We start from the raw sequence: 45,040 nt of genomic DNA, 5'->3' as shown, positions 1-45,040 counted from the left end.
CCGTCGTCATCGAAGCCCAGCCACCAAACGTCTTCAACGAAGCCGCCAAGCGTGCTGTTCTGAAATTCAAATACAAGCCGCGTGTTGAGAATGGCAAGCCGGTATCGGTGCCCCATGTTCAGCACTTGATCTCATTCAAGATGGAAAAGAAGTAGCCATGCGCATCCTTCGCTCTCTCGCAGTTGTGTTGTGCGTGGCGTTGGTGTCGCTGTCTGCGACCCAAACGTTTGCTGCTGATAAACCCAAACCTGTTAAACCGCAGACTCGCCAAACGCAGGTGATCCGCGCAGAAGTCTATAAAAAGATGGATGCCGCACAGAAGGCTTTCGAAGCCAAAGACTACAACGGTGCACTGTCGACGCTCGACAGCATTAAAGCCGGTTACGAAAAACTCAACGATTACGAAAAAGCCTCGCTATGGAATATGTACGGCGCGACGTACTACACCAAGGGCGATATGCGTGCTGCCATCAATGCGTACATCAATGTCTTGCAGCAGAAAGATCTGCCAGAAGGCTTGAAGAACGCGGGTCTGCAAACGCTTGGACAGCTCTACTTCATCATTGAGGAATACGACAAAGCGATTGCAGTCGTTAAGAAGTGGATGTCGGTGATGACTTCGCCATCACCTGATAGCTACGTGTTGCTGGCTCAGGCGAATTACCAGAAAAAGAATTACGCAGAAACTGAACGTAATCTGATCGAAGCACTCACCATTGCGAAGACGCAGGGTATTACGCCGAAAGAAAACTGGCTCGCTTTGCTGCGCGCCGTTTATTACGAGAAGAAGCAGTATGTGAAGTCTGCAAAAGTTCTCGAAATTCTGGTTTCGCTGTATCCCGAAAACGGATCGTATTGGCAGCAGCTGGCCGGTATGAACGGTCTATTGGAAAAACAGCAAGAGCAGATGAATATTCTGCACGGTGCTTATCGCGCAGGACTGCTCAAGAGCGAGGGCGATTATCTCAATCTGGCGCGCTTGTACATGGTTTATGAGATTCCGTATCCAGCAGTGCGACTGCTTGCGAAAGGCATGACGGCCAAAATTATTAAGGTGAATGCTGAAACGCTACAGCTGTATGCGCAGGCCTTGGTGATGGCGAAGGAATACGATCGTCAGATTCCAGTGCTGAAGAAACTCAGCGAAATGACGGGCGAATCCAAGCACTTCGTTTATCTGGCGCAGGCTTATTTCCAGCTTGATAAATGGCCCGAGGCAGCAGACGCACTTCGATCAGCGCTGAAGGCTAAGAACGTCAACAAGCCAGCCGAGATTCAGGTGCAGCTCGGTAATGCGCTGTATAACGCCGGCAAGCTTGAACAGGCACGTGAAGTGTTTGAAGCTGCGGCGAAGAATCCGAGCACGGCAGAGTCCGCAAAGAACTGGGTGAAGTTTGTCACCACCGAAATCGATAGAAAGAAGGCGTTGGCAAAATAATTTGCGTACAACGATCCGGTTCATTTGATCTGTAGACGATAAAGCCCACGCAAGTGGGCTTTATCGTTTCAATCAAGCATTCGACGGCTACTGAATCCAACTCTCGCTTTCTTTCCACAGGCGAGCGGCAAGCACGGTGTCTTTTGCCAAGGCAGACGGTTCTCGCAGTTTGCACTCTTCGTAAAACAGACCAGTTTCTTCGGCGACGTCCGGAGACAAGGCGCAATAGAGCGTTGTAGCTGCGCCTTCTTCGTCGCTGATCATGAAGTACTTCATCAAGCGATCAATCGGCCATGGCACGGCGCGCCAAACGTTGGTGGCAACAACGCCTGGATGCAGTGAATAAGTCGTCACACCCGTGCCTTTGAGGCGGCGAGCAAGTTCACTGGCAAAAAGCACGTTGGAGAGTTTGGCGACGCCGTATTCGGGAAAACCGGTGAGTGTCTTGGTGTTGTCTTTCAGCTTGCTGAAATCAATAGCTTTAGGATCTCGGTGTGCTTCGCTGGCAACGACGACAATGCGTGCGGGTGCAGAAGTTTTGATGCGATCAAGTAATAGTTGCGTCAGTAGGAAATGGCCCATGTGGCAGACGCCAAACGTCATTTCAAAACCAGAAGCGGTGCGCCCCTTGTTTCCGGCAATGCCGGCATTCTCGACTAACAGATGTAGAGGAAGATCACGCGCTAGAAATGACGCTGCGCACTGGCGAACCGAATTGAAATCGCCAAGATCCAGAGAGAGCACTTCCGCTTTGGCGCTATTGCCACTGAGCGCCGCTATCGCATCGACCACCGCCTGACCGCGTTCGATAGATCTGCAGGCCAGAAAAACGTGATAGCCGTTTAAGGCCAGTTCACGAGCGGTGATGCGACCGATGCCGGAGTTGGCACCAGTAACGATTGCGACTTTTCCATTCAAGGTAACGCTTGTCATCCTTAACCTACCTGATTGATTGCGATCCAGCTTGGCGTCGATCATCTTCTTTATTGAGAGGCGATGGAATAGTTTTTTCTGCTCTGTCCTGATGGCTTTAGCCAGCAAAATCAAGGGGCGATGCGCGATAATGCGCCGAACTGGACCCGTAGAAACGAAGATGGAACTACTAAACTACAACGCCCCCGGATTACTTTTCCCAGCTATTTCCTTGCTGATGCTGGCCTATACGAATCGCTTTCTGGGGTTGACGAGCGCGTCACGCGGATTGGTTTTGCAGTACCGCACCAAACCCGATATTCGATTGTTACGACAGGTAGAGAGTTTGCGTGAGCGACTTTCACTGGTTCGACATACGCAGGCGATGGGCGTGACCAGTCTGTTGTTTTGCACGACGTGTTTGTTTGCACTGTTTCTTGATAGCCAGCTGACAGCTCGCTTCGCATTTGCGGGTGCGCTGCTGTTCATGATGGCATCGTTAGTTGTTTCGCTGCGTGAAATTTATTTGTCGGTTAGAGCGATCAACATCGAGTTCGATAGCCTGCTAAGAGATGCACAAGCTGACGATCATCGCTAAGCGCAATTATCAGCAGCCAATAAAAAAGAGCGCCTGATTTTTATCAGGCGCTCTTTTGTTTTTCTTGCGTCAATTATTTTAACGACGGATATCCAGAAAAAGCAGGTGCTGCCCAGCCCGCTGCAGAGTTCGCAGGAATCGTAGGTAACGGTGTGCCGCCGTAAATTACTTTGCCGTTCGGCTTCTGATACGTCTGCCAAGGAATGGTGCCTTGTTGGCTCACGCCGGGCTTGCTGTAGTCGCAAACGCCTTCCGGATATAGCTTTTGCATCTGCGACCACTGCGCATCATTGAGACTGGCGAGGCCGGTGTAGTCGCTGCGAACCAATGGTTTCAGTTGGCACTTGTTGGTGTCAGTACTGATCGCATCGCCTGCAACCATACGTGGCGTGCCATAGACCGGCACAACGAGATCTGGGCACAAACCATCGGTGAGTTTTTGGCCAACGCCATCAAAGCAAGCGTCTTTGATATCGGCGGGTTTCTTCGCAACGATTTTTTGAGCGAGTGGGGTGGGGCTGACATCTTTCTCAACCTCTGAGAGCCAACGATCCATCGCAACAAAACTGTTCTTGGCGCATTCGTTGTCGCCCATGATCAGGATCGGCCCTTCCCAGATCACTTGATTGTCGTGATTGCCATGTTCGCGATCCAGTCGTGCGCGAACCGCAAACGCGCGATAGGAATCATGGAATGCAGCTGGATCGGGTCCGCGGCAATCAATGATCGCGGTGCGATTCAGATTGTTGGTTTCGTTGATCAAGCCAGTGCGATACGCATTGCTCAACGCAGGTTCATCCGCAGCGGTGCGTGTGGGGATGGGTTTGATATCCACATCGAGGCCGCCGATCTTGGTGTTGAGATCGATAAATTGATCCACCAGAATGGTGCCCTTCTGTAGCGCGCCTAAACCGTATTGAACGCCGACGTTGTCAACGGCGAGACCGCCGAAGCCGCGACCCAATGCTTTCTCGTTGGGACTCCAAACTGATGATGGACGTGGACCAAACAGATTGATCGCTGCATCAATCACCGAGCAGCGCACACCACTTGGATTAGTCATCGGATCGTAGCGCTGTGCATCGCTGATGCCTGCACAAGGGTCAGTTGGCACCACAACATGAAATTGTGCGTTGTCGCTGACGATGGAGTTAACGATGGTGACGTGGCCTTGCACATCCGCCATCTGTGTTGGCAACCAAGCGACACCTGATCCCCATTTTGATGGATCGAGAAAATAAGCGAGCGTCAGATGGTAGTCCGCAAACTGCGTTGCAACGCTCCATGCATCTGGGAAAGAGCAGGTCGGCAGAATGCCTTGATAGATGCCGGGATACGCATTGGCTACCCACTGCATCGCGAGTGAGCCACCGGAGCAGCCTTGGCCGATGGTGTAGCGCAGCGTGCCGTACTGTTCGATCACGCGCTCTTTGGCCATGATCATCGACTCAGCTTGCACAGCAACATTGCAGTTGTGTCCGCTGTTGTTGAGTGCCGTCGACATCACGGCAAAGCCTTGGCTGAGCGCATTTTTAGTCGCGTCGACCAACACTTCGATTGGTAAGCCTATGGGGATGTTGCCACCAACAACGGGGATCGCTGTGCCGTCACCGGGTGCTACGGTGGGCGCGTTGCCAGACTGATACTCCACTCCACAGCTAAAGCCATGGTTGATCACCAGCTTGTGATTGAATTGTGGTTGCGGTTTGGTCGCACTCCATGATTCATCGGGCTGATACAACACGGCAATCTTGTATTGGTCACGATCTTGATAGCCAGTTTCAACGCGCACGATAAACGGAACCGTAACGCCGTTCTGCGTTGTGGTGTCGGCGACATCACTTGCAGGACTCGCAGGGTCGTAGGGTTGCAGCCCCGCTTTTGTCGAATCCGTGGATTTGTACAGATAGCTGTATTCCACCGGCTGGTTGCACTGCGCGTCGGTCGCCGCTGCGTTGCGGCAAGTCCAAGGCTGCAACTGCGGACCTGAAATGACTGGACCGCCTTGTGGGTGATTCACAATCGAATACGAACTGCTGCTGCCATCAGGGAATTTGGCAGTGATCATATTGCCGCCGAGCTTGAGCCCGCTGACCAAGCCCATGTAATTGCCGCTGTCATCGGTAGAAAACTGCGAAGTAATATTTTTGCCGTTGAGATCCATCTTTACCGCAGAAGCGGCTACGCCAGCAGGCAGAGTGACTTGCACCAGTGCATCGCCACCGTTGATGAGATCTGCGCGGTTGGACAACACATGAATCGCGTCGCCATTCACCGGCCCGCTGCTGCCCGTGACATTGCTGTTGCCGCTAACAGGCGAGCTGCGAGAGCAAGATAGAAGCACGACGCCGCAAAGGGCAGTCAGCGCGATACGCAAAGTGATACTGAATACGGAATGACGCCCGCCCGCACGGGTTCTGTCGTGGTACATGGGAACTCCTCCAAAGGATTGAAATATGTCGGTCTAACGCCGACATTTATTTGCTGCTGCCTTAAGCATGCACCAGCTTTGGAGGAAAAGCTTGTTTATTGGGGTGCATTTCCCATGCTGATCCAGCGCTAGATCAGTTGGCCACCTTAAGCCACGGTAAACAGCCTGTTTCTGCCAGTAAAGGTTCAAGTTGGGCGCGTGCGGCTGCGGGCAGCGCCTGCCAGCGGCGCAGGATTTCAACGTAGCACTTGCCTTGATAGGCAAAGGCGTCTTGCGTGTAAGTGTGGCCTTCAATTGCAACGCGGACTTCTTTCTCGCCAGCTTTAAGGGCCGTCGCATTGGCGTGCAGAAAGGGCAGGTACTCGGCGCCGATACGTGCAAGTAAGGCCTTGCGTGTTTCTGCGGCCCATGCAGCTTGTGGTTGCCATTCGCCTTCAACGCCAGACGCATCATCAAGCACCATCACCCAGCCTTCGAGTATCGGCGCTTCTTTGCGAAGAATCGTGAGTGGCCATGGATCGGTCGAGAGCTGTGCGAGTTGGCCGAAGAGCGCGAAGTCTGCGAGTGAAGGGCGCGTGCCGAAAAGATAGTGTTCGCCGCCAAGTTTGGCGCCAAGAATATGCAGCATCTTGATGTAACTGCTTTCAATCAGCTCAGCAGTTGCGGGTGTACTGCCCACCAGTGCCATACGGCTGCGCTGACGATCATGGAAGAATTTTGCGAAGGCTTGTCCCTGTGCATCTTGTGGCGTCGGCAGTGAGTCTTGTGCAATCCAGTTTGCGGCCCAAGCTGCGGTCACGTCTTCTTTCCAGCGATGATGGAACATCCATTTGGTGCCCCATTCATCGGCATAGTCTTCAATCAGATGGCAGACGAATGCATCAGCAGCATCCGGCGGAATGATCGAGCGCTCGCTGTGGCGTGCTTCGAGTTCGTGTGCAAGGGGTGTGGAGTCGATGCGGTAAGTGCCATCTGGAAAACGCAGGATCGGAATCAACTTCGGTTTGATTGCGTCAATTTCAGGCGACATCTTCGGGCGGGTTAATCGCCAGATGTGTGGGATACGGCGATAGCGCATCACTGCGCGCAACTTGCGCGAATAGGGCGATGGATTTCCGCCAATCAATTCGTAAAGTGTATCCATCGTCATGAGCCCTATTTGTTTTAGAACGGTTTGGAACCGCAACGGAAGAAGTAAGGCAGCGAACTGATGGGCGCGCTGACATTGATATGTGCCGGGCCACTAAATGACGCACCCGTGTCCGGCTGCCGCCAGCAGCCCTTAGGGAAATACACATCGCGCGATGTTGCACCTTGTGTCACGACCGGCGCAACGAGGACATCATTGCCGAGCAAGAATTGCTGATCTTGCGTGTAGCCCTCGCGATCATCCGGATACACCAACCATAACGGGCGCGTTACCGGTATGCCGGTGGTTTGCGCTTCGGCCCACAATTTCAAAATTAGCGGTTTGGCTTTGATGTGCAACTGCGCCATCTGCGTCCAGATGGTTTGAGTTTCAGCGTCGTAGTTCCAGGGCATGCGTGGCCCATTGGTTGATGAGTTGTGTACGCGGAAGATTGGTGTGAGCGCTGCTAACTGCGACCAACGAATAAATAATTCTTTAGTCGGTGCGCCAGTGAGTTGATCCAGATAACCACCGATATCCGTGGTGTAGCCATAAGCGCCGCCGACGCCACGATTGAGCATGTCGGTGATTGATGAGGCCAGACCGTTAGAGCGGCTCCAGTCCGTCATGTTGTCTCCGGGAAAGTTGGCGTTCTCATGTGCAGCTGAGCCAGTGCGACCAGAGTAGCCCGAGCGATTAAAGAAATAGAACGCGCCACCTGCAGTCTTGGCGCGATCCGGATGCTCAGACTGATATTGGTCTAGCACAGCGCGCGTTGTGGCGTGATAGATCGCCGGATACTTGTTGTGCATCGTCAAGCCCGTCTCGCCATTCGCAAAGACCATGTCGGTCATCACGCTCTCGCCGAAGTCCTGCATGAAGCCGTCGGCGCCAAGATCGAGCATCAAGCGAATGCGATCACTCCACCAACTTACAGCCGCGGGATTTGTGTAATCAATCGCCAGCGCTACGCCTGTAATAAACGGCGAGCCGAAGACATAACAGACGTTGAGCAATGGCACTTTGCCGCAATAACCATTGGTCAATGCTTCAGTGAAGTATTGAGGGTTCTCAGTGTTCGCTGCATCGCGCGCTGAATAGGCGCGGATGTACATCATCGGGTGATATTGCTTGGCACGGATGCGCGACACGATGCCTGCAAGCTGATCGCGCGAGATGAAATCCCAGCCTTCAATTGAATACGAGGTGATCGGCAGCTGGTCTTTTTCAATGCGATCAAGATCAGCATTGACCTTGGCGGTGTAGGTCTCGGCTGTATCTGCGTCTGCCGATAAAACTTTTACGCCACGCAATAAAGTGGGTCCCAGTGCCCAAGCCGGCGGCACACGATGGCGGCCGTTGATGCCGGTCAGCGTTTTGATTTTCTGCTGAACGTTGCCCGGAGCAACGACATAACGCAGCTCTGATGACGCTGCAGAAACCTGCCATGCATCTGGCCGCGCACTGTAGGCCAGCTTAAAGCGCGCCAACTCGCTGTTCTCCAGCAGAAATCCATAAGGGCGCGATGAATAGAACAAGGCTTGCGGATAGTAAGCAGCGGTTTCGCCATTGGGGAATTGATACGTTGCACCGCCAATACCGGGAATGACATCAACACCTGGCTGCAACGGGCCTGCGCCAAAATTCTCTTGCGTCACCCAATTCGGAAAAGTGCGACCGCGTTGCGATAGAGAATTGTGGCGTCCACCAAAGCCGAAGAATTCTTCGTCAGTGCCGGAGTCAAAACTATCTGCGATAGCGACAACGCCAGTCGATGGCGTCAGCGTTGCGCGGACTTGCAGCGCTTGTAAACCACTCTCGTCCGGCTGCAGCGTAAGCGTGAGTGTGCGACCCGTTGGATCATTGGTCGCAACTGTGAGTGTTGCAGTGTTGCCATTACAACTAGCTTGAGTGACGCTCGTCGCCGCGTATTGAATGCCCGCATCACCGGCCAGCAAGAGATTGCCTTGCCAAGGTGCAGCTGGAAATTGCACGTTCACTGCGCCGCCAACTTCGAAAGTAAACGGTGAATACAGCGCCTGATCCGGAAACATGTCATTGCCTGCGCCGGGCTCTGGCACATTCACTGGCAGGTAAGGTGAGGGCAGCGTGTTCGCAACTTGTTGTAGCACTGCTGTGCCGGACGCATCTTCATATCGGATGCGCAAAGGATTGCGTTGAATGACGGCGCGACTGCCCAAGCCTTGGACAGTAATGGGTGCGCTGATATCTGCAGGGCACTCTGCACGCAATGCTGCGATGCCGTGCGCTTGAGATGTGGGTGATTCACTGCGGCTGCAGGCTGAAATCATCAGCACTGCCAACGGCAGGCACAGCAATGTGGCCTTGCTCATTCTCTCCTCGCTTGTGCGGAGCGGGGCTCATAGGCCCCGCTCTCGTTTATTTATATTTAAGCTGCGCGACGTGCCGAAACGATTGGTGCTTTGTACAAGGTGCCGTAACTCAGGTCGCCAACGAGCACCGTTGGGCTAGTGCGTGGGAACAGCCAGTAGCCGTGCGATTCAGAACTTGGCGCCACATTCGGATAGCCTTCGATACGACGTGAAGGTCCTGCGATTTCTTTTTCCTGCACCATCGAAATGTACTGGTCGATCGCGTATTCAGCGGTGTTGCCGTTCAGAACAACTTCTGCACCGGTGACGCGTGCAAAGTCAGCGACGCCCGGAACCTTGGAGTTCTTCGGCGCGTAGGCGTCAAGCGACACGCCGTTTTCGCTGGTAACAAAGATGCCGTCATCGGTCGAAGCAACGATGGAGTGATTGCCTTCGGTGTGGCCCTTGGTACGTACGAGCGCAACGCCTTCGCCGAGGAAAATATCGTCTTCGATGAAGATCAGCTTCGATTCATCAACGCCCGCAATGCCGCCTGGGCAGTACCACTGGTTATGCCAAGGGATTAGCGACTTGGTCGACTCCCACTCTTCGCGTGTGATCAGCAGTTTTGCGTTCGGGAAGATTGCAGGTTGGCCATTGGCACCGAGCCAACGCGTGACGTTCTGAGTGTGCAGATGGTCGTAGGTGAGGTAATCAACCTGCGAAGGATCGAGCCCAATTTCTGCAAGGCATTGCAGAACCGTATTGGTTTTCTTGGAGATCAGGTTTTCGCCAATCGAAGCGAAGGGGCCTGCTGAATCTGCCAGCTGTCGGAAGAACGGCGTCTCGCGTGCGTTCTCCCAATCTGACGGAGAGGCCAGCATCGTCTTGATGCCTTCTGGGCTGTTGAACTGAATCACGAATAAGCGATTGCACAAATGCAGCAGCGGCGAGAACGATTTCCAAGCATTGAGATAACCGAACTTGGTCGGGTAGGGCACGCGCACCAATTCGAAGGAGCGGTAATACGTGACCTTGGATTGACTCAATAGCTCGCGACGAAAATCTTTCGATGCCTCGCGGACATTTTCAACGCGCTCCAGGGGGCGGGCGGCTAGGCGGGTGCCTTCAAAGTGCGAGCTTTTGCGAATGACGGACATGGTTCTGCGGCCTTTACAGGTAATAGATAATTTGGAAAATATATCTTTTCTGATTAGACTGCAAGCATGCCAAGCCCTAAAACGAAAGCCAAAAAGGCCACCGCCCAGCGCAAACGGACAGCCGCCCCGGCACCCAAGCCGCGAGCTGCCCCGCGTGAACGCCGTGGCTACGGTGGGCGTAGCGCAGAAGAATTAAGACTGGAGCGCCGTGAGCGTCTGATCGCCACCGGCCTCGACTTGTTCGCTAGCCGCGGTTATCACCGTACTCAGATCGAATTGCTGTGCACGCAGGCCAAGGTCACTACGCGTCATTTCTACGAAGAGTTCAGCAGTCGCGAAGATTTGTTGGTGGCGGTGTATGAAGGCGTCATCAGTAAGACACGCGTCGTCGTGATTGCGGCGCTGCAGAATCAGAAGCTAACGCCGCAACAACGCATTGCCAATGCGATCAGCGCGTTTGTGCATGCGTATACCGATGATCCTCGCCATGCGCGCATCGCTTGCATTGAAGTCGTCGGCGTCAGTGAAGACATGGCACGTCGTCGTCGTGCAGTGATTCATGAATTTGCGCAGGTGGTCGAAGGCTATGCCAATCAACTTGCAAAGAGTGGCGTGCTGCCAGTGCGCAACTATCACTTGCCGGGTGTGGCGATGATTGGCGCGGTGAATGAACTGATGTCCGAATGGCTCACGGTCGATCATCCGCCAACCGTTGCAGAACTCACCGACGAACTGCTGCAACTATTCGATGCTGTCATCGGCGGCGCGCAGCGTTTGATGAACCCATAAAAGTATTTTCAGGAACCCAAAACAATGACGGTCATTGCAATTACAGGTATCGGTGGGTTTATTGGCTTGCGGATGGCAGAGCGCGCACGCGAGCTTGGCTGGACGGTGCGTGGACTCGATCTCTCGCCAGTCGCTGCTGAGCGTGCTCGTGCTGTGGGCGCTGAAGTTATTGTGGGTAGCGTCAACGATAGCGAAGCGATACACCGCACCGTTAACGGCGCCGATATCGTTTTCCACACTGCAGCCGTCGTCGAAGAAGACGGCCCACGTGAACTCTATGAGCGGGTGAATATTGAAGGCACACGCACTGTGGCGACGGTTTCAAGTAAAGCCGGCGTGCGTCAGTTCGTGCAGCTGTCGTCAGTGATGGTTTACGGCTTCGACTATCCGCAGGATGTTTCTGAGGACGGTCCATTCGATGGCGCCGCCAATATCTATAACGAAACCAAACTGCGTAGCGAACGCGTTGCGATGGAATTCGATAATCCGCTGGGTATGCGCGTGATCGTTATTCGCCCCGGAGACGTTTATGGCAGTGGCAGTGTTCCGTGGATTCTGCGTCCGCTGGATTTGATTCGTCGCGGTTTATTCATGCTGCCGAATGGCGGGCGTGGCGTGATCAATCAAGTCCATGTCGATAATCTGCTCGACGGTGTTTTTCTCGCGTTGGAGAAAAATGTCGGTGGTGAAGCTTTCACGATTAGCGATGGTGTTGCGACGTCTTGTAGTGAATTCTTCGGCCACGTTGCAAAGATGGCGGGCAAGCGCAGTATTCCGACGCTGCCAGCGCCGATTGTTTTTGCATTGATCGCGATCAGTGTGCGTTTGTGGCGGTTGTTTGGATCGCGATTCCCCGCCAGCGCTGCGGCAACGCGCTTCTTGATGCGCAAGAATCGTTACTCGATCGCCAAGGCTCAGCGCGTTCTGGGCTATCAGCCGCGCGTCCGTCTTGAAGATGGCATGCGTGACATCGCCGCGGATTTCCAGCTCCAAAAGAAATAAAGTAAGAAATCATCAGGAGAACAGTATGAAAGCCGTCGTTTGCCAGAATGCAGAATTACGTGTGGATGAGCGCGCCGCGCTTCAGCCTGCGAAAGGGCAGGTGCTGCTGAATGTTCTTCGTTGCGGCATCTGTGGTTCTGATCTGCATCTGCGTCATCACTGCGACCATATGCGTGCGCTGACCAAACGCGTGGGTTATGAGCGTATTGGCGGCAGCAGCGACGAAATCGTTTTCGGACATGAGTTTTGCGGTGAAGTTGTTGAGCACGGGCAAAACACTTCACGCAAGATCAAAACGGGCACGGTGGTTTGCGCAGTGCCGCTTATACGCAACGGTCAGCACGTCGATCTCACGGGCCTGTCACCGTTTGCTCCCGGCGCTTACGCCGAACAGGTTCTGGTTGAAGAGACCTTGATTGTGCCGGTGCCGAATGGTCTCAGCCCTGATCGTGCTGCGCTGACCGAGCCGATGGCGGTTGCACTGCATGCTGTCAATCGCAGCGAGATCAAGAAAGGTGATGTGGCAATCGTTATCGGCTGCGGGCCGGTAGGTCTTGGCGTGATCAGCATGCTCAAGGCCAAGGGTGTGAAGACCGTGGTCGCCAGTGATTTCTCCAAAGGCCGACGCGAACTTGCCAAGCGTTGCGGTGCAGATGTGGTGGTCGACCCCAAAGAAAACTCGCCTTATAAAAATTGGCAGGACTACGGCTTTATCGGCAGCGCGCCGCAGTTGCTGGAACTCGCACTCGACACGCGTGAGAAGCTTGGCAAGCTGCCCGTGCCTTGGTGGCAGAGCTGGCGTTTGATTGAAGCGTTGGGCATTCAGCCGAAGCGCCCAGTGATTTTTGAATGCGTCGGTGTGCCCGGAATCTTGCAGACGATTCTGGATGGCGCGCCGCTGATGTCGCGCGTGATTGTGGTCGGTGTGTGTATGCAGTCCGACATGATTGAGCCGAGCATGGGTATCAACAAAGAAATCGACATGCGGTTTGTGATTGGCTACACGCCACTGGAATATCGCGACGCCTTGCAAATGTTGGCTGAGGGTAAGGTTAACGCTGATCCGTTAATCACTGGCACCGTCGGTTTGGCGGGTGTGGCAGCTGCGTTTGATGCGCTGGGTGATCCTGAGAAGCACGCGAAGATTTTGATTGATCCGAAGACAACTGGACAGCAGGTTATTTAAAAGCACCTATATCATTCCCGCGAAGGCGGGAATCCAGTTTTAGCTCTTTCAGCAAGTGAGAAGACAACTGGATGCCCGCCTTCGCGGGCATGACGAATTTAGGTTTGGCTACTATCGCTCTGCTGCTTCTGCCGAAACTCATTCGGTGACACACCAGCCTCACGCCGGAACGCACGCGTGAAGTTAGCCGCGTCGGTATAGCCCAAGTGATAAGCAATCTGCGTGATATTGAGCCGCCCTGATTTGATCAACGCACACGCCGTTTCATGACGCGCTTTATTGGCGATGTCGCGAAACTTGCTGCCTTGCAAAAACAATCTTCGCTCCAGAGTTCTCGGCGATAGATTGAGAATGCTGGCGAGTTCTTCCAGTGTCGGCTGACCATCCGCTGCTTGGCGCAGCATCATGTAAGTCCACTCGCTGAGGCTTGAGCGATTGACGATGTTGTTGAGCATCTCTGCGCAACGCGCTTCAGCCATCTTCACGGTGTTTTGATCGGCCATCACCAGCGGTCGATCGACCAACGCTTTGTCGAACACGATGCGCGCACCGGGCAATCCGGTTTGGCTGAAGTGAATAGTGGCAGCGCTCAACTCGCGATAACGATCAACGTGTGGCGGCGGATCAATCGACAAATAAATCGAACAGGATGCGGGCGCGCCTGCAAGCAGCGTCTTCACTGTTTCGTAGTACGCCACCGCAATTGTCTCTTGATGAAATGCCAATACCTGCGCCGTGATTGGCAGGGCGGGGCGCACGTTCATCTCCGCGTGAGTCGCATGACTGCGGTACTGCATCAGGTATGTCGGCGTGATCAAACTGAAGTAACGCGCGACTAAACGTAGCGCCGCATCCAAGGTTGGCGCACTGAGCATCGCGTAGCCAAGAATGTCGTGTGCGCTGAGTTTGATAACGCGACCGAGTTCAAAACCCAGATCACTGCGCTGTGTGCGCAGCGCGGCAAGACTCACCATGGAGTCGACTTGCTCCGCCGTCAGTTGGCCATCGGCAGCAAGCAGCGCTTCCGGTTTGATCTGTGCCTCGCGCAGCAACGCGGGCACATCAACGCCCAACTCGGTTAGTCGATTTCCGAGCATTGCGTAGTAGCGCGCTGGCAGATAGAGATTGCTCATGTCGGGATATGACAACACGTTTGCGGAAAAAGACAAGTCCCCAGTCCCGGCCCCGCCCAATATGAACTCACCAAATGAAAGGCAGGAATCTCCTGCCAAGACTGGAGACTTCAAATGACTACTACAACGATCAAATCGACGGATTGGGTGGATGGCAAGCGTTCGCTTTGGGCGATGGGCCTGCTGATTCCGCTAATGCCTTTTATTGCTTGGGGCCTCGTCAGCCTCACCGGACTGGGTCTGTTCTGGTGGTTTGGACCGATGTTCTTTTACGGCATCGTTCCACTTGCCGACTACTTTGTGGGCGATGACAAAGCCAACCCGCCTGAATCAGCAGTGGCGAAGTTGGAAGAAGATCGCTACTACCGCTACGTTACGTACGCTTATATACCGCTGCAATTCATTGCAACCATTCTTGGCGCATGGATGGCCGTCAATGGCGGACTCAATTGGGCAGAAATGCTCGGGCTGATCTTCACTGTTGGTTTGGTCAATGGCGTCGGCATTAACACCGCACATGAACTCGGCCACAAGAAAGAAAACGTGGAACGCTGGTTCGCCAAGATCACGCTGGCACCGGTGGCTTACGGTCACTTCTTTGTCGAACACAATCGCGGACACCATGTGCGTGTTGCTACGCCAGAAGATCCAGCAAGTTCACGTATGGGCGAATCCTTCTGGAGCTTTTTGCCACGCACAATGATCGGCAGCTTCACCTCCGCATGGGAGCTTGAGAAAGTTCGCCTCGAACGTGAAGGCAAGAGTGTGTGGAGCTTGCAGAATCACAACTTGCAGGCTTGGTCGATGACGGTGGTTTTCTTCGGCGCGATCAGTCTGGTTCTGGGTCCTATCGCATTGCTGTTCTTAGTAGTGCAGGCGTTCTACGGTGCAACAGTGTTGGAATCGGTGAACTATCTCGAGCACTACGGCCTGATGCGTCAGAAGCAAGCCGATGGTCGCTACGAACGCTGCGAGCCACGTCACTCCTGGAACAGCAACAACACCGTCACCAATCTGCTGCTCTACCAGCTTCAGCGCCACTCGGATCACCACGCTCACGGCACGCGCCGCTATCAGTCACTGCGGCACTTTGAAGAAGCACCGCAGTTGCCGAGTGGTTACACCGCATTGGTTCCGGTTACTTACTTTCCAGCACTGTGGTTCATGTTGATGGATCGCCGCGTAGTGGCGCACTACAACGGCGACTTAAGCAAAGCGAATCTACAGCCAGAAAAACGCGAAGCCCTGATGGCGCGATATCACCGTCCGCAGGTCGTTGAAAAAGCTGCTTAGAAAATTTAAGAGTTTTCGCCTCTCACGCTGAAGATTTCAGCGTGAGAGGTTTCGGCGTATCTGAGCCATTGCTTTGTCGCGCTGCAATTAGCTGGCCGATCCATTGCGCAGTGATTTTCGATATTCGCTGGGCGGGCACCCAAACCATCGGCGGAATGCGCGGGTGAAGCTCGCTGTGTCACCGTAACCCAGTTGCAGTGCCATCTCGTCGAGTTTCATCTCGGTACCTTCTAACAACTGGATCGCAATTTGTTTGCGCTCTGCTTCGACTAGATCGCGAAAACTGTTGCCTTCTTCATCTAAGCGACGACGCAGGCTGCGTGGCGCCATCGCCATTTTTTCTGCGACATCCTCCAGCGAGGAAACAAAGCCAAGTGGTCCCAGCAAGAGTTGACGTACTTGCCCAGTGACGCCGGATACCTGTCGGCGTGCCAGTTGAATGCGGCACTGCTCCTCTAGAAGACGCACTAAGTGCGCATCGTACATAGGCATTTTTGCGTCGGCGACTTCGCGCTTCAGAATAATTGCATTGTTCCTGCAGCCATAGTGCGGCGCAATTTCGCAAAGCTCGCGGATACGATCAGCATGGTTGGGCGCTTTGCTCTGAAACTCCAGTCGATGCACGCGTACTCCGTGCAGACCCAATTCATGAAAAAGGTTGATCGCAGTAGCCATGTCACGTTCTAGCAAGAATTGACGTAGGTGTTGTGGAATTGAGCTCGGATCGACGATCAGGCCAAAGTCTTGTTCATTCGAGAGCATTGAAAATTTGCAGTAGGCAGTACTCAGCGGCAGATAACGTAAAGCACTTTCAAACGCTTCTCGTAGATTCCGACTCATACGCATGACGAAACCAAAAATACCGAAGGTAGCGACGTCGTACTGCAGGCCGAGTTCAAAGCCAGGTGCTTGCACCTGTGGCAAGGCCAGAATCAGGTTTTCGACCAAGCGCATTTCTTGATCACGCGCGATCAAAGCGTCGGCGTCACGTAGTTGGTTTTCCGTGATGCCAGTGCCGAGCAAACAGGTAGCAGTGTCAACGCCATAGCGCGCAGCGAAGTTGACCATCACTTGACTAATGGCCACTGGATGCTGGAACACGGCTTCTGTAGTCATGCCTTGGCTTCGGGTTTGATGAATCAGTCGGTTGGCCGCAAATGCTGGGCGGTAGGCCGCCAATGCTCTGCTAAGTGCTTGGACGTAAGTCTAATGTGTCCGCAGTGCTGTTTCGAATAGGAGTGGTGGGCCATGCAGAACGACTTGGGTTCGTTAAACAAAGACGCGATTGCGATATCTAAAGAATACACCGAGGAGCTGGCTTGGCCGACAGTTGCGCTGACATTGTTCGTGCTGATCGCATTCGTTGCAAATCTGTGGATGTTCGCAATCGGCGTAACTCCCTTGTGGGTCAGTATTCTGGCCTACGCGGTACTGACGTATATGTCTTATACGCCCCTACACGAGGCGGCACACGGAAATATCCATGGCGGGCGCCAACACCTCCAATGGCTCAACAAGCTATGCGGATATCTGGTTGCGCCGCTGATCATGGTGCCGTTCTCCACCCACACCGTGGAGCATTTCACTCACCACCGATACACCAATCAGCCCGACAAGGATCCCGACTACGTAGTCAGTGGCATGCGTCACGGGTTTCTGGCGTTCATTTGGCATGGGCTCGGATTTTTGTGGGTTCAAAACACATTCTTGTTTCATGGTTATTGGAAGACGGCGCCGCTTCGTGAGCGCTTAACCTTTATGGCAGAGGTGACATTTGCGCTGAGCTGGCGCGCGCTCTTCCTCGTCGTTTGTACGCGTGAATATAGTGTGCTGCTACTCGTGGCTGGCTACTTCGCGGGCGCCTTCTTCACCGCCTACTGGTTTGCCTACAGACCTCACCATGCTTATGAGGAGACTGCGCGCTACCGCAATACCAACAGCTTGTTAATGCCTGTGTGGATGCAGCCAATGCAATGGTTCTGGCTGGGCCAAGACTTGCACTCCGTTCATCACCTGTTTCCTCGCGTTCCGTTTTATCGCTATCGCCAATTGCACCGAAGGATTGAGCACGTTATGCGTGCGCATGGCACGCCGATGATCGGAATCTTCAGTCGGCGTGATATCCCGGCAGCAGAATGATTTCCTCAGCGGAAAACTTTTCAGATTAGTTAATGTGGCAGGAAGCTCATAAACAGAATGAAAGCTCGTCCGAATCTCGACAGAACATTAAAGCGCCCTTTAACAGAGGCAAAGCGTCTGCTCGTTCATCGCGAGCGCTTGTTGGCGTTGGATGTTGGCCTGCCGATCTTTGTGATTGAAGGACCCTCTGGATATGGAAAGAGCGTACTCGCCGAGTTGTGGTTGTCGCGACATCGACAAGAAGGCCGTTGCAGTTGGTTGTCCTTGGATAAATCGTGTGGAGATCCGATTGCATTTTTGGACAAGGTTCTCGAAGCCGTAGGTGCTGATGTTCCTCGCAACGAGGAAGCGGGCATCGACGGCGCAGCAGGACGATCCGAGCGATTCGATAGCCTCTGCACGCATCTGGCTAGCGCCGAGTCACGCTGCTATTTGGTTCTTGATGATGTTCATACGATTGCGGAGCGTAGTGCCCGACTCTATCTCGAGCGACTGTTGACGCTGACCTCCAGCAAACTGTCGATCTGCCTGACAATGCAACCCTTCGATATCGAACTGGGCCTCGGCCGACTTGCGGGTGAAGGAAAAGTCACTTGGGTCCAGGCTACAGATCTTGCGATGACGCGTGATGAAGTACGTGAACTCTCCTGGCTGCGCGGCCGTGTTCTCAATGATTCGCAACTGGACTCGCTATACCGAGTGACAGAAGGTTGGCCTGCACTGACGCAGATCGCGTTGGTTGCTCCGATTGAATTCAATGATGAGTTGATCGCAAGAGACGCGCCGGGATCAACGCCTCTGCGTGATTTCATTTACAAGAAATTCATTCAAACACTCTCAGCTGATGACAAGGAAGTGTTGTGGACCTTGTCCTGTATCGGAAACGCGCCGATCTCCCTGCTGATGTCACTCAATCCGCCGGAGTCGAAAGTAGAGATCGCGATTCTGCGATTCCGCGCGCTTGGATTGATCCAGAATCGTGATCCTGAAGATTCCTCGATTGTTTGCTTGCACGCGTTGATCAGAGAAGTGTCTTCCAGAGTTCTTCTTGATCATGAATTTCGAACGAAGACAGAAATTCTGCGCGACGCTGCCCAGTGGAAATGGGACAACGGCCAAGCCGCTGCCGCAGTCAGTTTGGCTTTGGAAGCCGGCCCTGATCTCGCGGAACTGTCAGGAAATTGGATCAAGCAACTGGGATTCAATTTCCTATTCCGCACCGGGCAACATCAAACCTTGCTCGACCTGATCGAGCGATGGGAAAGCGCGGTAAAGATGCTCGATCCGGAAATTGATTCGATTGCGGCATGGGGCCTCATATTCCAGCGTCAATTTTCTGTGGCTGAAGCGAGGCTGGATCGGATTGAGCTTTCGTCCAATTCGAAGTTGCGAGATGCATTGCCCTTGCAGCGCGCGGTGATCGCCGCCTTGCGTGACGATTTCTCAACCAGCCGAGCGCTCGCTCAACAATGGGTACAGAGCAACGAAGGCCGCCATTCCTTTGAGATGGGTGTGGCGTCCACGGTGTTCGCGTTCGGACTCAAATTCACGGCAGAGTTCGACCGTGCACAAGTTGCGCTGCGTGATGCGATCTATGGTTTCAATACTGCGCAGTCGAGTTACGGCATCGGATGGGCGCATGTCGTGGGTGCGATGGTGCTGATTCAATCCGGACGTTTCCGCGCGGCGCTTGCTCAGATCGATGCAGGCCTGCTTCGCTGCCCAAGCTCGCAAGGATTTGGCAGTTTGAGAACGCTGCTGAAAGCCCAGGAAGCATTTCTTCGCTACGAGCGTAATGAGTTGGATCGAGTGAGAGAGATCCTCGCCGAGGCATTGCCCTTATTGTCGGATCAAGGTGCGGTCGATGCGGTTAACGTGGGATACGCAGCAGCGGTGAGAGAGCGTGTTGCTAACGGCGACTATGGCACGGCATTGGACATGCTTTCTGAAGGCGAACTGATTGCACAGCAGCGCGATTTTCAGCGGCTTTATTCAACGCTTCGGGTTGAACGCGTGCTGTTGTTAATTAGAAGTGGCGCGCCGAACCAAGCCAAGCCGCTATTGCAGTCAATCAACGAAGGTTGTTTTTCGAAGACGACCAGGCAGCTGTTGAACGCTCGCATTGCGATTGCTGACGGCGAGGGTAGTTTGGCGCGTGGAATCATCATTGATCTCATCGCTTGTCTGCGAATTCAGGAGCGTCAGAACCGGCTATGCGAAGCGCTCCTTTTGTTGGCACTTGCAGAGGATCTGTGCTGCAACGATAAGGCGTCAATGAAGGCGCTGGGCGAAGCGCTCGAAATTGGCAGCGTTGAAGGCTATCTCAGAACATTTCTGGACGAAGGGAAAGTCGTCATGGACATGATCGAGCGATGGCTAAATCTGGGCAGTGCGGCAGGCCGACCGGCGATTTCTCTGGCGAAGCAACTCATATCGCTGTCAGAGACGCCGAGCAATCCCGGTGCCCCGAATGCACTCGCGATTGTGTTCAACAAGCGTGAGCGGCAAATCCTTGCTTTGCTGAATGAAGGGCTGAGCAATGCCCAGCTCGCGCAGCGTTGCTTTATCACCGAAGGAACCGTGAAGTGGTATTTGCACAATCTGTATGAAAAATTTGATGTCGGCAATCGAACGGCCTTGCTTCGCGCGACTCGGGAGCATGGGATCAAACTTTGAGTGAGGTGTCCCGCAAGTTCCTATCCATCGATAGGTGCTGCATTTTTAAGACTCTGTAACCATCCCGAGCTATGAGCGAACAATTGGCTGCAATTATCGGGGCGGGACAGGCAGCGTTTCAGGCTGCGGTAAATTTGCGCAATGAAGGTTATGTGGGGCGCATCGTGATGGTCGGGGATGAGCCCTGCCTTCCGTATAACCGTCCTCCCTTGTGCAAGAACTTCCTCGCCGGATTAATCCCCGAGGAAAAACTTCTGCTGCGGCCACGTTCGTTTTTCCTGGACTTGGATATCGACATTCGTACCGGCGTGACGGCGGATAAGCTGCGCGTGTCGGATCATGTCGTCGACTTTTCGGATGGCCAGTCGCTTGGCTTCGATCATCTGGTCATCGCAACGGGCGGTCGCCCAAGAAAGCTCAATATTCCTGGCGTCGATCTGCCGCAGGTTCACTATTTGAGGACGATGGCGGATGTAAATGGAATCCGCCGTTCCATGCAACCCGGTGCGCGCATGGTTTTGATTGGTGGTGGTTACATCGGTCTGGAGGTTGCTGCAGTTGCTCGTCAGATTGGCCTTGAAGTCACGATTCTGGAAGCTGCACCGCAGTTGCTATCGCGTATTACCGGAGCATTGGTCGCAGGATTCTATTGCGATCTTCATCGAAAGAATGGCGTTGAGGTTCATTGCGAAACCAGCGCAACCCATATCGAGCCAGACGGAACAGGCGCTCGAGTTTTCTGTAACGACGGGAAAAGCTATCCCGCAGACGTGGTCATCGTCGCGGTTGGAATGGAACCCAATATCGATCTTGCCTTGAATGCCGGCATTGTCTGCAACAAGGGAATCGTCACGGATGATTTCTGTAGAACGTCAGCGCTGGATATTTATGCGGCAGGAGATTGCTCCGAGCATCGTTCGAGTTTCTACGACACTCAAATGCACTTGCAGTCCGTGCCCAGCGCTATCGAACAAGGCCGAACCGCCGCCGCGGCGATTTGTGGAAAGTTAAAACCGCTTAAGCATGTTCCCTGGTTTTGGTCAGACCAATACGACATCAAGCTGCAAAGCGCAGGCGTTGTTGGCGGCCACGATCAAATTCTCGTACGAGGAAAGCTCGAGGATCGTTCCTTTGCAGCCTTCTATTTGAAAGGCCAGCGATTGATTGCGATGGACGCAGTCAATCGTCCGGAAGAATTCTCCCTATCCAAGGAATGGATCGCGGCCAAAACGCCGCTGTGCATCGAACGCATCGAAAACGATGCATTACCCGTCAAGCAATTGAGCCTATAGCTTCGGGTTGTCCCTACGTTTTCGTCTAGGAATCAGACGTTACTCGCAGCGGCACCTACCCATATTCCTATCTTACGGTAGGTGCGCGCTCAACCTCTCCCTTTGTACCTTAATGCGGCAGGAACTTTGATGTTCTGTGCTGTGACGATGCCTCGACCAAACGAGAGATTCGCTCTGAAAAATGAGCCAATGAAATAAACATCGCGCAGCTGAGGAGAAATTTAATCAGTTGATAACTGTGCTCTGTCGCGGTGCTCCGTATTCGGAGAGGCCTGTAGGCGCAGTTTGAAAAAGAGGATCGAAAATGGATTTGACGTTCGATATGCAGCAGCGCTTTGGCAAGGTCGCGACTACAACAGCGGCATTGCTGACGTTGTTGATCACTGCACCTGCTTACTCGCTTGGATTCTCCATCCCGTTCTTCGGCGAGACGTCGATAGACGGAGTCAGCAATACCTCAATTATTGCTGGCGCAGCCTGGCGTACAGAACCACAGCGGACGGCGTCTATCGGCAAGAACAATCTCAATCCGGAGGTCTGCGGACGCACGGATCCCAAGGTCAGTTTCTATCAGGTCTGTCAGGGCCTTTTCACCAGCCAGTCTTTTGCTGCTGAACATCTGGCCGCTGCACCGGGCTCCTTCAGCACCAACTTTGACGCGGGCAATCTCAATTACGAGCAGTGGGATGTTACGCAGTCGCCTTTGCGTATCAATGAAGACATCACGCTGAACTGGAAGGGTTGGACGCTGTTTGCCAAAGGCATCGCTTTCTACGATCCGACCAACTATCGCTTCAACGAATACCACCCGAACATCATTACCCGAAAGAATTTGCAGCAGGTCGGTTACGCCACGTCTTCGGTGAATACAGCGGGCGGTCTTTTGAACTCGCTACTTGGCGTCGTGTCGTCTGGCGGCTCATTGGCCAACGTACTTTCGAGTGCGGGCGGGCTGTTGTCTGCTCCAGCGCTGGGCGCGCGCGTTGATTCGGTTCCTTGTCCGACCAACCGCAATCAGTTGGGTCTTCCTTGCGGCATCGTCTATGGGCCGGGTGGCAAAGTTTATGAGCGTCGCAGCGATAGTCAGACGCTCAAGACCATTGGCTTGGGGCTGCAGCTGCTGGATCTGAATATCACCGGCGTTGTTCCAATCCCTGGCTTGGACGTCACGGTGAGAGCAGGGCGTCAGCAAATCATTTGGGGCGAGGCGACGTTGCAGTTCTTTGACTCGCTCAACGTTATGAATGCGCCAAACCTGAATAATTTCTTCCGTATCGGTGGCAACGGTCTGGATGATTTCTATCAACCGATTAATGCACTGTCGTTTGCGATTACGCCGATTGATTCAGTCAATATTTCTGCTTGGTATGCACTTGAGTTTCAGCCAATCGAGTTGCCCGCAGAAGGTGGCTTCTATTCGCCGGTCAATCTGGGTACCAAGAATGACGGGCCTGACTACATCACGATTGGCTTCGGCAATCTCACGCCAGATCCGGATGCCGTCGGCCAAAATCTCGACAATCCGCTGAGTCTCATCACCAACACCACTTCGCGTGCACAGCGTCTGCGCGATGATGATCCTGACGGTGCGGCGAAGAACTTCGGCGTCAAGGTGGCCTATACGGCTGATTGGCTCAACAACGGCACCAATCTCGGTTTCTATTTCGCCAATTACACCTCGCGCACGCCGATGGTCAGCGTGTGGTCTGCGAATGAATCGTGCGCAAAGAATTCAACAAACACTGTTCAGTTCTTGTTGGATTGCCCGAACATTCCTCTGCTTCATTTGCCTCTGAATGATCCTGCTGGGGCAACAGACAGCGCGCTGTCTCTAGATAGCCTGAAAGTAAGACTGGAGTATCCGCGCGACATCAAGATGTATGGCTTTAGCTTTAACACCAGCTTTGGCGATGTTTCCTTCCAAGGTGAAGCGGCGTATCGCCCACGCGATCCTCTGCAGGTTGACGTCGTCGATCTCGTGTTCGCTGGTTTGGGCCCCACGCTAACCAACTGTCACTTGCAGTCATCCGGTTGTATCGGCAGTACGGTCGGTGTCGGACCGAATGCGACGGGCGCGCAGCAGGTGTATGGCACCAGCAATTTCACCACCGCCAATGGCAACAATCCATTCCCAGATACTTTTGATCTGGTGGTTGGCCATCTGCCGGGTTCGGGTCGTTCATTCCCGAATTTCATCATTCCTTATCGTGGTGGTGAATTAGGAAAAAACCCAGCGAATTCCTATATTCGTGGCTGGGAATATTTCAGAACGCTCTCGCTGGATTTCGGTGCGACTTACGTTGAAGGCAACACAGATTTCACTGCACGAATGCTGCATGCCGATCAAGTGATCTGGCTGCCAGAGCTCGGCTTCCGCGGCATTCTCAATCTTCCTCCGCTTGATCAACTCGCACTCGCAGTGCCCGGTACTTACACCAGCCCTACGGCCGGTGCCGACGGTTCGGGTGCTGATGGATCGCGACAAGCTTGTTCCAGCAACGCGGCCTGCCAATTCGGCCCGGATGGTCTGCGCTTCAGTCCGCATCAAGCGCCGCTGGGTTTGTATCCAACCAAATGGTCGGGTGGTGCTGGTCTGGTGATGTTGATTCGCTGGGAAGATGTGCTGCCAGGTTTGGCCATCGCCCCAACCATCATTCTGAAGCACGACATCTTCGGACACTCGCCAGGCTATCTCTCCAACTACGTCGAAGGACGCACGTTGTTTGATACCAATATTGAATTCCGTTATCAGCAAAAAATTTCTATCAACCTCGGTTATCAGATGTGGTCGGGCGGCGGTGACGCCAATCTGTTCCACGATCGAGACACTTTGAAGTTTTTTGCAAAGTACTCGTTTTAACGTGCACACAAGGAGATTTACATGAAATCACGCGTTGTCATTCTCGCCGCCGCGCTGAGCTTTGCTGTGCCGTCGTTGGTACTCGCAAAGGTTGGCGCTGATCAAGCGGCGAAGCTAGGAAAAGAACTCACGCCCGTTGGCGCAACTGCTGCTGGGAATAGCGATGGAACCATTCCAGCTTGGACGCCTGCCAAGCAGAAAGGAAAGCTTTCTGGTGAGTACGCGAGCGATGCTGCGGTTGAAGCAGAGAAGCCGCTGTACACCATCACTAGCGCCAACATCGACAAGTACGGTGACAAGCTGAGTGAAGGTCACAAATATCTGTTGAAGACTTTCAAGACCTACAAGATGAATGTATTCCCCAGCCACCGTAACGTGGCTTGGCCTGATTTCATCTACAAGGCAACCGCGGTCAATGCGACCAATTGCGCGCTGGTCGGCACGGACAACCCGGATAACTGCAAGCAGGGTTTTCCGTATCCGATCCCGCAAACCGGTGCTGAAGTCATTTGGAATCATCGCCTCAAATGGCGTGGCGATAACGTTCGTCGTAACAACGATCAGATGATTGTTGATCCGAGCGGCAAGTATCAGCTCGCGCAGTTGACCGAAGACGTTAAGTTTCTCTACGCCAACGAAAAGAATCCGGTCCCGCTAACCAACGGCAAGGGCTTGTTCCTGTATTACCTCTCGAAGATCGTTTCGCCACCGCGCACCGCTGGTACGATGATTCTTGTTAATGAGAGTGGCGGCACTGGCGCAACCGGTCGTGCAGCGTGGCTGTATGCGCCGGCATTGAAGCGTATCCGTCGCGCACCGGCTGTTTGCTGCGACAACCCTTACGAGGGCACCGATGGTCAGCAGTTCTATGACCAGGTCGATATGTTCAACGGCGTCCTTGAGCGTTACACCTGGAAGCTGCAGGGCAAGCGCGAGATGCTTGTGCCGTACAACAACTTCAAGGCGGCTCGTGCCAAGTACGACGATCTGGCTCGTCCAAATCATCTGAACGCTGATATCCCTCGCTACGAAACGCATCGCGTGTGGGTTGTCGAAGCAACGCTCAAGCCGGGTGAACGTCATACCTATGCCAAGCGCGTCTTCTACGTTGATGAAGACTCCTGGAGCATCCTGATGGTGGATTGCTATGACGGCAAAGGTGGTTTGTTCAACTTCCAAGAAGGCATGGGCACGCCGCAATCGAATGTGCTGACGCACTTCACCGTGCCAGAAGTAATTTATCACTTCGACTCCGGTCGCTATTTCGTGACGGCATTGTCTGCGCAGGGACACCCGAACGATTACAGCGTGCAGTATCCAGACGGCTTCTTCACCGACAGCGCAGTGCAGCAACGCGCCTCGAAGTAATCCAGTGACATCGTGCAGAGGCTCGCCATCGTGGCGAGCCTCTGCCATCAGTTAAGACAGGAAGTTCCCATGCATGGTGATCCTCGTGGCTGGTTTTCGACGTTCTTCGTCAAAATCACAGAGCCACTTATCTTTTCGAAAAGACCTCTCACCCTAACGGTGATTGGATTGCTGACGATTTTTCTCGGATGGCAGGCGCTGCATTTGCGTCTCGACTCCGGGTTTGAAAAGCAGTTGCCCAAGGATCATCCGTACATCAAGATTCTGAAACAGCATCAGGAGCAGTTTGGCGGTGGCAACACCGTCTTGCTCGCTGTTTCTCAGAAAGCGCCTGAAAAGAATATTTATGACGGCGCTTTTCTGGCGTCGTTAAAAACGGCAACAGACTCGGTCTTCTATCTCTCTGGCGTCGACAGAACGCGCGTCAGTTCGATCTTCACGCCCAATGTTCGTTATCTGGAAGTCGTTGAAGGCGGATTCCAGGGCGGCAACGTCATTCCATCCGGTTTCAATGCGGATGTGGAATCGCTGGCCAAGGTCAAAGACAACATCGCAAAGGCCAGCATCATCGGTCGTCTGGTTTCCAACGATCAGCGTTCCGCATTGGTCTCTGCAGAACTGGTTGACGTGAATCCGCGCACACATGAGAAACTGGACTACATCCAGACCGCGCACAATTTTGAAAACATCCGTGGCCGGCTGATCAAGCAGACGCGTTATGACGTCAAGCTCGCCAGTGATGATGGCGTGTTGAAAGCGGGCACGATTATCTCCACCGTTTACGAAGATCCTCGTGGGCTGTTCTTCCGCTTCAAGTCTGTTCATGGAACTGCAATTGGTCCAAGCGGCGAAACCATTGAAAAGGATTTCGAAGCTTCTGCGCTGACGGTCGCCGAGTCGAAGAACCCGGACTACAACCCGGATATCAATGTCGAAATCATCGGCTTTGCCAAAGTCATCGGCGATGTCGCGGATGCCTCATTGGAGGTGGTGACCTTCTTCGCCATCACCGTGTTCCTCGTTTGGCTGGTGTTGTCCTGGTACATGGGCTCCTTTGTTGTTGCCCTCTATCCATTGAGTTGCGGTTTGCTTGCCGTGATTTGGGAAATGGGTCTCTTCAAACTCGCAGGTTATGGTCTGGATCCCTTTGCGATCCTCGTGCCGTTTCTAGTGTTGGCGATCAGCGTTTCGCATGGTATTCAGATCACTAGCTTCTGGTTGCTGGAAGTTGCGGACCACGGATTGAATAGCTTTGATGCTTCTCGCGCCACGTATCGTCGTCTGGTTATTCCGGGCATTACGGCACTGGTTACCAACATCATCGGCTTCGGCACGATTCTGTTGATTCCAATTGGCATCGTTCAAGAGATGGCGATTAATGCCATGTTTGGTCTGGTTGCGATTGTGATCTGTAAGAAAATATTGCTGCCGTGCTTGTTGTCTTATGTGCACATCGGCAATCGCGAGCGCTTCCGCGCTTATCAGCACCGCCGCGATGAGAAGTTCCAGCCGGTCTGGAAAGTCATGTCGGCTTTAACCAATCGTCGTGTGGCGATCACGGTACTAGTGGTGATGGCGACGACATGGGCGGGTGCGTGGTGGGTCGCTCGTGATCTTCAGATCGGCGAACTGCATGCGGGCGTGCCAGCGCTGAAACCGGATTCTCGCTACAACATGGATTCGGAGTTCATTACCAAGAACTATTCCATTGGCGTTGATGTGCTGCAGATTTATGCGCACACCAAGAAAAACGGTTGCATCGACTATGACGTCATGAACCGTATTAATCGCTTTGGTTGGTATATGCAGAATCAGCCAGGCATCGTTTCGGTTGTGTCATTGCCGATTATGGATAAGCAGGTCTGGGCTAAATACAACGAAAGTAATCCACGCTGGATGCAGCTACCGCGCTCGCAAGACGGCTTGATCCTCGCGGGCCAGCAATTCACGACGTCGACAGGCTTATTGAACGAAGACTGCAGTGTGATCCCGACTTACATTTTCACCAAGGATCATCGCGCCACAACAATCGATCAGATCATTTCGACCATCGACAAGGTCAACAGCGGCGTTAAGCCGGATGATCCTGTGACCTTCCATTTGGCGGGTGGCAACGTCGGTGTGCTTGCAGCCACTAACGATGTGATCAAGAAAACAGAATTCACTGTTCTGTTCTGGCTCTATCTCGCCATCATCGTTTGCGTGTATGCCTCGTTCCGAGGCATCGCAGGCATCATTTGTATTGTCGTTCCATTGGCGGCGGTATCGGTGTTTACCTACGCCATCATGGTCTGGCTGGGCATCGGGCAAACCGTTGCAACGCTGCCGGTTGCCGCATTCGCCGCGGGTATCGGTGTTGATTACGGCATCTACATCTTCAGTGTTCTTGAAGAGAACGTGAAAGTGAAGAGAATGCCGATGCGCGAAGCCTATGCCAACACGCTGCATCAAACAGGTAAAGCGGTGATTGTGACCGGTATTGCCTTGTCTGCCAGTGTTGCGACATGGGTCTTGTCAGGTCTTCAGTTCCAGATTGACATGGGCATTCTGTTAACCATCATGTTCTTGGCCAACGCAGTGGCTGCATTGATCTTCTTGCCAGCCTTCGCACACTTCCTCATTCGTGATGTTTCGGCAGGAAAGCCTTCACAAGGTCAGACAACGGTGTCGGCATGAAAAAAATATTCTCACGCTGCGCTGCGGCGCTGATGCTGTCGGCCATTGTTGTCGCAGCGATTGCTGAAGAGGCGGCGGGCACTGCTGCAAGCGTGTCAGTTGCCAAGCCAATTCCTGCGCTGCTGATTAGCAATGCGGAACGCGGCATGCTCTTGGGTATTGCGCGTGCAGGTGATCAGATTGTTGCGGTGGGTGGCAATGGTGTGATCGTCCGCTCAACGGATGGCAAGACCTGGCGTCAGGCCAAGAGTCCTGTTGATACGGCGTTCAACGCGGTTGGATTTGCAGACTCCAAGCATGGCTGGGCTGTCGGCCACGATTCCGTCATTCTGGGAACGTCGGATGGCGGAGCAACGTGGGCGATTCAGAATTTTCAGCCGGATTTGAATGCACCTATTTTTTCGATTCTGCCCTTGAGTTCGCAGCAGGCAATTGTTGTCGGTGCTTTCGGTCTGATTAAAACGACAGACGATGCAGGCGTGACTTGGCGTGATATCGACGCACCAGCAATTTCTAGCGATAAGCTGCATCTAAACAGTATTGCCAAGCTGAACAACGGAAAGTTTGCTGTTGCAGGTGAACGTGGTTTGGTCGGTTTGTCTGCCGATGGTCTTCAGTGGACCCGCATTGCAACCCAGTATGAAGGTTCTTTCTTCGGCATCCTGCCGTGGAAAGAGAAGGGCGCCATCGCTTTTGGAATGCGCGGCAATGTGTATGTCTGTGATGATCTCGACGCGCCTGCATGGAAGAAGATCGAAACGGCGACAACCTCCAGCTTCTTTGGCGGCGAGACACTGTCAGGTGGCCGCGTTCTGTTGACGGGTTCGGATACCACGGCACTTATGGTGTCGTCAGATGGTGTAGTGGCTGCACTAAAGAAAATCGGCAACGGTGGTAATGGTGATAGCAGTTTGACCGGTAGCCTCAAAATTCCGTCGGCTGAAATATTCATCGGCGAGTCAGGCGCGATTTTAACTGCGGGTGATTAGAACCCTGTAGGCATATGGTTGCGGTCTGCGCGACTACTGCATATCAAGTATGCGGGCAGGATGACGGGGTAGCAGTCTAGGAGGACTGCTACCAACCCGGAAATGCCGTGAGCATCGAACAACTCAATAAAGAAAAAGCGACCGCCTTTTTTGCAGCGCTTAATCGTGGTGACATCCCTGCGATTGTTGGTGCCTACGCAGAAGATGGGCGCTGCGTGACGATGGGCAATACGCTGATCTCTGGAACGTTCGACAAGGCGCAGATCTCTGCGGCTGCTGGCGGTATCTTTCAGGTTTTCCCCAAAGGCATTCGCTTCACGATTGATGCGATGACGGCCGAGGGCGAGCGCGTCGCTGTTGAAGCGAGATCTGAAGGTTTGCATGTTTCCGGCCAGATCTACAGCAATCAGTATCACTTCCTGATGCGCTTCCGCGATGGTCAGCTCGTGGAGTTCAAGGAATACATGGACACCGAGCGTGTCACCGACATTCTTTGTGGCGGGCAGAAACGTCCAGCGGCTGCGGTGTAGTCATGAAGATTCTTGTCCTTGGCGGTACGGGGCTGATTGGTGGTCACGCTGCATTACGTCTGAAGAGCTTGGGTCATGAAGTTACGATTGCAGCACGCAAGCCTTTGCCCACTGACACGCCATTGGGCCAGTTACCTCAACTGACTGGCGATTATCTCAGCGATGATTTCACGCCTGCGCAATTAGCCAAGTTCGACACACTGATCTTCGCCGCAGGCAACGACATCCGTCACGTGCCACCCGGTGATGATGAATCTGCTCACTGGCAGCGCGCCAATGTTGAAGGTGTTCCACGCTTCTTTGCCAAAGCGCGTGATGCCGGTATCCGCCGTGCGATTTACATTGGAAGTTTCTATCCGCAGATTCGTCCTGATCTCTGCGACAAGAGTTCCTATGTACGTGGGCGCAAGCTGGCTGATGATGGCGCGCGTGCGTTGAGCAGTGATCGCTTCCATGTCTGCAGCATTAATGCGCCATTTGTAGTTGGTCATGTGCCGGGTTTGATTGTGCCGGGCATGGCTGCACATGCTGGTTATGCCTTGGGTCGCTTTCCGCAGATTCCGGCATTCGCCCCACTCGGTGGCGTGAACTTCATTTCCACAGACAGTCTTTCCGACGCCATCGTCGGTGCATTGGAGCGCGGCGAAAACGGCAAGGCTTATCTGGTCGGCGATGAGAATCTCAGCTTTCAGGATTATTTCGGCGAGTACTTCAAGGCGGCAGGTCATGCGGGAGAAGTTCCTGCACTGGAAAATGATCATCCCTTCCTGCCGAATTCAATCCTGTATGCCGGTGCTGGCAACACGATTTACTACGAACCCGACGCAGCAGAACTCAAGTTGCTGAACTATCGCCGCAATGACGTGCGCAAGACCTTGCGGGAAATCGTCGACTTCTACCGTTAGTAAGATCGCCCCGATTTATGGAAACGGGGCAGATTTGCCAATATTCATACGCAAGCGTATAAATATCCTACATGAGCGTAGGAACAGCCAAAAAGAGATACGTTAGAGCCCCGCATTTAGGGCCTGAGCGCCGTCGTCCGCAGATACTGGATGCCGCTTTGAAGCTGGTGGCTGATAACGGCGTCCGTGCACTGAATATGGAAGCGGTGGCCCAGGCACTCGGTGTAACCAAGCCGGTTGTGTATGCCTGCTTCACTTCACGCGAAGACCTCTTGAATGCTTTGTTGGAGCGCGAGGAAATACGCCTGTTTGAAGGCGTGATGGCCGCGCTACCCAAGAAAGTGGATATCACTAATCCGCAGCAGTTAATGACGGATGGTTTTCGTGCGCTGTTTAATGCGGTTGATAACAACCGTGATTCATGGCGCTTGGTGTTTTCTGTAGAGGCCGATCCTGCCGTGGCTGCCAGACTTCAAGAAGGGCGACGTCTTGTCTCTCAGAGAGTTTCCTTGCTTGTTGGAGCTTGGCTGAAATTGCTTGGCGCCAAGGATGCTAAGCGACGTTTGCCGATTTTGGTGACTTTGTTCATGTCGATTTGCGAAGGCATGGTTCGTTCGCTGCTGGATAAGTCGAATGACTGGAGCATCGATGAACTCTCTGCTTACGTCGGCCGACTTGTGCTTGCAGCCTTTGAAGAAGCTTGAATTGATCGTTATATATTTTTGAGGAAGAGAAGATGACTTCAACGCGCCCATCGGTTCGTCCCGTTGCCAAACGCCCACGTGAAGATTGGGGCTTGTTTGGACCCGATTCTCCCACGTGGAAAGTTTGGAGCAGCCCAACGGCGCTGCTCGCTTTCCAGCGTTCGATCATTGTCGAAACATTTGATCCCTTCCTCGCGGCAGCTGTTCACGATCAGAATGGCGTGCGCTATAACGCAACGCGTCGCTTTGATCGAACCATTCAATATTTTCTGACGGTGGCCTGCGGCGATTCTCGCGCGGCGATTGAGGCATCTGAAATTCTGATGCGTGTTCACGCCAAGGCAACCGGCGTTGAGCCGATCAGCGAAAAGCCCTATAGCCCGAATGATCCCAACTCACAGCTGTGGATTCACATCACCGGCTGGCAATCCAATCTGCTGTGCTACGAGCGCTACGGCGCTGGTCCGTTGTCTGTAGAAGATGAAAAACGTTACTGGGCCGAGTGCGCGATTGCCGCTGAATTGCAGACCTGTAATCCAGCAGATGTTCCTCGCTCACGTAAAGAAGTGCGGGAATACTACGAAGCCATGCGCCCGAAGCTCTGTGTTTCAGATCGCTCGCGAACGCTGATTCATTACTTCCTTAATTCGCAGCGCAAGATTGCAGGTACTGGTTTGTGGGTTGGCAGTAATCTGATGGCGGCTGCCACTATTGCGACGATTCCAAAATGGATGCGCGTACTTGGTGGTTTTGATCAACCAGCCGCTGTAGATGCCTTGATTGTTCCAGCTGCAAAGATTGCTGTACGCATGGGAAGTATTCCGGTCGTGTCACGCGCGATACTGAAGCAGATGGCGCCATCTGCACTGCCGGTAATGGATCAAGTGCTCAGAAATCAGCAACCGCTGCGCAACGAAATGCCAAGCCCTGCAGAAGCGCGCCAACGTTACGGACAAGTTGGACGCGCTCAAGCAGCGGCTTAAGCGGCTGGCGGGTTCTCAACAAAATCTGCCATTTGATCGTGCAGTGCTTTCTTGAATGAAGGCCGCGCTTCACAGCGATCGCAATAGGCTTTGATTGTTGGGAACTGCGCGACCAAATCAAGATGGCGCAGATTGCGCAGCACCGTCACCATCAAGATATCGGCAGCGCTGAAATGATCTGCAAGATATTCACGCTCGCCGAGGCTTGTCGCTAGAGCAAAGAGTCGGCGCTTAACAAATTCTTCCACTTGTGGGCGACGCTGCTTGGTCCACTCAGCGTCGCTGTGAAAGAGATCAATCTCAGTTAGCTGCTGCACGGCTGGCTCAATCGAATTGAGTGCTGCGATCAACCATGTCTGCACGCGTGCACGTCCGACCGCATCCTTCGGCATCAACGCTTCAGATTGCTCAGCGATATGAAGCACGATGGCGCCGGACTCAAACATCTCCACGCCGTCATGTGAAAACGCGGGCACCTGACCAAACGGTTGCCACTCGCGATATTCCACGCTGGTCTGATCTTGTGGGCCAATCAGTTTGGTGGTGTACGGCAGGCCTGCTTCTTCCAGCGCCCAACGCACGCGCAAATCGCGCACGATGCCGCGTACGAATGGCGGCACCCAACGGAAGGCGCTGACGGTGATCATTTGTGTGTTCATCATGTTTTGCTCCTAGGTCTGCGACAGACTTCAGTGTTTGAGATGCGCTTCCAGCAATTCCAGTCCACGCGTCCAGCCGCGGGTGTGGCCCTGAGCTGAATCATGATCAGGCAGGCGTTCATGTGTGAGCACGATCTCGGTGCTGTCGCTGGCTGCAATGAATTCCACTGTCACCAGTGTTTCTGTGTGACGCGTGGCATCTGAATGCCAAGTGAAAACCAGCTTCTTGTTGCGTTCAATGCCGCGATACTCGCCATAGTGACGCTTATCGCCGTCTTGGTGATGCATGATGATTTCGTAAGCGCCGCCAACACGCGCATCCACGGTCACGGTGTTGCGTCGGTGATCGCCCGGCAGCATCCACTGCGAGAGGCTGTCTGCATCAAGCCACGCGTCGAATAGTTCATCAGCCGTTGCGGGAATGGTGCGCTTAATTACAAGCTTGCCGGGCTTGATGGTGTTCGTCTGAGGTTGTGTCATTGCTTCTTGCTCCTACGTTGATCTTGTTTGCGTTTTTTAATGACGAAATCTTCCAGCGCCGCCAAGCTGTGTTCCCAGAACTGGCGGTAGTACTCCATCCATTCCATCGCTTCTGCCATCGGTCCGGCATTGAGCGTGAGCACGTGCTCGCGTCCTTGCACGGCGCGTGTAACGAGGCCCGCACGTTCAAGAATCCGGATGTGTTTGGAGGTCGAGTTCAGCGAGATCGGGAAGTCATTCGCCAACTCCGTCACTCGCGCATCCGATTGCGCCAGCCGCGCGAGGATCGCGCGCCGCGTTCCGTCCGACATCGCCGTAAAGACGTCATCCAGCTTTGTGTTTTTATATTCACCCATAAGGGTGAATATAGGCGCATACGAAATCAGAGTCAAGTGGAGGGGTTGCGGCAGCTAGGAAGCACTTTCCGTGTAAGAAGAAGACGCTTTGTGCTTCACCGGGTCGTTTTTTTCCGGCTTGGCAGGAAGTAATCAGTAACATTGCATTTGCAGCAGTCGCCTTAACACGACCTTTTATCCGGTCGTCTCCATTAATGACCTGCAAAAAAATAAGAATAGCTCCGCATCGTTTGAACCCTAGCAAGGACGCTAAAGAAAATATCTATGACTACACGGAAAGTATTGGCATCGTCGTGTTTGATTCTGGCTGCGATACTGGCAGCCGGATGTGACGGCGGTAAGGGGGGAGTATCTACTGGCTCTGAGGTGACGAAAGCTCAACTCGGAATCACAACGCTGGAACTGGCGCAAACTCATGTTTTACCGGAAGGCGGTAAGAGCTGGGCGCTTTCAAATGCAACCGAGTCTCTGCATTTCGTAGGGCAGCGTGATGCACTGGCGCTGATTAAATTATCGAAATCCGATGCTATTAATCCGGCGCTTGAAGCTTGGGCCAATGGCGTCAAGTTAGGCGCTGTTTCACTCGCGGCGCCTGACTTGCTGCCACGTACTGAGGCGGCTGGACCGTCTTACGCAACTGATCGCTACAGCGCCACAGTGCCAGCGAGTTGGATGGTGCCTGGTTTACAGCTGCGCGTAAGCGCAAGTAATTACACCGTTAGCGAATTCCGCAATCCTTTGGTTGGGGCGGATTCTCCAATGACTTTACGTGTGTTGCCGTTCTATCTCTTTGGCGCTACCGATGCGAACTCGGTGCCGTTTGCTTCAGCATCTGCGCCTGATGCGACCACAAAGAATGAAGTATTTGCCAAGTGGCCAGTCGCGAAATTAACGGCACAAAATCACCCTGCACAACGCGCCAATTGGTCGACGGTTGTAATCGGCCCGCGGAATGATTCAGGTGGCGTGGCGCGTGAAGCATACGTGGCACAAAACTCAAATCAACAAAAAGATGGCTTTGCAGTGATGGGTTCAATCCTGAATGTCTTGGGTGGACTACTGAATGCAAATGGCGAAGCGGCTGGACCGTATCAGTACTATGCGCCGCTGATCATGCTTAACAGCAGCGGCAACTACGCGGGACCTGGTGGTGGATTGGGCTCAGTCGGCGGTGATACCGGCGTTGGCGATTATTCCTATAGCGGCATTTTTATTCATGAGCAGGGACATGCTTTTGGTTTGTCTCATGCGGGCGAGGCTTATGACGGTGGTCGGTATCCCTACAATTGGGGCAGCCTGAACGGATCAGCTTGGGGCTTCGATCCATTTCACAATGAATTCTTGGCGCCTTTTGTGCCGAGTACTGCAAGCACTTACGTCGGTTGTTCCAGCGATACGTTTGGTGGGCATGCACGTGCAGCTGATTCATCAGGCCGTTGCGTAAAGCAGGATCCGATGCAAAGTGGTGCGGGTGACCAAGCGAGTGGATACAAATTTGCGACCTTCTCTGATTTCAGTTCGGCGGTGATGCAGCGACATCTTGAAGGAACTACAACGGTCGACGGTGCTGGCAATCACAGCTATTCCGGCGGCAGCATCGTTGCAGACTCGTCATTCCCCGGCGGTTACAAACGTTGGGATAGCGTTGATCTGAAGTGGGTGAACTTCACCCCGACTACGACGAGCGGCGCTATTTGGGGATTCGATCAAGGCATGCCCTTGCAGCGCAATGTATCGGTGTATTCCATCGTCGTGACTTACAGCAATGCTTGTGTGAAAGGTCCATTGCAGACTTGCCCGATGTCGCAGATTTATCCGCCTTTGAGCTACACCGGAAATCTGATGCGCACAATCGATCCAACGGATGCTGCGCAACGCGCCAGCATCGTGCCGGACACCAGTCCTAACTATTGGTACTGCCGTAACGGTGGCTGCGATTACACGGTAAGAGTGACTTACGTTGGCGGCAACGTGCGCAATGTGCTCATTCAAGGCGGCTTCCGCCCATTCAATCAGCCGACAGGTGCGCCGCCTGCAAGTGCCAGCAATGCGACGGATGGCAACAGCTTCCGTACGTGGGTGGTCAACGTACCGAATGAAGGCACGATACAAAAAATAGAGTTGCTCTCTACGCCGATGGTATGGAATGGAATGCCCGCTATTCCTACGGTGCTGGCATCACGATAGCTTGAGCTATTGCTTCTCAAACGATTGGATCAACTGTTCACGGAGCCAGCGATTTGCTGGCTCCGTTTCTGCATTGCCGTGCCAGTAGAGATAAGCGTCCATCGTTGGCATATCAAAGGGCAGGGCGATGATCTGGTTGTCGAACATGGGGCCAGCCACACGCGCGTAGCTTTCAGGCATCGTCAGAATCAGATCGGTCTGACTCACCACGCGACAGGCTGAAAAATAATGCTGGCAACGTAGACGAATGCGACGTTGCAAGCCTTGGCGATCAAGCTCGACGTCTTCAAGTCCCGGGCCTGCGCGGCGTGAGCTGACCAAGATGTGATTCTGCTTGAGGTAGGTCACCAGATTTAATTTTCGCTTCACGCTCGGATGATCTTTGCGTGCAACGACCACCAGTGGATCTAACGCAACGCGTTTGCGCTTCACGCTATCCGTTAAAGGCAACAGCACATCCATCGCGGCATCGATGGTGCCCATCGATAATTCAGATTCCAACTCGCGACGATTGGCGCGTACGACTGCGATCTCAACCTTGGGCGCGAGTTTAGTGACGCGCTGCATGAAGGTGGGAAGTAGAGTGGATTCGAGAACGTCACGCACGGCGATCGTAAAACGCTTCTCTGATGAGGCCGGATCAAACTGACTGGCTTCGTTGAGCGTGATTTCAAGACTGCGCAAAGTACGGCGCAACGGCTCAATCACGCGACGCGCCAGTGGTGTGGGCACCATCGAACGGCCTTCCCGCTCAAATAGCGGATCACCAAACATTTCCCGCAGACGCCCTAGGGCATGACTAATCGCCGGTTGCGTCAGATGCAGTTTCTTGGCGGCAGGGGTGATGCCGCCTTCGGTGTAAATGGCGTCCAGTACGACGAACAGATTGAGGTCGATCCGGTTTAGATGCACGAAACTAATGGATACGTATTAGAACTATTCATTGGATTGATTCTAGGTATAGGCCTAACCTGCTGCAACTCCCCACTTCTTAAATCCGCCTCATGGGACAGATTTACCTCGTGCGCCACGGTCAGGCGTCTTTCGGCGCTACCGACTACGACCAGCTATCCGATCTCGGTGCTGAGCAGGCGCGCATGCTCGGCGGTTGGTTCGCCAACACCGGCATCCAGTTTTCCCACGTGGTGACGGGCGGCATGAAGCGCCATCGTCAGACTGCGGAGGCTTGCTTTACAACGCTGCCTGCACCGTCACCCGATGCGTGGATCACTGAGCGCGGTTTTGATGAATACGATCACGATGATGTGTTGAGTCGTTGCCGTCCGGGATTTGATGAGCCGGGCGCTATTCGCCAGTTCATCGCCAAGAGCAAAGTGCCGCAAGACACCTTCCTGCAAATCTTTGAAGAATCGATGCAGCGTTGGATGGGTGGTGAGCACGATGATGAATATCGTGAATCGTGGCCTGCGTTTCGCGCACGCTGCCACGCGGCGCTGGAGCGTTTGGTCGCCACAGCCGATCCGAAAGGCAACACGGTTGTTTTCACCTCCGGCGGCACCATCGCCACCCTGTGTCAGCCACTGCTGTCTTACCCAGACAAACAAGTCGCAGCGCTGACCTGGAACTTGGTCAACAGCTCTGCCACCAAGCTACTGAATCGCGGCGGTCGCGTTTCACTCAGCACACTCAATAGTCACGTCCACCTTGAACAGGCTGGGCGCGCACACGCCATTACTTATCGTTGAACGGAGTTTCAGTCGAATGGATTCAAGCAACGCAGCCAGCAAACTTTTTGACCTCACTGGCAAAATCGCACTTGTCACCGGCGCCAGCCGTGGCATTGGCGAATCAATCGCCAAGACACTCGCCGCACATGGTGCTCATGTAATCGTGTCGAGCCGCAAGGCGCCAGATTGCGAGCGAGTTGCCGAAGAAATTCGCGCGGCGGGTGGTAATGCAGAAGTGCGTGCTTGTCATATCGGTGAAATGGATCAGGTGCAGAACATCTTTGCCGAGATTGAAGCGGCACACGGACGTTTGGATATCCTCGTGAACAACGCAGCGGCCAATCCTTATTTCGGTTCGATTCTCGATACCGATCTCGGTGCGTTTCAGAAAACCGTTGATGTGAATATTCGCGGCTACTTCTTTATGTGTGCACTCGGCGGAAAGCTGATGAAGAAGAGCGGTGGTGGCAGCATCGTCAATGTGGCTTCTGTGAACGGTGTAATTCCCGGTGATTTCCAAGGCATCTACTCAATAACCAAGGCTTCAGTGATTTCGATGACCAAAGCCTTTGCGAAAGAATGCGCTGGCATGGGCATCCGCGTGAATGCACTGCTGCCCGGCGCAACCGATACCAAGTTCGCATCAGCGCTAGTGAAGAATGAAGCAATTCTGAAACAGGCGATGGCCCATGTGCCGATGCGTCGCGTTGCTGCGCCAGATGAAATGGCAGGTGCCGTGCTTTATCTCGTATCGCCAAGTGCCAGCTACACGACCGGCGCATGTCTGGTGGTGGATGGCGGCTATCTGACGGCATAAGGAAATTGACATGAAAGATCTGAAAAATAAAGTTGCTGTAATCACCGGTGCCGCCAGCGGCTTCGGTCGTGAGCTGGCGATTCTGTGTGCGCAGGAAGGTATGCGCGTGGTGATGACGGACGTTGACGAAAAAGGTCTGCAAGCGACTGACGATCTTCTCAAGCCTTTCAGCGCGGAGACGCTCGTCATGAAGTGCAACGTCGCGGATGCCGCAGAAGTCGAGCGTGTTGCTGTCGCGACTTACGAAAAGTTTGGTGCAGCGCATTTGCTGTTCAATAACGCTGGCGTCGCCACCGCAGGCCCAATGTGGACGACGACACTGGAAGACTGGCAGTGGACGCTCGGCGTGAACTTGATGGGCGTTGTGCATGGCGTACGCAGCTTTGTGCCGCGCATGCTCAAGCAGGGTGATGAGTGCCATGTGGTCAACACGGCGTCGGTTGCGGGCCTGCTCGCTGTGCCTGCATCTAGTGTCTATTGCGTGAGTAAGCACGGGGTGGTGGTGATGTCTGAATGTCTGCATCACGAACTCGAAGCTGCAAAAGCGTCGATCAAGGTTTCTGTGCTGTGCCCAGCTTTCGTTAATACCGGCATTGCCGACGCTGCACGCAATCGTCCGCAGGAATTGGCTGCGACCAGTGCTCAGGCTGCGCCATACGAAGAATATGTGAGACAGGCCACGCGTCGCGGCAAGTTGTCGGCTACGGATATCGCACAAATCACGATGGAAGGCGTCAAGGCTGATCGTTTCTACATCCTTACCCATCCCAAGATCAAAGCGGCGATTGAAACGCGTATGCACGACATTCTCGAAGAGCGCACGCCAACCAGTCCGATGGCGAAATAGAACAATAAGGAGAACGCTATGAGTCAGGATTTCAACGGAACCAAACCCGTCGACGAGCGACAGATGTTTGATGTCGCGCGCCTTGAGCAATATCTGAAAGACAAGGTCGCGGGCTTTGAAGGCCCGCTGACGGTTGAGCAGTTCAAGGGCGGGCAATCGAACCCGACTTTCAAGCTGAAGACGCCCAATAAACATTACGTGTTGCGTCGCAAACCTGCTGGAAAGTTGCTGGCATCAGCGCATGCAGTGGATCGCGAGTACAAGGTCATCACCGCGCTTCAGGGCAGCGATGTGCCTGTCGCCAAAACGCATGTGCTGTGCGAAGACGATAGCGTGATCGGCACCGCGTTCTACGTGATGGACTGCGTCGAAGGCCGCATCATGTGGGATCCGGCATTACCGGGCATGGAGCCTGCCGAGCGCACTGCAATCTTCACCGAAATGAATCGCGTGATGGCAGCGCTGCATAAAGTTGATTACGCAGCTTGTGGCTTGGCTGATTACGGCAAGCCGGGCAATTACTTCATGCGTCAGATTGATCGTTGGACCAAACAGTACCGCGCTTCAGAAACCAAGCGCATCGAGTCGTTTGAAAATCTAATGCTGTGGTTGCCGAAGAACATCCCGACCGGTGATGAGACCAGCATCGTTCATGGCGACTATCGCCTCGACAATATGATTTTCCATCCAACTGAGCCGCGCGTATTGGCGGTGTTGGATTGGGAACTTTCAACGCTGGGTCATCCGCTCGCAGACTTCTCTTATCACTGCATGACCTGGCACATCCCCAAGGGTGTATTCCGCGGGTTGGGCGGTGCCAAGCTTGCTGATCTCGGCATTCCGTCGGAGTCCGAGCATGTCGCTAATTACTGCAAGCGTACTGGTCGCGCACCAATCAATCAGAGCGATTGGGATTTCTACATGGCCTACAACCTGTTCCGCCTCGGTGCGATCCTGCAAGGCATTGCAGGCCGCGTGAAGGACGGCACGGCCGCAAGTGCCCAAGCTAAGGCGATGGGCGATGCTGCAGGACCGTTGGCTGATTTGGGTTGGGCGCAGGTCGAAAAGATTCTCAGCCGTCGTTAATTTCAATTCTCCCTCTCCCCATGCTTTTTATGGGGAGAGGGCCGGGGTGAGGGGCATCGCCATTTGCGCAAACCCCTCACCCTGACCCTCTCCCCGCAAGCGGGGAGAGGGAAACAACTTTCTAGGAGTGCACCATGGATTTCGAATACTCACAAAAAACCAAAGACCTGATGACGCGTCTCAACGCGTTTATGGATCAGCACGTCTATCCGAATGAGAAGACATTCATCGAACAGGTTGCAGAGGGCGATCGCTGGCAGCCAACCAAGATCATGGAAGAGCTGAAGATCAAAGCCAAAGAAGCCGGCTTGTGGAATCTGTTTCTGCCGGAATCCGAGCGCGGCGCAGGTTTGAGCAATCTTGAATACGCACCGCTGTGCGAAATCATGGGCCGCGTGATCTGGGCACCAGAAGTGTTTAACTGCGGCGCGCCAGACACCGGCAATATGGAGGTGCTGGAGCGTTACGGTTCGCCTGAGCACAAAGAGCAATGGCTCAAGCCTTTGCTTAACGGTGAAATCCGTTCTGCCTTTGCAATGACGGAGCCAGACGTTGCTTCATCTGACGCTACCAATATCGAATGCCGCATTCAGCGCGATGGCAATGAATACGTCATCAATGGTCGCAAGTGGTGGACCTCTGGCGCCAACGATCCGCGCTGCAAGATCTTCATCTTGATGGGCAAGACCGATCCGGATAATCCGAGCCGTCACAGTCAGCAGTCGATGATTCTGGTTCCGCGTGACACACCGGGCGTGAAGATATTGCGTCACTTGCCTGTGTTTGGTTACGACGATGCGCCGCATGGTCACGCCGAAATTCTGTTTGATAACGTTCGCGTGCCTGCGAGCAATATTCTGCTCGGCGAAGGTCGTGGTTTTGAAATCGCACAGGGCCGCCTTGGGCCAGGCCGTATTCACCACTGTATGCGCTTGATCGGTTTGGCTGAACGTTCGTTGGAGAAAATGTGCAAGCGTGCACTGACTCGTGTTGCTTTCGGTAAGCCAGTCGCTGCACAGACGGTAACGCTGGAGCGTATCGCGGAATCACGCATCATGATTGATCAGGCTCGCCTGCTCACGCTCAAAGCTGCGTACATGATGGACAAGGTTGGCAACAAGATTGCGGCGAAGGAAATCGCGATGATCAAGGTTGCAGCACCGAACATGGCGCTGCAGGTGATTGATTGGGCAATTCAGGTCCACGGTGCTGGCGGTGTTACTGACGAGTTCGGTTTGTCCTACGCATGGGCGCAAGCACGTACGCTGCGCTTGGCCGATGGTCCGGATGAAGTGCATCGCAATCAGATCGGCAAGATGGAGCTGTCGCGGTACATCACCGCTGATGCGATGAAAGCTTATAGCTCTAGCCGCAAATGATCGCTCACGCGCTCGACAGTTTGCTCAACGCTGGCGGCAATGTGTCGCAAGTGGGCTGGCTGCCGGGCGCGCGTTATCTGAAGACTGCACGTGGTGTTGTGCGTGTTTACGACAGTCGTGGCACAGGTCCTGTTGTGGTGATGGTGCCGGACGGGCCCAACGTGATCGAGCATCACAAGGTTGTCATTGAGTTGCTGACGCCGCATGCACGCGTGGTTTGTTTTGATATGCCGGGCTTTGGGTTTTCTCGTCCGGGCTTGTCGTATGACCACAGTTTGAAAGCAGGTGGCGAAACGGTATTGGCGGTCATGGATGCGTTGGAGATTAAAGAGGCTGCACTGCACTTCAGTTGCGCTAATGGGTTCTACGCATTAGCTGCTGCGCGGATTGCTCCGCATCGCATACGACGTTTGTTGTTGTGTCAGACGCCGGCATTAGAGGGCATGAGCGCTTGGGTACAACGCGTGATTCCATGGCAGGTACGTACGCCAGTGCTGGGACAAGTACTCGTGCGTGCGACACGTCGGCGTGTGGCGCATGGTTGGTACGCGGCATCGCTGCCAGACAAAGACAGTCGCGCGCCGTTCCGTGCAACTGCAGATCACGCGCTCGCGCATGGCGGCTGCTTCTGTCTCGCCGGGGTGGTGCAAGGGTTGATTCGCGCTGATCAAAGAGAGCTTGAAGGTGTGAAGCAGCCGGTCACTTTGCTGTGGGGTGACTCAGACAAGAGTCATCGCAAAACACCTGTCGATTCGCTACTCGCGCTGGTGCCTCACGCACAGATTCAACACTTTCCCGAGTGCGGCCATTTTCCGGACCTCGAACGTCCCAAGCAGTACGCAGAAATTTCTTTAGCCGCGCTGTCGGCCTGATTATTTTTTATTGGAGTCTCACATGACTGACATCATCAATCACCAGATTCGTCTCGCCGCACGTCCTGTTGGCCTGCCCAAGCCGAGCGACTGGAATTTCACTGAAGAGAAAGTAGTTGAGCCTGCGGAAGGGCAGTTGCTGGTTAAGGTGTTGTACCTCTCGCTCGATCCTGCCATGCGTGGTTGGATGAACGATGCCAAGTCTTACATCCCACCTGTTGGCCTTGGTGAAGTGATGCGTGCAGGCGCGATTGGCAAGGTCATCGCCAGCAAGCATCCGAAGTTTGCAGTCGGTGATGAAGTCAGCGGCGCGTTCGGCGTGCAGGAATATGCACTGTCGGATGGCAAGGGTCTGATCAAGGTCAGCAGCAAGCTCGCACCGCTGCCGGTGTATCTCGGCACGCTCGGCATGCCGGGCATGACGGCTTACTTTGGCATTCTCGATGTGGGCGAATTGAAAGAAGGCGATACGGTTGTTGTTTCCGGCGCTGCGGGCGCAGTCGGCACCGTTGTCGGCCAGATTGCCAAGATTAAAGGCTGTCGCGTGATTGGTATTGCCGGTGGCGCAGATAAATGCGAATGGTTGGTAAAAGAGCTCGGCTTTGATGCAGCGATTGATTACAAATCTGAAGACGTCAAAAAGGCCCTCCGCGAACATTGCCCGAAAGGCATGGACGTCTACTTCGACAATGTCGGCGGCGACATCCTCGATGCAGCCCTAACGCAGCTTGCACGCGGCGCACGCATCGTCATCTGCGGTGCGATCTCGCAATACAACAACACCACGCCAGTCAAAGGCCCCAGCAATTACCTCTCGCTACTCGTCAATCGCGCAAGCATGAAAGGCATGGTGGTATTCGACTATGCAGATCGCTATGCCGACGCCGCAAAAGAAATGGCGGGTTGGATGATGGCAGGCAAGCTGAAGTCGCGCGAAGATATCGTCGAAGGCCTCAACACTTTCCCTGACACGCTGCTGAAACTATTCAAGGGCGAGAATACTGGCAAGCTCGTGTTGAAAGTCTCCAAGGACTAAACACCATTGTGTGCTCAGCGTTTAATTCAAATGATCCTGGAGAGATTCCATGCTTAAAACCTATGTGGGGAGTTGCCATTGTGGTGCTGTCCGGTTCGAAGCGGATATTGATTTGAGTTTGGGCACGAACAAATGCAACTGCTCAATCTGCACAAAGACGCGGAACTGGAATGTCATTCTTAAACCCAATGCATTTCGCCTGTTATCAGGCGAGCAGGATTTGAAGGACTACCAGTTCAATCATAAAGTTGGTCATCATCTTTTCTGCGGCAATTGTGGCGTACGTTCTTTCGGTCGAGGTCACGTCAAAGAAATCGGTGGTGATTACGTTGCCGTGCAAGTCGGTGCTCTCGACAATCTTGATCCCGCTGAATTGATTGGAGCGCCTGTCAGATTTGCAGATGGCCGAAACAACAACTGGGGTGCGGTTCCAGCGGAAACGCGACATCTTTAAGAACGGAATGTCTGGGAGCATCTCGCTCCAATTCTTCGCGCGGCTGTCATACTGATTCTCGATTTTACCGGACAGCATCAAGCGATGAGCAGTACAGCAAATCAATCAGGATCGGCAGCGCATTCGTCTCGCGGTGTGCTGCTGTTCATGCTGGGCGTGTTGATGTTCGCTTGCATGGACAGCACGACCAAATATCTGGTCGCGCATTACGAGGCGCCGTTGGTGGTTGCGATTCGCTACATCGTCAACTGCTTATTAATGGTGATTCTGCTCACGCCTAGCCAAGGCAAGGCGCTGGTTCGCACAAAGAGAACCGGTTTGGTTCTGGTACGTGCCGCTTGCCTTGCATCTGCGTCTATTTTTGTCGCCTTGGCCTTTCAGCGCATGCCTGTTGCTGAAGCGACGGGAATTCTGTTTTTGTCGCCCTTGCTGGTAGTGCTTGTTTCTGGACCTTTGCTCGGCGAAAAAGTTGGCGCGTTTGGTTGGATTGCAGCCATCGGCGGGTTCGCAGGCATTTTGCTGATTGCACATCCGGGCTCGGGTATGGATTTCCTTGGAACCGTCTTTGCGCTTTGTGCTGTTGTCGCGACGGGCTGTTACCAACTGCTGTCGCGTGTTCTCGCAACTACGGAGAGCACGATCCCGATGTTGTT

Annotated in this window: 39 protein-coding genes (1 of these 39 only partly in view); 28 read left to right on the top strand and 11 right to left on the bottom strand. The window is 53.8% G+C overall.

Annotated features, from left to right (window positions below; all coding sequences use genetic code 11):
• Window positions 1–8 precede the first annotated feature (8 nt).
• Both CJD38_RS18900 and CJD38_RS07580 read left to right on the top strand, forming a co-directional pair.
• A complete protein-coding gene (locus tag CJD38_RS18900; protein ID WP_366511321.1) occupies window positions 9–155 on the top strand; it encodes an energy transducer TonB in 147 nt (48 codons plus the stop codon).
• A 2-nt stretch (window positions 156–157) separates the two neighbouring features.
• Window positions 158–1,438: a tetratricopeptide repeat protein gene (locus CJD38_RS07580; RefSeq protein ID WP_107939687.1), complete on the top strand. Its 1,281-nt coding sequence runs from the start codon at window positions 158–160 to the stop codon at window positions 1,436–1,438.
• An 87-nt stretch (window positions 1,439–1,525) separates the two neighbouring features.
• Here CJD38_RS07580 and CJD38_RS07575 read toward each other — a convergent pair whose 3' ends face one another.
• On the bottom strand, window positions 1,526–2,371 hold the full coding sequence (locus CJD38_RS07575) for an SDR family oxidoreductase (RefSeq protein ID WP_107939686.1): 846 nt from the start codon (window positions 2,369–2,371) through the stop codon (window positions 1,526–1,528).
• Between the two features lie 160 nt (window positions 2,372–2,531).
• On the opposite strand from CJD38_RS07575, the gene CJD38_RS07570 reads away from it, so the two are divergent.
• Complete coding sequence (locus CJD38_RS07570; RefSeq protein WP_107939685.1) at window positions 2,532–2,948, top strand: DUF2721 domain-containing protein; 417 nt, start codon at window positions 2,532–2,534, stop codon at window positions 2,946–2,948.
• 73 nt (window positions 2,949–3,021) lie between these two features.
• On the opposite strand, the gene CJD38_RS07565 is transcribed toward CJD38_RS07570, so the two are convergent.
• From CJD38_RS07565 to CJD38_RS07550, 4 genes are all read right to left on the bottom strand, one after another.
• Window positions 3,022–5,379, bottom strand: a complete 2,358-nt coding sequence (locus CJD38_RS07565) for a DUF6351 family protein (protein ID WP_107939684.1) — start codon at window positions 5,377–5,379, stop codon at window positions 3,022–3,024.
• A gap of 133 nt (window positions 5,380–5,512) precedes the next feature.
• Window positions 5,513–6,523 (bottom strand): glutathione S-transferase C-terminal domain-containing protein, encoded by a 1,011-nt coding sequence (locus tag CJD38_RS07560; protein WP_161554183.1) that lies wholly within the window; start codon window positions 6,521–6,523, stop codon window positions 5,513–5,515.
• Window positions 6,524–6,543: 20 nt separating this feature from the next.
• The gene (locus CJD38_RS07555) at window positions 6,544–8,862 is read right to left on the bottom strand and encodes a TIM-barrel domain-containing protein (protein ID WP_107939682.1); all 2,319 of its coding nucleotides are present in this window, start codon (window positions 8,860–8,862) and stop codon (window positions 6,544–6,546) included.
• Window positions 8,863–8,918: 56 nt separating this feature from the next.
• Window positions 8,919–10,001: an MBL fold metallo-hydrolase gene (locus CJD38_RS07550; RefSeq protein WP_107939681.1), complete on the bottom strand. Its 1,083-nt coding sequence runs from the start codon at window positions 9,999–10,001 to the stop codon at window positions 8,919–8,921.
• Between the two features lie 66 nt (window positions 10,002–10,067).
• Between CJD38_RS07550 and CJD38_RS07545 the strand changes: the two genes are divergently transcribed.
• From CJD38_RS07545 to CJD38_RS07535, 3 genes are read left to right on the top strand one after another with little or no spacing between them, the layout of a single operon-like run.
• Complete coding sequence (locus CJD38_RS07545) at window positions 10,068–10,790, top strand: TetR/AcrR family transcriptional regulator (protein WP_107939680.1); 723 nt, start codon at window positions 10,068–10,070, stop codon at window positions 10,788–10,790.
• A gap of 24 nt (window positions 10,791–10,814) precedes the next feature.
• On the top strand, window positions 10,815–11,792 hold the full coding sequence (locus CJD38_RS07540) for an NAD-dependent epimerase/dehydratase family protein (protein WP_107939679.1): 978 nt from the start codon (window positions 10,815–10,817) through the stop codon (window positions 11,790–11,792).
• Window positions 11,793–11,817: 25 nt separating this feature from the next.
• Complete coding sequence (locus CJD38_RS07535; RefSeq protein ID WP_107939678.1) at window positions 11,818–12,978, top strand: zinc-binding dehydrogenase; 1,161 nt, start codon at window positions 11,818–11,820, stop codon at window positions 12,976–12,978.
• Between the two features lie 98 nt (window positions 12,979–13,076).
• On the opposite strand, the gene CJD38_RS07530 is transcribed toward CJD38_RS07535, so the two are convergent.
• Window positions 13,077–14,147, bottom strand: a complete 1,071-nt coding sequence (locus CJD38_RS07530; RefSeq protein ID WP_146165946.1) for an AraC family transcriptional regulator — start codon at window positions 14,145–14,147, stop codon at window positions 13,077–13,079.
• A gap of 78 nt (window positions 14,148–14,225) precedes the next feature.
• On the opposite strand from CJD38_RS07530, the gene CJD38_RS07525 reads away from it, so the two are divergent.
• Window positions 14,226–15,404 carry an alkane 1-monooxygenase gene (locus tag CJD38_RS07525; RefSeq protein ID WP_107939676.1) on the top strand — a complete coding sequence of 393 codons (1,179 nt, stop codon included), beginning with the start codon at window positions 14,226–14,228 and terminating at the stop codon, window positions 15,402–15,404.
• Between the two features lie 87 nt (window positions 15,405–15,491).
• Here the strand turns inward: CJD38_RS07525 and CJD38_RS07520 are convergent, their stop codons facing one another.
• A complete protein-coding gene (locus tag CJD38_RS07520; RefSeq protein ID WP_107939675.1) occupies window positions 15,492–16,520 on the bottom strand; it encodes an AraC family transcriptional regulator in 1,029 nt (342 codons plus the stop codon).
• A gap of 132 nt (window positions 16,521–16,652) precedes the next feature.
• Here CJD38_RS07520 and CJD38_RS07515 point away from each other — a divergent pair, with 132 nt between their 5' ends.
• The 11 genes from CJD38_RS07515 (at window position 16,653) to CJD38_RS07465 (ending at window position 32,526) form a co-directional block, all read left to right on the top strand.
• Window positions 16,653–17,543 (top strand): fatty acid desaturase family protein, encoded by an 891-nt coding sequence (locus tag CJD38_RS07515; RefSeq protein WP_107939674.1) that lies wholly within the window; start codon window positions 16,653–16,655, stop codon window positions 17,541–17,543.
• A 57-nt stretch (window positions 17,544–17,600) separates the two neighbouring features.
• Window positions 17,601–20,219, top strand: a complete 2,619-nt coding sequence (locus tag CJD38_RS07510) for a helix-turn-helix transcriptional regulator (protein WP_107939673.1) — start codon at window positions 17,601–17,603, stop codon at window positions 20,217–20,219.
• A gap of 71 nt (window positions 20,220–20,290) precedes the next feature.
• A complete protein-coding gene (locus tag CJD38_RS07505) occupies window positions 20,291–21,511 on the top strand; it encodes an NAD(P)/FAD-dependent oxidoreductase (protein WP_107939672.1) in 1,221 nt (406 codons plus the stop codon).
• A 304-nt stretch (window positions 21,512–21,815) separates the two neighbouring features.
• Window positions 21,816–24,371: a DUF1302 domain-containing protein gene (locus tag CJD38_RS07500; protein ID WP_107939671.1), complete on the top strand. Its 2,556-nt coding sequence runs from the start codon at window positions 21,816–21,818 to the stop codon at window positions 24,369–24,371.
• A 21-nt stretch (window positions 24,372–24,392) separates the two neighbouring features.
• On the top strand, window positions 24,393–25,739 hold the full coding sequence (locus tag CJD38_RS07495) for a DUF1329 domain-containing protein (protein ID WP_107939670.1): 1,347 nt from the start codon (window positions 24,393–24,395) through the stop codon (window positions 25,737–25,739).
• A gap of 69 nt (window positions 25,740–25,808) precedes the next feature.
• On the top strand, window positions 25,809–28,415 hold the full coding sequence (locus CJD38_RS07490) for an efflux RND transporter permease subunit (protein WP_107939669.1): 2,607 nt from the start codon (window positions 25,809–25,811) through the stop codon (window positions 28,413–28,415).
• The gene (locus tag CJD38_RS07485; RefSeq protein WP_107939668.1) at window positions 28,412–29,404 is read left to right on the top strand and encodes a WD40/YVTN/BNR-like repeat-containing protein; all 993 of its coding nucleotides are present in this window, start codon (window positions 28,412–28,414) and stop codon (window positions 29,402–29,404) included. Before CJD38_RS07490 ends, CJD38_RS07485 begins: the two co-directional genes overlap by 4 nt.
• Window positions 29,405–29,511: 107 nt before the next feature.
• On the top strand, window positions 29,512–29,934 hold the full coding sequence (locus CJD38_RS07480) for a nuclear transport factor 2 family protein (RefSeq protein WP_206362914.1): 423 nt from the start codon (window positions 29,512–29,514) through the stop codon (window positions 29,932–29,934).
• 2 nt (window positions 29,935–29,936) lie between these two features.
• Window positions 29,937–30,839, top strand: a complete 903-nt coding sequence (locus tag CJD38_RS07475) for an NAD-dependent epimerase/dehydratase family protein (protein ID WP_107939667.1) — start codon at window positions 29,937–29,939, stop codon at window positions 30,837–30,839.
• A gap of 71 nt (window positions 30,840–30,910) precedes the next feature.
• Entirely contained in the window at window positions 30,911–31,543 is a 633-nt protein-coding gene (locus CJD38_RS07470; RefSeq protein WP_107939666.1) for a TetR/AcrR family transcriptional regulator, read from the top strand.
• 32 nt (window positions 31,544–31,575) lie between these two features.
• Complete coding sequence (locus CJD38_RS07465; protein ID WP_107939665.1) at window positions 31,576–32,526, top strand: oxygenase MpaB family protein; 951 nt, start codon at window positions 31,576–31,578, stop codon at window positions 32,524–32,526.
• On the opposite strand, the gene CJD38_RS07460 is transcribed toward CJD38_RS07465, so the two are convergent.
• The 3 genes from CJD38_RS07460 to CJD38_RS07450 are packed head-to-tail and all read right to left on the bottom strand — an operon-like array spanning window position 32,523 to window position 34,021.
• Window positions 32,523–33,173: a glutathione S-transferase family protein gene (locus tag CJD38_RS07460; RefSeq protein WP_107939741.1), complete on the bottom strand. Its 651-nt coding sequence runs from the start codon at window positions 33,171–33,173 to the stop codon at window positions 32,523–32,525. The genes CJD38_RS07465 and CJD38_RS07460 overlap by 4 nt on opposite strands.
• A gap of 42 nt (window positions 33,174–33,215) precedes the next feature.
• Window positions 33,216–33,665 (bottom strand): SRPBCC family protein, encoded by a 450-nt coding sequence (locus tag CJD38_RS07455; protein ID WP_107939664.1) that lies wholly within the window; start codon window positions 33,663–33,665, stop codon window positions 33,216–33,218.
• Complete coding sequence (locus CJD38_RS07450) at window positions 33,662–34,021, bottom strand: ArsR/SmtB family transcription factor (protein WP_107939663.1); 360 nt, start codon at window positions 34,019–34,021, stop codon at window positions 33,662–33,664. The genes CJD38_RS07455 and CJD38_RS07450 overlap by 4 nt, the downstream gene beginning before the upstream one ends.
• 366 nt (window positions 34,022–34,387) lie before the next feature.
• Between CJD38_RS07450 and CJD38_RS07445 the strand changes: the two genes are divergently transcribed.
• Window positions 34,388–36,208: a M66 family metalloprotease gene (locus tag CJD38_RS07445; protein WP_161554182.1), complete on the top strand. Its 1,821-nt coding sequence runs from the start codon at window positions 34,388–34,390 to the stop codon at window positions 36,206–36,208.
• A 6-nt stretch (window positions 36,209–36,214) separates the two neighbouring features.
• Here CJD38_RS07445 and CJD38_RS07440 read toward each other — a convergent pair whose 3' ends face one another.
• A complete protein-coding gene (locus CJD38_RS07440) occupies window positions 36,215–37,120 on the bottom strand; it encodes a LysR family transcriptional regulator (protein ID WP_107939662.1) in 906 nt (301 codons plus the stop codon).
• A 92-nt stretch (window positions 37,121–37,212) separates the two neighbouring features.
• On the opposite strand from CJD38_RS07440, the gene CJD38_RS07435 reads away from it, so the two are divergent.
• The 9 genes from CJD38_RS07435 to CJD38_RS07395 all read left to right on the top strand — a co-directional run.
• Window positions 37,213–37,914 carry a histidine phosphatase family protein gene (locus CJD38_RS07435; RefSeq protein WP_107939661.1) on the top strand — a complete coding sequence of 234 codons (702 nt, stop codon included), beginning with the start codon at window positions 37,213–37,215 and terminating at the stop codon, window positions 37,912–37,914.
• A gap of 16 nt (window positions 37,915–37,930) precedes the next feature.
• Complete coding sequence (locus CJD38_RS07430) at window positions 37,931–38,713, top strand: SDR family oxidoreductase (protein WP_107939660.1); 783 nt, start codon at window positions 37,931–37,933, stop codon at window positions 38,711–38,713.
• A 10-nt stretch (window positions 38,714–38,723) separates the two neighbouring features.
• Entirely contained in the window at window positions 38,724–39,560 is an 837-nt protein-coding gene (locus CJD38_RS07425) for an SDR family NAD(P)-dependent oxidoreductase (RefSeq protein ID WP_107939659.1), read from the top strand.
• 18 nt (window positions 39,561–39,578) lie between these two features.
• Window positions 39,579–40,646 carry a phosphotransferase gene (locus tag CJD38_RS07420; protein WP_107939658.1) on the top strand — a complete coding sequence of 356 codons (1,068 nt, stop codon included), beginning with the start codon at window positions 39,579–39,581 and terminating at the stop codon, window positions 40,644–40,646.
• A 134-nt stretch (window positions 40,647–40,780) separates the two neighbouring features.
• Window positions 40,781–42,025, top strand: coding sequence for an acyl-CoA dehydrogenase (locus CJD38_RS07415; RefSeq protein WP_107939657.1), 1,245 nt, complete (start codon window positions 40,781–40,783; stop codon window positions 42,023–42,025).
• A complete protein-coding gene (locus CJD38_RS07410; protein ID WP_107939656.1) occupies window positions 42,022–42,897 on the top strand; it encodes an alpha/beta fold hydrolase in 876 nt (291 codons plus the stop codon). Before CJD38_RS07415 ends, CJD38_RS07410 begins: the two co-directional genes overlap by 4 nt.
• Before the next feature lie 22 nt (window positions 42,898–42,919).
• A complete protein-coding gene (locus CJD38_RS07405; RefSeq protein ID WP_206362912.1) occupies window positions 42,920–43,933 on the top strand; it encodes an NADP-dependent oxidoreductase in 1,014 nt (337 codons plus the stop codon).
• Between the two features lie 49 nt (window positions 43,934–43,982).
• Entirely contained in the window at window positions 43,983–44,387 is a 405-nt protein-coding gene (locus CJD38_RS07400) for a GFA family protein (protein ID WP_107939655.1), read from the top strand.
• An 84-nt stretch (window positions 44,388–44,471) separates the two neighbouring features.
• Window positions 44,472–45,040 carry the 5' portion of a DMT family transporter gene (locus CJD38_RS07395; protein WP_107939654.1) on the top strand. Its footprint extends 346 nt past the window's final position, so only the first 569 of its 915 coding nucleotides appear in the window; its start codon is at window positions 44,472–44,474; the stop codon falls past the right edge of the window.

The sequence above is a fragment of the Stenotrophobium rhamnosiphilum genome (assembly GCF_003052265.1).
Lineage (GTDB): Bacteria > Pseudomonadota > Gammaproteobacteria > Nevskiales > Nevskiaceae > Stenotrophobium > Stenotrophobium rhamnosiphilum.
Note: the sequence above shows the minus strand (reverse complement) of the source record. Positions and strands in the feature narration are given on the sequence as shown.

Excerpts from the sequence above, each read along its gene's own strand:
- CJD38_RS07580 (WP_107939687.1), top strand. The coding sequence starts at position 158 with ATGCGCATCCTTCGCTCTCTCGCAGTTGTGTTGTGCGTGGCGTTGGTG.
- CJD38_RS07575 (WP_107939686.1), bottom strand. The coding sequence starts at position 2,371 with ATGACAAGCGTTACCTTGAATGGAAAAGTCGCAATCGTTACTGGTGCC.
- CJD38_RS07570 (WP_107939685.1), top strand. The coding sequence starts at position 2,532 with ATGGAACTACTAAACTACAACGCCCCCGGATTACTTTTCCCAGCTATT.
- CJD38_RS07565 (WP_107939684.1), bottom strand. The coding sequence starts at position 5,379 with ATGTACCACGACAGAACCCGTGCGGGCGGGCGTCATTCCGTATTCAGT.
- CJD38_RS07560 (WP_161554183.1), bottom strand. The coding sequence starts at position 6,523 with ATGGATACACTTTACGAATTGATTGGCGGAAATCCATCGCCCTATTCG.
- CJD38_RS07555 (WP_107939682.1), bottom strand. The coding sequence starts at position 8,862 with ATGAGCAAGGCCACATTGCTGTGCCTGCCGTTGGCAGTGCTGATGATT.
- CJD38_RS07550 (WP_107939681.1), bottom strand. The coding sequence starts at position 10,001 with ATGTCCGTCATTCGCAAAAGCTCGCACTTTGAAGGCACCCGCCTAGCC.
- CJD38_RS07545 (WP_107939680.1), top strand. The coding sequence starts at position 10,068 with ATGCCAAGCCCTAAAACGAAAGCCAAAAAGGCCACCGCCCAGCGCAAA.
- CJD38_RS07540 (WP_107939679.1), top strand. The coding sequence starts at position 10,815 with ATGACGGTCATTGCAATTACAGGTATCGGTGGGTTTATTGGCTTGCGG.
- CJD38_RS07535 (WP_107939678.1), top strand. The coding sequence starts at position 11,818 with ATGAAAGCCGTCGTTTGCCAGAATGCAGAATTACGTGTGGATGAGCGC.
- CJD38_RS07525 (WP_107939676.1), top strand. The coding sequence starts at position 14,226 with ATGACTACTACAACGATCAAATCGACGGATTGGGTGGATGGCAAGCGT.
- CJD38_RS07520 (WP_107939675.1), bottom strand. The coding sequence starts at position 16,520 with ATGACTACAGAAGCCGTGTTCCAGCATCCAGTGGCCATTAGTCAAGTG.
- CJD38_RS07515 (WP_107939674.1), top strand. The coding sequence starts at position 16,653 with ATGCAGAACGACTTGGGTTCGTTAAACAAAGACGCGATTGCGATATCT.
- CJD38_RS07510 (WP_107939673.1), top strand. The coding sequence starts at position 17,601 with ATGAAAGCTCGTCCGAATCTCGACAGAACATTAAAGCGCCCTTTAACA.
- CJD38_RS07505 (WP_107939672.1), top strand. The coding sequence starts at position 20,291 with ATGAGCGAACAATTGGCTGCAATTATCGGGGCGGGACAGGCAGCGTTT.
- CJD38_RS07500 (WP_107939671.1), top strand. The coding sequence starts at position 21,816 with ATGGATTTGACGTTCGATATGCAGCAGCGCTTTGGCAAGGTCGCGACT.
- CJD38_RS07495 (WP_107939670.1), top strand. The coding sequence starts at position 24,393 with ATGAAATCACGCGTTGTCATTCTCGCCGCCGCGCTGAGCTTTGCTGTG.
- CJD38_RS07490 (WP_107939669.1), top strand. The coding sequence starts at position 25,809 with ATGCATGGTGATCCTCGTGGCTGGTTTTCGACGTTCTTCGTCAAAATC.
- CJD38_RS07485 (WP_107939668.1), top strand. The coding sequence starts at position 28,412 with ATGAAAAAAATATTCTCACGCTGCGCTGCGGCGCTGATGCTGTCGGCC.
- CJD38_RS07475 (WP_107939667.1), top strand. The coding sequence starts at position 29,937 with ATGAAGATTCTTGTCCTTGGCGGTACGGGGCTGATTGGTGGTCACGCT.
- CJD38_RS07470 (WP_107939666.1), top strand. The coding sequence starts at position 30,911 with ATGAGCGTAGGAACAGCCAAAAAGAGATACGTTAGAGCCCCGCATTTA.
- CJD38_RS07465 (WP_107939665.1), top strand. The coding sequence starts at position 31,576 with ATGACTTCAACGCGCCCATCGGTTCGTCCCGTTGCCAAACGCCCACGT.
- CJD38_RS07460 (WP_107939741.1), bottom strand. The coding sequence starts at position 33,173 with ATGATCACCGTCAGCGCCTTCCGTTGGGTGCCGCCATTCGTACGCGGC.
- CJD38_RS07455 (WP_107939664.1), bottom strand. The coding sequence starts at position 33,665 with ATGACACAACCTCAGACGAACACCATCAAGCCCGGCAAGCTTGTAATT.
- CJD38_RS07450 (WP_107939663.1), bottom strand. The coding sequence starts at position 34,021 with ATGGGTGAATATAAAAACACAAAGCTGGATGACGTCTTTACGGCGATG.
- CJD38_RS07435 (WP_107939661.1), top strand. The coding sequence starts at position 37,213 with ATGGGACAGATTTACCTCGTGCGCCACGGTCAGGCGTCTTTCGGCGCT.
- CJD38_RS07430 (WP_107939660.1), top strand. The coding sequence starts at position 37,931 with ATGGATTCAAGCAACGCAGCCAGCAAACTTTTTGACCTCACTGGCAAA.
- CJD38_RS07425 (WP_107939659.1), top strand. The coding sequence starts at position 38,724 with ATGAAAGATCTGAAAAATAAAGTTGCTGTAATCACCGGTGCCGCCAGC.
- CJD38_RS07420 (WP_107939658.1), top strand. The coding sequence starts at position 39,579 with ATGAGTCAGGATTTCAACGGAACCAAACCCGTCGACGAGCGACAGATG.
- CJD38_RS07415 (WP_107939657.1), top strand. The coding sequence starts at position 40,781 with ATGGATTTCGAATACTCACAAAAAACCAAAGACCTGATGACGCGTCTC.
- CJD38_RS07410 (WP_107939656.1), top strand. The coding sequence starts at position 42,022 with ATGATCGCTCACGCGCTCGACAGTTTGCTCAACGCTGGCGGCAATGTG.
- CJD38_RS07405 (WP_206362912.1), top strand. The coding sequence starts at position 42,920 with ATGACTGACATCATCAATCACCAGATTCGTCTCGCCGCACGTCCTGTT.
- CJD38_RS07400 (WP_107939655.1), top strand. The coding sequence starts at position 43,983 with ATGCTTAAAACCTATGTGGGGAGTTGCCATTGTGGTGCTGTCCGGTTC.